Origin of the sequence: Abiotrophia defectiva ATCC 49176 (assembly GCF_037041345.1) — a bacterium.
Classification (GTDB): domain Bacteria; phylum Bacillota; class Bacilli; order Lactobacillales; family Aerococcaceae; genus Abiotrophia.
This window is the reverse complement of record NZ_CP146287.1, coordinates 1,935,547-1,993,217: the sequence shown is the minus strand read 5'-3', so window position 1 is coordinate 1,993,217 and position 57,671 is coordinate 1,935,547. Positions and strand designations below refer to the sequence as shown.

Here is a 57,671-nt window from a genome sequence, read left to right as displayed (position 1 = left end):
AGTCGTGACAGCAAGACGGTCCTGGTGGTAGAAGATGCCCGGGATGTCATGTCCATGGAGCGAATGCATGAATATCATGGCCTCTACCATGTCCTTCACGGGGTCTTATCCCCCATGGAAGGCACGGGGCCAGAAGATTTGAATATTCCTTCGCTCCTGCGTCGTTTGCAGGAGACGGAGATTGAAGAAGTCATTGTAGCCACCAATGCCACCGCTGAAGGGGAAGCGACCGCCATGTACTTGGCCCGCTTGCTTAAGCCGGCTGGTATTAAGGTGACCCGCCTAGCTCACGGTTTGGCGGTAGGCAGTGACATTGAATACGCCGATGAGATGACCCTCTTCCGGGCCATTGAAGGGCGACGTGAATTATAGTGGAAAGACAAAGTGAGGAGAAGGCATGTTTCCAGGAAAGTTTATAACCCTTGAAGGTCCTGATGGGGCCGGCAAGAGCAGTGTGATTGCGGAGTTGACCGCCTATTTAGAGGGCCAGGGCCATCAAGTCCTGACCACTCGTGAGCCGGGGGGCGTGCCCATTGCGGAGGAGATTAGACGGGTCATTCTAGATGTGGATCACACTGCCATGGACCCGCGGACAGAGGCTCTCTTGTTTGCGGCAGCCCGTCGTCAACACTTGGTCGAAGTGATTCTACCAGCCTTGCATCAAGGCAAAATCGTCCTCTGTGACCGCTTCGTGGATTCGTCCTTGGCTTACCAAGGTATGGCCCGCGATATTCCGGTGGATCTGATCTGGTCCATTAACCAATTTGCAGTGGAAGACCAACTACCGGCTCTGACTCTCTTAATCGATGTGCCAGCTGAGGTGGGCCTAGCCCGCATTCATCAGGCTCGTGGTCAGCGCCAGTATGACCGCCTAGACCAAGAATCCCTGGACTTTCATAACCGGGTCCGTCAGGCCTTCCTAGATTTGGCCCAAGCTTCGCCAGAGCGTATTAAGGTCATCGACGGGCAGGCGCCGCTAGACCAGGTTGTGGCCGCCTGTATTGACGTTCTACATCAACATGCCCTCTAGAGACAGAGAGGAGAAGGAGTATCATGATGAAATTAATTATTGCTATTGTTCAAGATCAAGACCAAAACGAATTGAGCCGCGCTTTCTATGATGCCAATGTCCGTGCCACTAAGTTATCTACCACCGGTGGTTTCTTACGGGCCGGCAACACTACCTTTATGATTGGGATTGAGGAAGAACGGATTGAGGAAGTCTTGAAGATTATTGACCAATGTTCTAAGGCGCGTGAACAATATGTCAGCGCTCCGCTCCATTTGGATATGGGGCTAGACTCAGCTGTCAACCTACCTGTTAAAGTTGAAGTAGGGGGCGCAACCGTCTTCGTCTTGCCAATCGAAAGCTTCCACCAATTCTAGGCGGCGACTGGTATGGCTACCTATAGCGTCGAAGCCCTCAAGGCTTATTTTGCCCAGCAGGTTCAGGAAGGCCACCTAGCCCATGCCTACCTGCTGACAGGTGGGGACATGACCAGCAAGCGAGCCGTCATGACGGCCCTAGCCCAAGACTATTTCTGTACGGATAGCGCTGGCGACCCAAGGACTATCCGTCAACGGATTGCTGACAACCAGTATGCCGATATCTACTACCTAGAGGCTCAAGGCCAGACCCTTAAGGTCGACCAGGTCCGCGAGCTCAAGGAATGGTTGGGGCAGAGCCCGCTAGAAGGGCGGGGTAAGTTTGCTATTATTGAGCAGGCCGAGCGTTTCAATGCCTCTTCGGCCAATGCCCTCTTGACTGTCCTGGAGGAGCCGGTGGACAATGTCTATCTCTTCCTCTGGAGTCCCAGTGCCAACTTGCTCCTGCCGACTATTTTGTCACGGGTTCAAGTCCTACATTTGGAGGCGCCAGACCGCCAAGCCCAGGCAGCGGACTGGGAGGCTCACGGCGTCTTGCCCGTTCATGCCCAGATTCTGGCAGGTTTCAGAGAGGAAACGGTGGCCCGTTGGACCAGCGACTATGAGGCGACCCAGTTTGAGCAGGCCATCAAGACCTGGAATGGCTGGTATCGCCAGCTAGTGATGGGTGACCCCATGGCCTTTGTGGCCCTGCAGACCCGTCTCAAAGGAGACCTGACCCAGCAAGGCGGCTTGGACCTAGCAGATTATTGCCTGCGTCTGACCCATCAGCTCCTAACCAAGGCAGCAGCCTATGATTTCCAGGGGCATTTCTTGACCGACTTGGCCAAACAAGGCCTGCCTAGCCAGGCTGACCTCTTGCGGGTTAACCAACTCTTGCTAGAAGCTAAGCAGCGGATTTTAGCTAATGTATCCCCTCAGTTGGCTTTAGAACAGTGCGTCTTACGATTTAAGATGGGACGCTAAGCAAGCCAATTTACTCTTATTGATAACGAAAGGATGTTGTGCTAATGGATGAGTCAAACTTGACCCAGATTCTGGCCCTAATGGATAGTCAGTTTAGCCAATTAAGTGATACCATGGCGCAACTCAAGCACCAGGTAACAGAACTTTCCCATGAAAATAACCGCCTTCGCATGGCCAATGCCCAGTTAGCATCGGTCGTCAGCGAAGCCAGCCCGCCCCTGACGGATTTGCCCCCAGAGCAAGAAGACAAGCATCAGGAGGAGACTAGTCGGGCGGTGCCAGCCAAGCGGCAACAGGCGGGGCGCGAGCGCCTGCAGACCTTCTACCAGGAAGGCATCCACATCTGCCATACCTTCTATGGTATGAAGCGAGAGCCAGGCGAAGAGTGTATCTTCTGTCAGAATCTCCTGGATAGTTTCCAGCGGGACAACCACTAGGAGGCTCTTATGACAGACGCGACTGACTTACTTAAGCCCGGCGAGCGCCTAGACTATCTAGCTCGCGAGAACTTGTCGATTATTCAAAATCCAGACTACTTTGCCTTCTCAGTCGATGCCATCCTCTTGGCTCATTTTGCCAAGGTGCCACGGCGCCAGACGGCCAGAATTCTGGATCTCTGTAGTGGGACTGGGGTCATTCCCTTCCTGCTCAGTGCCAAAACAGCCGGTCACATAGATGCGATTGAACTGCAAGAGGCCCTAGTGGATATGGCCCAGCGCTCTTGCCAGCTCAATGATCTGACGGACCGGCTGACTTTTCGCCAAGGAGATGTCAAAACCATGGCGGCGGCGCGCCCCCTCTATGATGTCGTCACTTGCAATCCTCCTTATTTCTCGGTCACTAACAAACAGACCCAACACCACCTGACCTCCCATGCCATTGCCCGGCATGAGGTCTACTTGACCCTGGAACAATGGGTGGCCCAGGCCAAGCGCCAGCTCAAGACCCGGGGCAAGCTCTTCTGTGTCTATCGGCCAGACCGCCTAGATGACTTGATGGAGACCTTGCTAGGGGCGGGCTTTAGTGTTCACCGCCTGCAATTTGCCTATGGCAAGGCCGACCAGGTAGCCAAGGTGGTGCTGGTCGAGGCTATTTATGCAGGGGGGCGCCAAGGCTTGAAGGTGGAGCCGCCGATTGTCATTTATGGGTCGGATCAGCAATACACCCCAGAAATGAAGGCAATTTATTATGGCGACTAAACAGTATTTTTTCTATGTGCTCTACTGCGCAGACCATACTCTCTATACCGGCTATACGGTGGACTTAGAGGCGCGGACTGCCAGTCATAATGCTGGCAAGGGCGCCAAGTATACCCAACAAGCCAAGCGCCGGCCGGTTCGCCTGCTCTATGCTGAAGAGCGGCCTAGCCGGTCTCTGGCCATGAGGGCGGAGGCGCGTTTTAAGCGACTGACTCGGGCCCAGAAAGAAGACTATCTCTTCCGCCATGGCTTGACGTCCTTATCGGCTAGCCAACCCTTAATTATTCCCTTGGAGGTGCAAGATGGAACAACGGAGCTTTGAGTCCCGGGCGGGGGGCACCCTCTACTTGGTGCCAACGCCGATTGGTAACTTAGAAGACATGACCTTCCGGGCCATTCGCCACCTCAAGGAAGCGGATTTGATTCTGGCGGAAGATACCCGCAATACCATTAAACTCTTAAACCATTTTGAGATTGAGACGCCTATGCAGAGCTTCCATGAGCATAGCCAGGCTGACCGTCTCCAGCCCTTGTTAGAACGTTTGGCGCAAGGTCAGGATTTGGCCTTGGTGTCAGATGCCGGCATGCCCCTGATTAACGACCCGGGTCATCCCTTGGTGGATGCCACCCTTAGCCAGGGACTGGCAGTGGTAGCTCTGCCGGGCGCCAATGCGGCCCTGACAGCCTTGATTGCTTCGGGCTTATCCTGCCAGACCTTCACCTATTACGGCTTCTTTCCACGGGATAAGAAAGGCCAGGTCGCTGTTTTAGATCGAGTGGCAGGCCAGGATTCGACGGCCATTTTCTACGAGTCGCCCCACCGCATCAAGCAGGCTCTGCAGGCCATTCGCCAGGGATTGGGGCCGGATCGAGCCGTGGTCATAGCTCGGGAGTTAACCAAGCGTTATGAGACCTATATTCGAGGCAGTGTACATCAAGTACTCATGAGCCTAGCGGACCAGGAAATCAAGGGCGAATGTGTCCTCTTAATCGCTGGCGGGGGTAAGGTCGAGATGGGCCCTGAGCTAACGGCAGAGACCGATCTCAAGGTCTTGGTCCAAGACCTCATGGCCCAAGAAGGCCTCAATGCCAAGCAAGCCATTAAGCAAGTGGCCAAGACTTACGGACTGAAAAAACAGAGCGTCTATCAGGCCTATCACGACCTGACTGACTAATAAAGGAGGAAGACTTATGGCATTAAAAGATGAAGATTTCTTATTGAAAAACGATAAAGACTTAGAGGCTGCCATGGCCAAGTTAGGCTTAGTCCTAAATGAAGAGAAGAAGGAATTCGTCGATCCTACCGACCAATTCGCCTTTGACCCAAGCGCCTTAGAAGATGACCAGGATGACCAAGCCAAAGGCAAGGACCATGGACGCAAGTAAAAAACGTTGCGCATGGGCCACCAATATGCCGGATTATTATCAGGCCTACCATGACCAGGTTTGGGGCGTGCCCCAGCACCAGGATTTAGACCTCTTCAAATGGCTAGTCCTAGAATCCTTCCATGTGGGCTTGTCTTGGCGCTTGGTCCTATCCAAGGAGGCCAACTTTGCCCGTGCCTTGGAAGGCTATGACTATGGCCGTATCGCCCAGTATCAGGAAGAGGATGTCGAACGCCTAGCCCAGGATGCGGGCATTATCCGCCATCGGGGCAAGATTCGAGCGACCATTGCCAACGCCCAGGCCTTTCTTAAGGTGCAGGCCGAATGGGGCAGCTTCGACGCCTATATCTGGCACTTTACGGAGGGGCAGGTGGTCTTTCCACCCCACGGGGAGCGGCCGACCCGAAGCGACTTAAGCGATCGCATAACCAAAGACCTCAAGAAGCGGGGCTTCAAGTTTTTAGGCAGTGTGACGGTCTATTCCTATCTACAAGCTATCGGCATGGTCAATGACCACGAGCCAGAATGTTTCTGTTATCAAGCAGTGCGCTAGCCCTTGAGGTCGGCGCTTTTTTTGCGAACAAATTTTCGCACCTAGGAGACTAAGTGTGCTATAATGGGTAAGGTAAGATTGAACCAGAGGAGAAAGACAATGGCCAAAGATAAAATCGTAATCAAAGGGGCACGGTCCCATAACTTAAAAAATATTAACCTAGAGATTCCGCGTGACCAGCTGGTCGTAGTGACGGGTCTATCCGGATCAGGTAAGAGCTCCCTGGCCTTTGACACCCTCTATGCAGAGGGCCAACGCCGCTATGTGGAGAGCCTGTCGGCCTATGCCCGCCAGTTCCTAGGTCAAATGGATAAGCCGGATGTGGACTCCATCGAGGGTTTGAGCCCGGCTATTTCCATCGACCAGAAGACCACTAGCCACAATCCGCGCTCAACGGTCGGGACGGTAACTGAAATTAACGACTACCTGCGTTTGCTCTATGCTCGAGTTGGGGTACCTTACTGTCCTCATCACCATATTCCCATCCAACGCCAGTCCGTTGAGCAGATGGTCAACCAGGTCCTAGACCTGCCTGAGCGCACGCGTATCCAAATTCTGTCCCCTCTGATTCGTAATCAAAAAGGCCAGCATCAGAAGACCCTGGAGAAGATTAACAAGGACGGTTTTGTCCGGGTGCGAGTGGATGGTCAGATTTATGATGTTACCGAAGTGCCTGAACTAGCTAAGAATAACAAGCATAATATCGACGTCGTGGTGGACCGGGTCGTCATCAAGGATGGCGTTCGCTCCCGCCTCTTCGATTCCATGGAGACCGCCCTCAAACTATCTGAAGGCTATGTCATTATCGATGTCATTGATGGTCAGGAATTGCGTTTCAATGAACACTTTGCCTGCCCTCACGGCGACTTCCAGATGGGCGAGTTGGAGCCTCGGCTCTTCTCCTTCAATGCACCTTTTGGTGCCTGCCCAAGCTGTGATGGTCTGGGTTCCCGTCTAGTGGTAGATGAGGCCTTGGCTATTCCCGATGAAAATCTCACCTTGGAAGAAGGAGCCTTTGTCGCCTGGAATCCAATCAGTTCCAACTACTATATGTCCATGATGCGCCAATTCTGTGAGCAGGAAGGAATTCCCATGGATGTTCCTTATAAGAAGCTCAAAAAGTCCCAGCAAGCCGACCTTAAGTATGGGGTCAAAGACGGTCGCAGCTTCAAATTCACCTACACCCCAATGTCGGGCACCGGCACGCGGACGGTTGATACGGTCTTCGAAGGGGTCATTACCAATATGGAACGTCGCTACAACGATACGGGTTCCGACTATACCAAGGAAGTCATGCGCCAGTACATGGTCGAGCATATCTGCCCAGCCTGCCAGGGCCAACGTCTCAACCCAACAGCCTTGTCAGTTCGGGTAGGGGACCTCAATATCGCCCAGGCCACCGAATTGTCTATTAGTGATGCCTTGGCTCACTTCAAGAGCCTGACCTTTGGCCCAGCAGATGAAGTCATTGCCAAGCCCATTATCAAGGAAGTGACCGATCGCCTAACCTTCCTCAATAATGTGGGGTTAGATTACCTGACCCTGAGTCGGGTGGCTGGTTCCTTGTCAGGTGGGGAAGCGCAACGTATTCGTCTGGCTACCCAAATTGGCTCCAATCTTAGTGGGGTCCTCTATATCTTGGATGAGCCTTCTATCGGTCTCCACCAACGCGATAACTCCCGTCTGATTCAGTCTTTAACGCAGATGCGGGACTTAGGCAATACCCTGATTGTGGTGGAACACGATGAAGAAACCATGATGACGGCCGACTATATCATTGATATTGGGCCGGGTGCCGGCGAGCACGGTGGCCAAGTGGTTGCATGTGGGACGCCGGAAGAGGTCATGAAGAACCCTAATTCCTTAACAGGTAAATACCTGTCGGGTAAGGAGAAAATCGCCTTGCCAGCCAGCCGTCGTCAGGAAGACAAGGGCTGGGTAACCGTTACGGGAGCTAGCGAGAACAACCTGCAGAATGTCACCGCCAAATTCCCATTAGGGCGCTTTGTAGCAGTGACGGGGGTTTCGGGTTCAGGTAAATCCAGTTTGGTCAATGCCATCCTTAAGCAAGCCTTGCTCAAGGAGCTGACTAAGGCTAAGACCCGTCCGGGTAAGTTTAAGTCAATCAAGGGTTACGAAAGTTTAGACAAGATTATCGACATTGACCAGAGTCCGATTGGCCGGACACCACGCAGTAACCCGGCTACCTATACAGGAGTCTTTGACGATATACGGGATCTATTTGCCAAGACCAATGAAGCCAAGTTGCGCGGTTATAACAAGGGGCGCTTCAGCTTCAATATCAAGGGCGGGCGTTGTGAAGCCTGTGCCGGTGGCGGGATTAACAAGATTGAGATGCACTTCCTGCCAGACGTCTATGTGCCTTGTGAGGTCTGTGGTGGCCGCCGCTATAATTCTGAGACCCTGGAAATTAAGTACAAGGGGCTTAACATCACCGAAGTGCTGGACCTAACCGTTGAAGAAGCGGTGGAGTTCTTTGCCGCCATTCCGAAAATCAAGCGTAAACTCCAAACCTTGCTAGATGTTGGTTTAGGCTACATTAGCCTGGGTCAGTCTGCTACCACCCTGTCAGGTGGGGAAGCTCAACGCATGAAGTTGGCTGCCGAATTGCAGCGGGTTTCGACCGGTAACACCTTCTATGTCTTGGATGAACCAACGACCGGGCTTCACGCCCACGACATTCGCAAGCTGCTAGAGGTCATCGACCGCCTTGTAGAAGCCGGCAATACCGTAGTGGTGATTGAACATAATCTGGATGTCATTAAGACCGCCGACTATGTCATCGACCTTGGGCCAGAAGGTGGGGTTCGCGGTGGTCAGATTATCGCCACCGGGACACCGGAAGAAGTAGCCAAAGTCAAGGGCTCCTTCACCGGCCAGTACCTCAAACCATTATTGAAAAAATAAAATAAGACTGGGACATTTGTCCCAGTCTTATTTGCTTATTTAATGTTCCCTATTTATTAGTTACACTAATAAATAGGGTTTAGCACCATGATTTTTACGGTCTCTCTTAGTGTTTTTTCACAAAGTCGGGCGAATTTCACAAGAACGTTCGTCTTTTGACTGAAAAAGCCTGATTTAATAGGCTTTTGCTTGGCGCGCTCGTCATATCTTCAATATATAATAATTTATATTTTTCCTTATAACTTAGAATAAGTCATGCGCTTAAAGCGGCTGAGACCTGTCAGCCGCTCTTTTCATCCCTAGGTCCGAGCAAATATCGGTCCTAGGCCCTATGTCAAACGAGTGGAAAACTGGCATAATAAGGGTGTAGTTAAGAAACAAGCCCTCATTTAAGGAGTGAGAGATATGAATGAGAAAGAAAGAATCATTGAATTAGTCAAACAACAAGTCATTACCATGGATGAAGCCCTTCGCCTCCTCGAGGCTTCGGCCCAAGCAAAATCAGCTGACCAAGCAGAGGAGCCAGCCGACGCTCAAGACCAAGTGACGGACCAGGAAGCTCCAAGCAAGCAAGAAGCGCCAGCTGACCAAGAGCCTGAGCAGGACAAGAAGGCGGGCTTCGACCCAGAACAACTCAAGGCTACCGTCCAAGAAGCCATCGACAAGAGCCTCAAATTTGGCCAAGAAATTATCTATAGCGTCCAACAAAGCCTTGATGATAAGCCAGAAGATAAGCAAGAAGCCAGCAAGCCAGCAGAGCCAGCCCCCGAAGCCTCTGAACCAGAAGCTTCCATCAGCCAGGAAGAGGCAGAAGCAGCGGCGGCCAAGCGCCAAGAATTAGAGGAAAGCCTGGAAAAAGAAGGCCAAGCCCTCCTCATCGCTAAGCAACGCTTAAGAGAGTTCGAGATTCTAGCAGAATTAGACGAACTCAGTGAAGAACTCCAAGCCCAAAAAGCCCAAGTGGCAGCAGAAGTCCTGGAGCGCGGCCAAAAGATTGACCAGCTCCAAGAAGAACTCAAGGCCTACAAGCCAGTAAGCCCTAGTTCAGAGCCCTTCAGCCAACGACTCAACGATTTCGTTCGCCAAGTCAATGAAGGCGGCCAACGGGCAGCCGACCACGTTAGTCGGGCAGCGGATCAATTCGGTCAGAAAGCCGACCGCGCCGGCCAACGTATCGATAACGAAGCCAACCGCCTAGGCCGGGTCATTGGCCAAGTGGTGAGCACAGCCTTTAAGGCAGCGCGTGAAGGCATTCGTGTAGGTGTGAGAGCCTACGGCCGTTTGGGCAATGAATGGGAGCATACCTTTAACTTTGACGCTAAGGACCTAAAGGTGTTAGACTTTAAGTTATCACGAGGCGATGTCAAAGTCACTCGCGCCCATGTGGATCAAGTCTCAGTCAATGTTAAGGCCAGCTTCTTCGGCAAGATTCCAAATCCTAACCTAGAAGATTTCCAAGCCCACAGCATCCTCTCCCTAGACGACGGCAACTTGCTCCTGCAAGTAACTGACGACCATATGTCAGCGGATATTGAAGTGACCCTGCCAGACCAAGACTTAGAAACTGTTCGGATTGAGACTACCCAAGGGGATATCGAACTAGACGGTGTCCAAGCTAAGGAAATCTATCTGACGACTGTCAATGGGGATGTCGACCTGTCCGATGTGGCAGCAGATTTATTAGACTACCATTCAACCAATGGGGATCTAGACTACCGCCTAGCAGAGGTTAAACGCCTCAACCTAGAGACAACTAACGGCGACTGCCGCGTGGTAGGTGCCATTGGCGATGTAGCGGCTAGCCTAATTAGTGGCGACCTGCTCTTAACCAAGCGCGATGAGACGCCGGCTGCTATGAAGGTCAGCACGGTCAGTGGGGATGTCAAGATCGCCATTCCAGCCAACTTAAGCCTAGAAGGCAGCGCTCAATCTAGCTCAGGCGACGTGGAACACCGTATTGGCCACCTAGACGTTGAAACTCACCGTCATCACAGCCTGGAATTCCAACGGCTGATGACCAACCAAGAACGACCTGTTCATTTAGAAGTTAACACCGTATCAGGCGACATCCGCCTCAAAGATACCGATTTATAGGAGGAATTTATCATGAAACGATTAACTCGTAATAGCCGTGAAGGAATGTTTTTAGGCGTTTGCGCCGGGATTGCTGATTATTTTGGTATAGACCCAACGCTTGTGCGCCTAGTCTGGGTGATTTCCGGTCTTTTAGGTGGCGTAGGCTTATTCGGCTACTTGATTGCGGCTTTCATCATGCCAGAAGCCTAAGCTTAAGTAAGTTAGAAAGAAGGAACGACCATGAAACGACTATATAAATCTACCCGTGACCGTAAAGTAATGGGGGTCTGCGGGGGGCTGGGAGAATATCTAGGCATTGACCCTACTTTCCTTCGCCTAGTGTGGTTTGTCCTCATCTGGCCAGGTTGGGGGACACCTTTCCTCATTTATTTGGTCTTGGGGATCATTCTGCCAAGTGACTATACGGTTGCGAATGGCCCTACCAGTCGCTCTAGCCGCCGCGAACAGGAAAGAGACCGCTATCGCCAACAGGCTAACCGGGCAAGAGAGGAACTTAATGATTTCCTACGTCGCTATCAAAAAGGCGCAGCAGGTCGCGATGCTAAGGCAGAGCCTAAGCGACGTGATGTGACGCCTAAGGATGACTGGAGTGATTTCTAATGCGTCGGATTTTATTGAATACCTTACTCTTTATGGGCCTGGCCCATGTTATGCCGGGTGTCAAAGTTACGGGCTTTGGCGGGGCCTTAATATCAGCCTTTGTCTTCGCCCTCTTAAGCGTAACGGTAAAGCCAGTCCTAGAATTCTTTGCCTGGCCCCTTAACTTCTTGAGTTTGGGCTTGGTCAACTGGTTGATTGCCGGCTTTATCCTGCTTTTAGCTAGCTGGTTGCCGGGTGGCCTTACCATTAGCTCTATCTGGAGCGCTATGTTGGTGGCCGTTGCCCTTTCCCTAGGCCAAAGCCTAGTTGGCCTGGACAGTCCCTATCACGATTAAGCCCCATAAAAGACCGCAGACCGGATGGCTGCGGTCTTTTGCTTAGGGTGGTAAATTCAGCCTTTTCAAGGGTCTGTCCGGGCAAACGAAAAGATAGGAATTCTCCGCCGTCTATGTTAAGATTAGGAGGTAAAAGTCAATGAGGAGGCAACATTTTCATGTCCAGCAGTGTAACCGTCAATGAACTCGTAAAAACTTTAAAAATTCAATATGCTTTTGGGGAAGATTATGGTTCTCGTCAAATATATACTAGTGAAGTATCCCGGCCAGGTCTGGCCCTAACAGGTTTTGTGGAGGACTATCCTTTCGAGCGAATCCAGTTGCTTGGGCGGACAGAGCTCCTCTATCTCGCGAGTCTGCCAGAGGAGCAGCGCCTTTTAGCCTATGAGTCCCTCTGTAATGAGGAGACACCCGCTATCATCTTCGCACGTGACATGGCGGTGCCTGAAGATATCTTCGCCGTAGCAGATAAATATCATGTGCCAATCTTGGTGGCACGCTCTAAGACCACCCGGGTCTTAGCCAACTTGACTAACTTTTTGGAAGGGCGTTTAGCTGAACGTTTGGCTAAGCACGGCGTCTTCGTGGAAGTATTCGGGATGGGGGTCCTCCTGACCGGGGGGAGCGGTGTCGGTAAGTCTGAAACGGCTCTAGAATTGGTCCAACGCGGCCACCGTCTGATTGCCGACGACCGGGTTGAACTCTTTATGATTGACGAATTGACCCTAGTCGGTGAAGCTCCTGAAATTCTCCAAAACCTCTTAGAAATCCGTGGTTTAGGCATTATCGATGTCATGTCTCTTTACGGGGTCGCGGCCATCCGTCGCTCCAAGCGTCTAGAATTGATTATTAATCTCGTGCTAGATGATGGCCAAACCGAATATGACCGTCTAGGCTCACAACGTGAATATGAACAAATCTTTGAAGTCAACGTGCCACGTATCCGCATTCCGGTTAAGACCGGGCGGAACTTGTCAGCCATTGTTGAGTCGGCAGCCATGAACTTCCGGGCTAACCAAATGGGTTATGATGCGACCACTACTTTCAATCGTAAACTAGACGCCCTCATCAAGAAGAATCGGGTTGATAACTAGATGCCAATTTTAGCCATTGATCCCATTGCCTTCCGTTTGCTGGGCTGGCCTGTCCACTGGTATGGCCTCTTGATTGGCTTAGGCATGGTCCTATCCTATCTTTTGGTCATGCGAGAGGGGCGACGTAAGGGCCTGTCGGAAGATTATCTGTCGGATGCCTACTTTTGGACCATTATCTTAGGCCTGATAGGGGCGCGCGCCTACTATGTGCTCTTCCGTTTGGACTACTACCTGGCCCATCCCGACCAAATCATTCAGATTTGGCATGGTGGGGGTGCCATCTATGGAGCCATCTTGCTAGGGACAGCCACCATTATCTATGTGGCAAGGCGCTATCAGCAAGACCTCATCCTGACCTTGGATGTAGCAGCGCCAGGCATTATGCTGGCCCAAGCCATCGGGCGTTGGGGCAACTTTGTTAACCAAGAGGCCTATGGGCCAGAAACCAGCCGCGCCTTCCTAGAAGGCTTGCATTTGCCGGCTTGGCTCATTGACCAAATGCAGATTCAAGGCCATTATTACCAGCCAACCTTCCTGTATGAGTCCTTGTGGAACTTACTTGGCTTGACCCTGATCTTCATCTTGCGACGACAAAAAGGCTTAGTCAATCGTGGCGAATTAGCGGCCGGCTACTTCGTCTGGTATGGCCTAGGTCGCTTCTTCATTGAAGGTCTACGGACTGACAGTTTATACTTGGGTCCCTTGCGCATTTCGCAGGGGCTGTCCGCCGTCATGGTAGTGCTGGGCTTGGCCTGGATTATCATCAGACGGCGAGGGGGTCACAGTGTGGCCTATTCAGATTTCCAATTAGAAAAGAGGTAAGGACATGAAAATTGCGGTATTAGGTTCAGGTTCCTGGGGAACTGCCCTAGGCCAAGTCTTGGCTGAAAATGGTCATGAGGTGGTCTTATGGGGACGGGAAGACCACATCGCGGATGAAATTAACCAAGCCCATACCAATAGCCACTTCCTGCCAGGCATTAACTTGCCGACGGCCATTGTGGCAACAACGGACTTAAAAGCAGCCTTGGATCAAGCCGCTGTCGTGCTCTTCGTCTTACCAACCAAGGCTATTCGCTCGGTTGCTCGGCAGGTAGCTAGCTATCTCAGTCAGTCAGACGCCCAACCCCTCCTAGTGCATGCCACTAAGGGGCTGGAGCAGGGGACCCATTTGCGAGTTAGCCAGATGATTGAAGCGGAAATTCCGCGCCAAGACTACCAAGACCTGGTTGTTTTGTCAGGCCCAAGCCATGCTGAGGAAGTAGCCCGCCATGACCTGACGACTGTAACGGCCGCTTGTCCCAATTTACAAGCAGCTGAGAAGGTGCAGGCCCTCTTTAAGAATCACTACTTCCGCATTTATACCAATACCGATGTGGTAGGCGTGGAAATGGGCGCGGCCCTCAAGAATATTATTGCCCTAGGGGCCGGTGTCCTAGCGGGAGCTGGCTACGGCGACAATGCCAAGGCCGCCCTAGTAACGCGTGGTCTGGCTGAAATTTCCCGTATGGGCATTAAGTTAGGGGCAGACCCGCTGACTTTCGTTGGCTTGAGCGGGGTAGGCGACCTAGTGGTCACCTGTACCAGTCCCCACTCCCGTAACTGGCAGGCAGGGAATCTGCTAGCCAAAGGTTACAGCAAGGAAGCCATCGAAGAAGAAATTCAAATGGTAGTCGAAGGGATTGCTACTTGCCAGTCAGCCTATGAATTGGCCAAGGAATCCGGAATCGAGATGCCAATTACCGAGGCCCTCTATGGTCTTATTTATGAAGGTGCGCAGGTCAAGGAAGGCCTGCTTCGCTTGATGACGCGCGATGGCAAGCAAGAAGCCTCCCTGTCTCAAGCGCATTATTAAGAGAGTGAATGATAGAATGGAAAAAGAATTAATTGTAACAGATGTCGTCGTGATTGGCGCTGGGCCGGCTGGCATGACCGCCGCCCTCTACGCTTCACGAGCCAATCTCAAGACCCACATGATTGAAAAAGGCGTTCCTGGCGGGGAAGTCAACAACACGGCAGACGTGGAAAACTATCCTGGTTTTTCCCTGGTTTCCGGCCCAGAATTGGCCCAACACATGTACCAAGGGGCCATGCGTTTTGACGCAGTCCACGACTACGGCGATGTGAGCCATATTGAAGTAGCAGGTGACCTTAAGCGAGTGCATACTAGCTCTAAGATTTATGAAGCTAAGGCAGTCATTGTGGCGACCGGTTCTTTCCACCGCCATCTTGGTGTGCCTGGTGAAGAAGAATTGGCTGGCCGTGGCGTGTCCTACTGTGCGGTCTGTGACGGTTTCTTCTTCCGCGATAAGGAAATTATCGTAGTCGGCGGAGGTGACTCGGCCGTTGAAGAAGCCCATTACCTGACTCAATTTGCTAGCAAGGTCACAGTTATTCACCGTCGTGACGAGCTCCGAGCGCAGAAAGTCCTGCAAGACCGGGCCTTTTCCAATCCTAAGATTGAATTTATCTGGGATAGCGTGGTGGAGGAAATTCTAGGGACGGATGCGGTTGAAGGCGTGCAAATTAAGAACGTCAAGACTGGCCAGACCAGCCGCGTGGATGCCCAAGGGGTCTTTATCTACGTTGGTTTAGTGCCTAACTCAGAAGCAGTCAAAGATTTGGAAATTACCGACCAAGAAGGCTGGATCATCACGGATGACCACATGGCCACTAGCCTGCCAGGCGTTTTTGCAGCTGGCGACGTGCGTCAAAAGCACCTGCGCCAAATCGTAACAGCCACCGGCGATGGCGGCACGGCTGGTTTCCAAGCCTACCAATACATTGAAAGTCTTAAAGACTAAGCTAAAAAGCCCTGCACTGTCTATCAGTGCAGGGCTTTTGATGTAGCCAGTGGCCCACTCCGGAAAGTGGACCACTAGCTCCCGGGAAATCGCCGAAAATGGGTCAAAAGCTAGGAAAGGCTTCGAGCCAGTGGCCCACTCTGTCAAGTGGACCACTAGCTCCCGGGAAATCACCAGAAACGGGTCAAAAGCTAGGAAAGGCTTCGAGCCAGTGGCCCACTCTGTCAAGTGGACCACTAGCTCCCGGGAAATCACCAGAAACGGGTCAAAAGCTAGGAAAAGCTTCGAGCCAGTGGCCCACTCTGTCAAGTGGACCACTAGCTCCCGGGAAATCACCAGAAACGGGTCAAAAGCTAGGAAAAGCTTCGAGCCAGTGGTCTACTCCGGAAAGTGGACCACTAGCTCTCGGGAAATCGCTGGAAACGTGCCAAAAGTCAGGAAAAGCTTCGAGCCAGTGGTCTACTCTGGAAAGTGGACCACTGGCTCGGTCAAAAGATAGGGCTTGGGGCAGATTTCATGATATCCCGAGCTGTCTCAGCCAAAAACCTAGGCCTAGAGCCGCTAGTTCTCCATTAACCAAACCACACAAAAAGGACTGGGCATCAATCCCAGTCCTTTTGCCTTAGACTTAGGCGGTTAATTTAGCGATGTCTGCTTCAATCTTAGCAGCCTTAGCTTCTACTTCTTCATGCGAAGCGCCTTGGGTGCCTAGATAGAGCTTGATTTTTGGTTCGGTACCACTTGGACGGAAAGCCACCCAGCTGCCGTCTTCCAAGACATACTTGAGGGCATCAGATGGTGGGAAGGTCAAGGTTTCAACCGTGCCGTCAGCCAGAGTGCGTGTGCCAGCTAAGTAGTCAGCTGCGCTCACCACTTTGAGGCCACCCATTTCCTTGATCCCTTCAGTCCGGATTTGCTGCATGATGGCTGCCATCTTAGCTTGCCCAGAGAGACCTGGGAAGTCCACTGCGATAGTCTTTTCATAGAAGTAGCCGTATTTTTCGTACATGCTTTCTAAGACATCAGCCAAGGTGCGGCCCGCTTTCTTGTGGTAGGCAGTCAATTCGGCTAAGACTACCAAGGCTTGGATGGCATCCTTATCGCGAACAAATGGCTTAATGAGGTAACCGTAAGATTCTTCAAAGCCCATGAGGAAGGTCTTAGAGCCTGTTTCTTCATATTCTTGGATCTTCTCAGCGATAAATTTGAAGCCAGTTAGTACTTCGACCGCTTCTAAGCCATAGTGAGATAAGATGGCGTCAGCAAAGTTAGTCGATACGATAGACTTAACCGCTACCCCGTTCTTAGGCAGTTGGTTGAGTTCTAACTTAGCGTTCAAGATGTAGTCCAACATGAGGGAAGCGATTTGGTTCCCAGTCAAGAGTTGGTAGTCACCCTTGCTAGTGCGAACCTTAGCCCCGAGCCGGTCAGCGTCTGGGTCGGTCCCTAAGAGGATATCCGCTTCTACCTTCTTAGCTAATTGCTCAGCCAAATCAAAGGCCGCAGCAGATTCAGGGTTAGGCGACTTAACAGTTGGGAAGTCACCGTCTGCTTTAGCTTGTTCTTCTACCACGTGAATCGTGTTAAAGCCAGCTTGGTTGAGGGCTTTAAGACCTAGGTACATACCAGTCCCGTGAAGTGGCGTGAAGACGATGCTGACTTGGTCCGCCATTTCCTTGACTAATTCAGGGTTGATGGTGACAGCCTTCATTTCTTCTAGGTAAGCTTGGTCCACACGGTCACCGATGATTTCTACGACGCCGCTCCCTAATAATTCGGTCTTGTCACCTACTTCAACGGTTAGAGGGTTTTCCACTGCGCGCACAAATTCTGTTAATTTATCTGCATCTTCCGGTGGCATTTGCCCACCGTCTTCGCCGTAAACCTTGTAGCCATTGTAGGCGGCAGGGTTGTGGCTGGCAGTAATCATAATCCCAGCGTAGGTGTTGAGGTAGCGTACGGCAAAGGATAATTCAGGCGTTGGCCGTAAGCTCTCAAAGACATAGCTCTTGATGCCGTGACGACCCAAGACCAAGGCCGCTTCCATGGCGAATTCAGGTGAATAATGCCGTGAGTCATAGGAAATCGCAACTCCGCGGTCTTTAGCCGATTGGCCAGCTTCTTCGATTAATTGGGCTAAGCCTTCTGTTGCTTGGCGAACGGTGTAGACGTTCATGCAGTTAGGCCCTGCCCCTAGGACACCACGCATACCTGCTGTCCCGAAGCTGAGATTGGCGCCAAAGGCATCCTTTAAGGCTTCTTCGTCCTGGTTATTGGCTAACTCTTCCTTGAGCACTGGATCAAGGGCGTCGTAATTTTTCCAGAGGTTTAATGTTTCTTGCCATGTCATAGCATTACCACCTTTCAGTATTGCGTCATAAGAGAAATGAAACCTAGTGAGAGGCTCCTCACTTTATGCTAATATTCTACCATGAAATGTAGACGGTTACTAGTAGGGCTAGAAATTTGAAAGGGAAATTTAGCCATAGCACTCAGGTAAATGTCCGGGCCTATCAGGAAGCTAGCGCCCAGAAAGTTTTGTAAATCTACTTAAATACCCTAAAACCGCCAGAAGCAAGCGTCCGGCTCCTAGGTCGCTTTTCCCGCCTAAGCGTGGTATACTAGGGAGGAAAATAGCGAGGATTCCACAAAGAAAGAGGCGATGATATGGCAGACACACTCGAACTAGTCATTATTACAGGGATGAGCGGCGCCGGCAAGACAGTTGCGGTCCAAAGTTTTGAAGATTTAGGCTACTTCTGTATCGATAACATGCCCCCAACCCTGCTCCCAACCTTCTGGGAATTGGTCAAAGAATCAGGCAAAATCAGCCGGATTGCGCTTGTCATCGACTTGCGGAGCCGAGATTTCTTTAATGAAGTCGACAGCCTGATTGCGACTTTAGATAACACACAGTTAGTGACAACCCGCATTATTTTCTTAGATTCTAGCGATTCGGTCTTAGTATCTCGCTATAAGGAGACCCGCCGGAATCACCCACTGGCCCCAGATGGCCGGGTATCAGAAGGGATTGCCAAGGAACGTGAGTTGCTCATGGACTTGCGCACCCGCGCCCAAATCATCATTGATACTTCCGATATTTCTCCACGTCAGTTGCGTGAGCGCCTGATTAAGGACTTCGCCACTAAGGATTATCAGACCTTCCATGTGGAAGTCATGTCCTTTGGCTTCAAGTACGGGGTGCCGATTGATGCCGATATTATCTGGGACGTGCGCTTCCTGCCTAACCCGCACTATATTCCGGAATTGCGCCCGCAGACTGGGATGGATGCGCCGGTTTATGACTATGTCATGAAGCAACCCGAAACCCAGGCCTTCTACAGCAAGCTCATTGATGTCATTGAGTTCTGCCTACCAGGTTACAAGAAGGAAGGCAAATCCAGTGTGACCATCGCCATTGGTTGTACCGGCGGTAAACACCGGTCCGTGGCCATTGCTGAGCGGATTGCCAACCATCTTAAGACAGATAACTATGCGGTTAATATTTCCCACCGTGATTATATGAAGAAGAAAGAGACCGTGAACCGGTCATGAGCGAGACCAAATCGCACCGCTATAAGGTAGCAGTCATCGGTGGTGGGACCGGATTGCCTGTTATCTTGCGGGGGCTCAAACGAATTGACGCCGACATTACAGCCGTTGTAACCGTGGCGGATGATGGTGGTAGCTCAGGCGCCATTCGCGACTATATTGATGTCGTCCCTCCGGGCGATATTCGTAACTGTATGGTGGCCTTATCCGATGCTGACGAGCTACTACTGGACGTCTTCCAGTATCGTTTTAACACGGATGATGACTTCTTGGCCGGCCACGCCATCGGTAACTTACTCATTGCCGCTTTGAAAGAAATGCGAGGTTCCTTGACCGAGTCCTTAGACATTCTATCCAATTATATGAAGGTTCAGGGCCAGATTCTGCCGGCAGCGACCGAGCCCCTAGTCTTGCACGCCCTCTTCGAGGACGGGACCATTGCGGTCGGCGAGTCTAAGATTGCACGTCATCGTAAGAAGATTCAACAAGTTCTGGTGACCACCATGCAAGGGGAGCCAGCCATTCAGGCGACCCCTCATGTCGTGGAAGCTATTGAACAGGCAGATTTGATTGTTCTGGGGCCAGGTAGCCTCTATTCCAGTATCCTGCCTAATCTCATGATTGAAGAAATCGGTCAGGCCATCAAACGGACCCAGGCTGAAGTCGTCTATATTTGTAACATCATGACCCAGTTAGGGGAGACCGAGCAGTTCTCGGATGCTGACCATGTCCGAGTCTTGCATGAACATTTGGGCCAGGCCTTTATCGATACGGTCCTCGTGAACATTGCCGAGGTGCCTCAGGATTACATTGACAATCAACCTAATGAAGAGTACCTACTTCAAGTCCGCCATGACTTTGAAGGCATGCGTAAATTGGGTTGCCGCGTCATTTCCAATAGCTTCCTCAGCATGAAAAATGGCGGTGCCTACCATGACACCGAATTAGTGGTGGAAGAACTCCGCCATCTCATGGAAACGATTAAGCTTAACCGTCGCCTCAAACATCAGGCGGCACAAGTCTAAGGTAAGCTAAGTCCAAGCAGAAAGGAGGGTTCTCATGACCTTCGCATCAGAAGTTAAGAAGGAATGTACCCTCTTAGAGGTCCACAAGGAACACGCTAAGGCGGAGCTTGCGGCCCTGATTCGGATGAATGGGGCAGTCAGCCTCTACCAACAGAAGTTTATTCTCAATGTTCAGAGCGAAAATGCGGCCATTGCCCGCCGACTCTACAGCCTACTCAAGCAGTTCTATCACACTGAGAGTGAGCTCATGGTCAGACGCAAGATGAAGCTTAAGAAGAATAATGTCTATATCGTCCGTTGCCGCCAGAATGTGCGGGATATCTTGGAGGACTTAGGCATCTTCGACGGGCTCATGATTAACCACCATATCGCGCCTGACATTATGAATAATGAACAGAAGGAGCGCTCCTATTTGCGGGGTGCCTTCCTAGCAGCTGGTTCCGTCAACAATCCGGAGAATAGTCGCTATCACTTGGAAATCTATTCCAACTACGAGGAGCACAATGAGGACATCTGCAAGATGATGAATCATTTCCACCTCAATGCACGGACCATCGTCCGTCGCAACGGCTATATTACCTACCTTAAGGAAGCTGAGAAAATTGCCGAGTTTCTGGCTATTATCGGTGCCAACCGGGCTATGTTACGCTTCGAAGATATTCGCATTGTTCGTGACATGCGTAACTCCGTTAACCGTCTGGTCAACTGTGAGACGGCCAACCTCAACAAGCAAATCGATGCCTCACAACGGCAGATTGAAGCCATTCGTTACCTAGCCGACACGCGGGGGCTGGATAGCCTCCCTGATAAGTTGCGGATTATGGCGGAATTCCGTCTAGATCATCCCGACCTCAGTTTGGGTGAGTTAGGCCAATTAATTCCAGGTGGCCCTATTTCCAAGTCGGGTGTCAACCATCGTCTCCGCAAGTTAGTGGAACTAGCGGAAAGTCATGCTTTATAGCAATCTACCCCTATCCTAGCGATAGGGGCATTTCTTTTGTAGACTAGCTGAGGCTAGTCTATTTTTATATATAAAATCCTATATATACTCTTTGCAAGGCAAGGTTGGTAAACCAGGGCTCGCTTGTAAGCATCATAAAATTTCAACCTTTTATCTCCAAAACCAGTAAAAAACCTGGTCCCAAAGCCTATATATCTATGAAAGGCAAATTATTTTCTGGAGGAATACCTATGAATCAATTGTTGCTTGTTGGACGTTTGACTCGTCCTGTCGAAGACCGTCAGGTGGGCGACCATCGGGTGGTCAATAATTGCCTAGCCGTCTCCCGCCGCCATCGTGACCGCAATGGCGACTTTCAGACCGACTTTATTCCCATTGTGGCTTGGGACTATCTAGCTGACTTACTAGTCAAATACGCCCAAAAGGGCCACCGTATTGGGGTAGTGGGGCGAATGGAATCCCGCCACTACACCAATAATCAAGATCAAAAAGTCTACATCCTGGAATGCCATGTCCAAGATATTACTCTGCTTGAGAGCAAGAATGGCAGTGCCGGCAAGACTAGCGGCCAGAACCACAGCACACCTAAGGGCCAGGAAGACTACGACGCCATCCGGCGCCAGTATGAAGTGCCCAGTCAAGAACAATTGGATATGCGCCAGCTAGCGGGTTTTAAGGCTTAAGACCTCAGATTACGCCAGTCTTTATGACAATTTTGCGACTAGGTAAGCTCTACCATTACATTTGCTAACTTTTGGTATATAATAGGAGTGAAACCAAGAGTTAGGAGGTCGTCGAATGAACGTATTAATGATTGAAGATAACGAATCTGTCTGCGAAATGATGTCCATGTTTTTCGAGAAGGAGCAATTCCAAGGCCACTTCTACCATGATGGCTTAGAAGGGTACAACGCCTATGCGGAGTCTCCAAGTAAGTGGGACATTGTCTTGCTAGACATTAACTTGCCGTCTATGGATGGCATCACCATTTGCCGGAATATCCGCAAAATTTCTAAGGAAACACCGATTATTATGCTGACTGCTCAAGATTCAGAGAGTGACCAAGTCATTGGCTTGGAAATGGGGGCTGACGATTACGTCACCAAGCCTTTTAGCCCCTTGACCTTGATGGCTCGCATGAAGGCCCTCTACCGTCGTAGTCAAATTCCTGGTACTGACCACAGTCAAACTCAGGAAGAAGAAGGCTTCGATGTAGTGACCAAGAGCGTCAAGATCAATACCGTGACCCGGGAAGCCTACTATAATAACCAGCTGATTGAGAACCTGACACCTAAGGAGTTTGATTTGTTGCTGACCTTTGTGCGCTCGCCTAAGCGGGTCTTCAACCGTGAACAGTTGCTTAAGCAGCTCTGGGAAGATCCTTTCTATGGCGACGAGCGGACCGTCGATGCCCATATTAAGAAATTACGGCAGAAGATTGAAGTGATTGGGCCGCAAATTATTCAGACTGTCTGGGGTGTCGGCTACAAGTACGAAGATCCAGGTGATCATTAATGCGATTTAGATTTCTCTGGCAATTAATTGCCGGATTTCTGCTGGTCATGCTGGTGACCTTGGCCCTATCGGCCTCACGGATTAGCAACTATATGAATCAGCAAATCCACAGTGAAGTCGAGACGCGCCTATTGAATTACGGTAGCAACATTGTCAGCAATAACTTTTCCCGTGAGGATATTAAGAAAGTAGACCAACTACTGGCTTCGGACAATATCTCTATTCAGGTCTACCTTGCCAATGGGAGCATCATCTACCCAACCTACCGCCAGGAGTACCGGGCTAATCTGACAGATAGTGAGTTGCGGGCCATTCGCCAAGGGCAGAACCTGCCTTTGCGTGTGACCTATCGCCCAGACCAAGGGAAAATCACGCGTCTGGCCACCGTCTATTTGCCGCTCAACCGCCAGGCTAGCGACAGTGCCCAATTTCCGGCCGGCTTTATCAGCCTGAGCGAGCCAATCGAGAACCTGGAGACTCGCCAGCAAGAAGTCTACAACAATATTATCTTCTCCTTCGGGATTGCAACCGTCATTGGTCTAGGAATCAGTGTGGCCTATGCCCTCTTCCAGACCCGCAAGATTCGGCGCTTGCAACAAGCCACTCGCCAGATTACGGCAGGCAACTATGATGTTCAGCTTAATATTAGTAATAAGAGCCGAGACGAGTTCGGTGACTTGGCCCATGATTTCCAAGTCATGACGGATTCCTTGGCAAAATCTCGCGAAGAGATTAAGCGCCAAGAAACCTTAAGACGCCAATTTATGATGGATGCGGCCCACGAGATGCGGACGCCACTGACTACCATGAGTGGGGTCATCGAAGGGCTCCAGTATGATATTTTCCCTGAGCCCCAACGCAAACGTAGCTTAGAATTGCTGGCCACCGAGACCCAACGGCTCATTCGTCTAGTTAACGAGAACCTGGACTACGAGAAAATTCGGACCAACCAGATTAGCCTTAACAAGCAGACGCTCAAGGCCTATGATTTGCTCTGCCAGATTCGGACCCAGCTAACCGCTAAGGCCCAAGAAAAGGGCGACCGCATAGTACTGGATGCGCCTGAGGATCTTCTGATTTACGGGGACCGAGACCGGTTGGTTCAGATTATCATTAACCTAGTGACCAATGCCATCCAGTTCTCAGAGAATAGTGATATCACCCTCTGGGGGCGCCAAGACGGAGTCTTTACCGAGCTCCGCATTATGGACCAGGGGATTGGGATTGATGCCAAGCAAATTGAAGACATCTGGGAGCGATTCTACAAGGTGGACATTTCCCGTAAGAATACCAAGTTCGGTGAATCGGGGATTGGTTTAGCAGTCGTTAAGTCCCTAGTCGAAGCCCACGGCGGCACCATTCGGGTCGAAAGTGAGCTAGGCCAGGGTTCGACCTTCATTATTCGCCTACCGCTAGAAGCAGCGGAATCCGGAGACCAGGCCCAAGAGCCAGCTCCAAACAAAGTCAAAAAAAATCTGGGGAGCTTCCTGATTGGTAACAAGAAGGCCAAGTCAGAAGACAAGTAAGTCCCCACAGAAAGGAAGCCTGTCGTGACTAAGACCATCGTCTATCTGGCCCACCCTGATGTGGCCGGCTCTAGCAGCCAACAATTTCTACAACAATCAGGTTTGGCCCTGACTGAGGTCAGCTATGTCGATTTGCAGGCGGAATATGAGGCCAATGGCCAGCACTTCGATGCCAGTGTGGAATTGGCACGTCTGACTCGCTATGACCGGGTGATTTTCCAGTTCCAACTCTACTGGTACCAGGCACCAGCCATCCTCAAAATCTGGATGGATAGCGTCTTCGATATGTCCAAGGCCATGCAGGCCGCCATGCCTCGTCTCGCTCAGATGGAAATGGGCTTGGTGGTCATCGCAGGTGTTAAGGCTAGCCGCTATCAAGTCGGGGGCCGGGAAGGCTTTAGCCTGTCTTCGCTCTTGTCGCCTTATTATGCCTGGGCCAAGCATTTTGGTTTAGCGCCCTTGGCTTATTTTCCGGTTCATCAGTTCTACTATCTGACCGAGCCCCAGAAGAAGCAGCTGCTAGTTCACTACGCCTGCTACCTTGAGACGGGTAAGGTGGATGACTTCGATGCCTTGCAGACCTTTGTCTTGGATCGACTAGCCGACTTGGACTTGTCCCTGTCGCTTGAAAGCCAAGCAGTCTATGACCAGTTCCGTGAGGACTTGAGTCAAAATCGAGATGAAATCCAGGAGCTGCAGGCCCTGAATAAGGAGGGTTAGCTTCTTATGAATCCCTATCAAGACTATATCCAGGACTGGCAGGCACAGGCTTCTGACTATCCCAGTCAAGCTTTGCTGCAAGTCGCTAGCGACCTCTACCAACAACAAGAAGACCGTCTGCGCCAGCTAGAAGGCCAGTTAGACGGTAGCATGTGGAGTCCTAAGGACTGGCAAAATTAAGTTAAGATTCAACCCCGCCCCTGACGAAAAGGAGGCGGGGTTTTGTTATAGACCTAAGCGTCAGGCGACCGAGTGCTGACCTGATCACAAGTTGTCGCTCCTGACCTGAGAACCTTTCCCCAAGACTTGCGACAGGGGGGCTTTTGGTGGTATCATGGACTGTGGCACAAAATGCAATGAAGGAGACAGACAACATGACACAAGAAATCACGACCCAGGTAAGATTTTGGGGAGGACTTGATACCATAGGTGGTAATATTGTCAGTCTAGAAGCGGGTAACTACCGTATTCTGACAGATTTTGGCGCTTTATTTGGAGCAAGCTTGGATGAATTGAAGCAAGTCGACTTGACTCCAAGCCTGCTAGAAAAGGGGCACCTGCCGGCCATTGACGGCCTCTACACCCGCCAACAACTAGGCGCAAGTGACCTAGCAAGCTATGAGGAGACCGATATTAAGACCATCGTCTGCCTATCACATCTCCATCTAGACCATATTGGGGGCTTCGGTCAGTTGCCTGAGGACCTACCCATCTATGCCCTGGAAGACAGTGTTTCCTTCTACCAACGTCTAGCAAGCGATGACTTGTTACCTGACTTCAAGGTTAATTGGCAGGCCGTTCAATCAGAGGAGCCTTTCCAATTTGGACCTTTCACCATTGAGTTTGTGGTCAGCGACCATGACACTATTGGGGCAGCTAGCATCTTCATCACCGGGCCAGACCTTAAGGTGGTTAACTCTGGTGACTTCCGTTTAACTGGTTTCCATCCAGAACGCGTCTTACATTGGGCGCAAAAAGCCCGGGACTTCCAGCCTGACCTCTTCTTAGTTGAAGGGACGACCTTCAGCTTTGACCCAGGGTCACGCGATGATCGGATGCAACTGCCAGAGGACTTGGCTGCTCGCGTAGCCTCAATTTCAGCAGGCAACGAAGCCAAGTTCCTCAAGGACTTTACCCAAGTGGTTGAGCAAGCTGGCAATCAGTTAGTGGCGCTTAACGTCTATCCACAAAATATTGAGCGTCTAGTCTATATGGCGCGAGCGCTCAATCGTGCAGGACGGACTCTGGTCTTAGAGCCTAACTACTACCGTCTCTTGCGACCTTACATGGCACCAGAGGCAGCCTTGGCAACCATCAACTGGGATGGCGACAGCAAGCTGCCAGTTCAAGATGTCTTGACCTGGGACCAAGTGCAGGCAGCACCTGCTCAATACGCTGTCCAAGTCGACTATGAACAACACCATGATTATATCTTTAGCCTATCAGAAGGTATCTACATCCACTCCAACGGGGTGCCGCTAGGAGCTTATGATGCGCGTTACCAACCTTGGTTGGAAGGCATCGTCAAAGCAGGCTGGCAATTCTATCATGGCCATGTGTCTGGCCACGCCTCTACCCAAGACCTCTGCTTGGTTAATTATGTGGTAGGCGCTAAGCTAGTTGTGCCATGGCACAGCTTTAAGCCAGAACGTTATGCGGAAGCCTTAGTCGATTTAGGGCTGACCCCATGGTTACCAAGTCTAGAGACGACTTACTCTGCTGAACAGATTAAGAGCCTAGCTGACTAAAAAAGCTTTTATTAGAATAGCATGAAAAACGCAAAAATTGAGGGAAATATGATGCGATTTATGCTATAATTTACGCTAGAGCTGTAAGCTCCCTAGCACTTACTAAGACTGATAAAAATGAGGAGAATCAACGTGCAAGTTAGATTTGAAGACGTGACCATGCAGTTCGAACAGAAGACTGTTTTGGACCGGATTAATTTTACATTGCCTAGCCAGCAACTTATTTCCTTCTTAGGACCTTCTGGCTGTGGTAAATCTACAACATTATACTTAATTTCAGGGTTACTGAACGCAACATCAGGTAAGATTTTCTTCGACGATAAAGATGTAACTAAATTAGACCCAGTTAAGCGTCGGGTAGGCTTAGTCTTCCAATCCTATGCCCTCTATCCACACTTGACGGTCTTGGAAAACATCATGTTCCCGCTTAAAATGGAAAAAATGCCAAAAGCTGAGCGCCGCGAACGTGCCATCGAAATGGCAAAATTAACGCAAATTCAAGACCAACTAGATAAGTACCCACGCCAGTTGTCAGGGGGACAACAGCAACGGGTGGCCATCAGCCGGGCTATGGCTAAATCACCTTCCATCCTACTTATGGACGAGCCTTTGTCTAACTTAGATGCTCGCCTCCGGATTGAGATGCGTGAAGAAATTCGCCGTATCCAACAAGAGACAGGGGTTACCACCGTCTTCGTTACCCACGACCAAGAAGAAGCTTTGTCTATCGCGGACAGCGTCATGGTCTTGGAAAAAGGCGAGATTCAACAAGTAGCGGACCCAGTCAGCCTCTACCAAACACCTAGCAACCTCTTCGTGGCTCGCTTCATCGGGTCACCAATCATCAACACCTTTGCTAAGGGCTCTGCAGCCCTAAACCCTAACAGTGCCTTTGCAGAATTGAACTGGGCAACTATCGGGGTCCGTTCCGAGCATTTCCGTCCTGGGACAGTCGATAACTACTTAGTCCGCGGGAAAGTAGTCCGCGTGGAAGCAGTAGGTAAGGATATTACCGTTCACTTGGAATGGGAAGGCGAACGCTTCGTCGTTTCCAACTTAGAAGGTGACTTAGAAGTAGACCAAGAAATCTACTTGCAAGTGCCTGCTGAACGCCTGCTCTTCTTCCAAGAAGACCAACGTCGTATTCTGTCAGAAAGCGAGCGTGAGGGCTAGATGAACCGCAAACCTACTCTCAAGAGTAGCCTCCAGGCCCTACTCTATCTAGCGCCGGCCTTGGTGTTCATGACAACCTTCACCATTATTCCGATTATCCGCTCCTTCATGATGAGTTTCTATGAAAACTACAAGTTGCGGAATATTACTAAGAACAAGCCAGTGGTCTGGTCTATGGATAACTTCCAGAAGATTCTGGCGGATCCTAAGTTCTACCTAGCGCTACAAAATACGGCAACCTATGTTTTCTGGGTGGTGCTCTGTTCCATCACAATCTCAGTTACAGTAGCGGTCTTACTCAATCAGATTCCGGTCCTCAAAGGCCTCTTCCGAACCGCCTACTTCTTGCCATTCGTTACCTCAACGGTGGCCATCTCCGTGGTCTGGTCTTGGCTCTATCACTCAGAGTACGGGCTACTCAACTACCTCTTAGGTTTAGTAGGGATTGACCGTATCAACTGGCTCAATGATCCTAAGACAGCCATGACGGCCGTCATTATCATGGCCATCTGGAAGAGCCTGGGCTTCAATATCCTGCTGACCCTGGTCGGCTTGGGTAACATCAACGAGACCTACTACAAGGCGGCTCAAGTTGATGGGGCCAACGCCTGGAAGAGATTCACCAATATTACCTTACCGCTCTTACGACCAACCCTCTTCCTCTTGTCAACAGTCGGCATCATCAACGGCTTCAAGGTCTTCGATGAAGTCTTCGCCCTCTTCAATGGGCGTCCTGGACCAGGTGGTTCAGCCATGACCGTTGTCTACTATCTCTTCGATCAGTTCTATGTTCAATTTAACTACGGGATGGCAGCTGCGACCGGGATTATCCTCTTCGCCATTGTTCTCGTTATTACCGTCTTCCAGAACATAGGCAACAAATACTTCGAGAAGCGGGGAGGTTAAGACATGGCACGCACAAAACGCATTCAAACAATTCTGCTCTATGTCATCTTGACCTTGGGCGCGCTGGTCATGATTCTGCCATTCTACTGGATGGTGGCGACCAGTCTGAAGTCAGGGTCCGAAGCAATCTCCGTACCGCCAACTTGGCTACCACGGAACTGGCTCTTCTCTAACTATGGCCAAGCCCTGGAGAAAGCCCCATTCGGCCGCTACTTCCTTAACTCGGTCTTTGTTACAACTGTGACGACCGCCGGGGAACTCTTCACCTCAATCCTAGCAGCTTATGCCTTCGCTAAGCTCAAATTCTGGGGTAAAGACATCCTCTTCTTACTCTTATTGGCAACTATGATGGTGCCAGGGGAATTGATGACCATTCCAAACTTCGTGACCTTGTCAAGTTGGAAATTAGTCAACACCTACTGGGCCTTGATTATTCCTTGGTTCGCCTCTGTCTTCTCGGTTTTCACCTTGAAGCAAAACATTCAGACGATTCCAGACGAGCTCTACTATGCTGCCAAGACGGATGGCGCCAGCGACTGGCAATTTCTCTGGGAAATGGTTGTGCCACTGTCTAAATCGTCCATTATCGCCGTGATGATTCTCAAGGTCATCGGTTCATGGAACTCCTTCCTCTGGCCAATGATCGTCACCAACTCGGCACCTGACTTAAGGACTTTACCTGTTGGACTCCAAGCCTTTACCACTGAAGCCGGCACCCAATTCGAACTCTTGATGGCGGCGTCGACCCTGGTAATCTTGCCAATGGTGATTATTTACTTATTGTTGCAGAAATACATTATTCAAGGTATTTCACGTTCTGGCTTGAAGGGCTAGCCCCTCAATGCTTTCCCATTAACTATTTGGAGGTAACATCTAGTGAAAAAAATCAAAGTGCTTTTCGCATTATTACTCACAGTAGTCTTAGCATTCAGTGCTTACGCACCATCTGCTCAGGCTGCTGACAAGGTTAAAGTAACTTTCTGGCATGCAATGAACGGTCCTCATGCTGAGGAATTAACCAAACTCGTTAAGGCCTTCAACGAATCTCAAGACAAGTATGAAGTTGAAGAAACTAGCCAAGGGAACTACAAAGCCCTACAACAAGGGGTGATGGCTGCGGCTGCCTCTGGCGACCTACCAACCATGACTCAATTAACTGCCTCTAGCTTCTCTGGCTTCAAGTCAGAAGGCCTCTTAGCTCCATTAGATGAATTCTTAACTGCTGACAATGGCTTCACTGAAGAACTTAAGAAGGACATCTACCCAGGTTTCTTAAAAGGCGTAACCGTTGAAGACAAGATCTACGCATTACCATTTTCTAAATCTGTACGTCTCATGTTCGTTAACCAAGACATGCTCAAACAAGCAGGTAAAGAAGTACCTAAGACTTGGGCTGAAGTCAAAGAATTAGCAGCTGCCCTCAAAGAAAAAGGCGTTGATAAGCCAGCCTTAGGTTTGGAAAATGGTCTATCTATTGAAGTGGAAACCATGGCTCGCCAAAACGGCGCAACTTGGGTTTCTGACGACTTGAAGACAGTTGACCTCACTTCTGACAAAGCCATCGAACCTATCCAATTCATCAAAGACATGGTCAAAGACGGTTCAGCACGTTTGGCCGGTGAAGACAAGTACATGTCAGGTCCATTCGCAGCTGGCGGTTCTGCAATCTACATTGGCTCATCTGCGGGCTTACCTTACGTAGTCAAGGGTGTGCAAGAATCAGGTATCAACATTACCACTGCGCCAGTTCCAACTTTCGGTCAAGGCAAGCAAATGACCCTCTTAGCAGGGAACGACTTAGGGGTCTTCGAAGATGCTTCTGATGAAGAAAAAGCAGGGGCTGTAGCCTTCATGTCCTTCCTCCTCAAGGCGGAGAACACTGCAACTTGGGCATCTAAGACTGGTTACCTACCAATCACTAAGTCTGGGACTAACTCAGAAATCTGGACTAACTATGTCAAAGAAAACCCACTTGTTAAGGCAGCATCTGACGAATTAGAGTACGGCTTTACGGCTCCAATCTATGAAGGTTCTGCTAAAGCCTTTTCTGATTCAGAATTAGCCTTGGAAAACATCGTCGTTAACGATGCGGACATCAAGACTGAAATGAAGAAGTTAGAAGATCTAATCAAGGGCTACTTACACCTATAATCAGCCTGATCAATACAATAAGTAAATAAGTCAAACGAGAGACTGGGACTAACTTCCTAGTCTCTTTTTTATGTGTTACTGGCAGTATCATCCCAGGTAGAGATTTGCATATTATAATAGTAGAAAGAAATGATGGCAGCATCTTCCATCAATGGCCTAGGGCCAGCTAGTGGGTTTGCGGGATTAAGTAGCTTGCTAGTAATAGGAATCGTCTTATATTGCTTCATATATGCTAGAACCGGACGTCAGTCCCAAGCAACTTTTTTAGTGGTCTATGTAAGTCAGATACTAGATGGCACAGACTATGAAAACCGCTAGTAATAGGCGTTGGCTTGCTTAGTATGTCATAAAAAAAAAGACATGACGTGACATTGTTAACAATATGCGAATGATTCTGAAAATATCGCAATTTCCTCTATACAAATGAATCTCGGTTTGATAGAATATACTTGGTACTAAATGCCATAAAAACATCCTAAAAAAGCATTGTCTTCCCTTGAGTAAGTAGCGTCTAGAGGGAGGGTGTGATTTAGGGGATAGGAGTGATAAATTGAATAAACGTAAGCTACATAATCTTCTGATTGTCTTACTGATGGTTCTACAAGTCTTTGTTAGCCCACTTTCTGCTTTTGCGCAAGATGCGGCAACACCAGTAGCACCAGCGGCAACAGAAGCAGTCCAACCGGCAACAGAGAACGGGGAGGAAAAACAGGAGGCGCCTGCCAAAGAAACTGAACCAGCTGCAACAGCTGATCCAGAGGCAGAGCCAGAACAACATTTCCCACAAGCACAAGTTCAACCAGCTCAATATGAGTTGACTACTGGCTTTACCATTAACACTAACCCGGTTAAAAATGACGCTAAATACGGGGAAGGTAAATTCTATATTGCCCCAAGTTACAAAATTCCAAACAGCGTAACCTTGAAGAATGGCGACACCATTGTTTATACAGTGCCAAGTACCTTCAAAGTTGAGCAAACTGGCCCAACTAACATTACCGCTGGGGGCGAAGTTGTAGGGACTTTGGTAACAGATCCAGCTACCAATACTGCAACTATCACTATCACTAACGAAGCTTATTACGCAAAACTCAACGAAGACAAGACAATTGCTGTCCAATTCACGGCAGTTTGGGCGGATAGCGTGCCAAAAAATGTTCCACAAACCTTTGAAATGCCAGGTGCTGGGACTTACACCTTGACACGTATCGTTGTCGATGAAGACCCAACTGGTTACACCAAGTGGGGGGTACAAAACAAAGACAACCCAGAATTGGTTGACTGGCGTATTCGTATTAACCGCTACGCTAAACCAGGCGTAACTAATGCGGTTATCAAAGACACTATCCCTGAAGGCCAAGAATTTGTTGGCCCAATGACTGGTTACTACTTCAGTGACTGGGAAAATGGGACTCGGGTAGACTCCTTTGACGGGACTACGATTACAAATGAAGATGACAACCACTTCACAGTTATCCCTAACAAGGGTGGTAGCTTGGATGGCCGTGGTCTCTTCTTAATCTACCAAACTCGTGTCACTGAACCGGTTGACCCAGTAACTAAACGTGTTAAAAACCATGTAAATTTCTCTTCTGATACAGATAAGCAAGATTTCGACGGTTTCGCACCATTGACAACTACCGATGGTATCGGTACTGGTGCTCGTTCTGACGAAGTAATCTTCCAAGTTAACAAGAAATTGGAAGGTCGTGCTCTGAAAGCTGAAGAATTCGAGTTCGAATTAGTAAACTCAGCAGACAACTCAGTAGTTGCAAAAGCTAAGAACGACGAAAACGGTCTTGTTAAATTCAAGAAAGTTAAGTTCAAGAATGCAGGTGACTTCACCTACAAGATTCGCGAAGTAAAAGGCACTTTGGCAGGTGTCACTTATGACCAAAACCCAATCACAGCAACTGTTAAGGTAGTTAACAATGCAGGTGCTAAGACTGCCACAGTTACTTATGACCGTGAAGCCTTCACTAACACTTATAAAGCAGCATCTGCAAGCCTAGTAGTGAAAGCTACTAAGACATTGACTGGCGGCACTTTAGCAGCTGATCAATTCACCTTCGAATTAGTAGACAAAGCTACTGGTTCAGTAGTTCAAACCGCTAAGAACAAAGCAGATGGTACTGTTGAGTTTCCAGCAGTAAGCTTCGATGCAGCAGGCAACTACACTTACACTATTCGTGAGAAGAATGAAGGTGCAGCAGGTTACACCTACGACGCTAAAGAAGTAGAAGTGGCTGTATCAGTTGTTGATAATGGTCAAGCTCAATTAGAAGCAACCGCAACTTACACACCAGAAGCAAGCTTCAGCAACACTTACAAGGCAGCAGCAGCAAGCCTAGTAGTAACAGCAAGCAAGACATTGAACGGCGGCACTTTAGCAGCTGATCAATTCACTTTCGAATTAGTAGACCAAAACGGTAAAGTAGTTCAAACAGCTAAGAACAAGGCAGATGGTACTGTTGAATTCCCAGCAGTAAGCTTCGATGCAGCAGGCAACTACAACTTCAAGATTCGTGAGAAGAATGAAGGTGCAGCAGGCTACACTTATGACGCAACCGAATTCGATGTAGCAGTAGCTGTTGCAGACAACGGTAAAGGTCAATTAGAAGCAAAAGCAACTTACGCTAAAGAAGCAGCCTTCTCTAACACTTACAAGGCAGCAGCAGCAAGCGTTGTAGTGAAAGCAAGCAAGAAATTAGCAGGTGCTACTTTAGCAGCTGATCAATTCACTTTCGAATTAGTAGACCAAAACGGTAAAGTTGTTGGCACTGCTAAGAACAAAGCAGATGGTACTGTTGAATTCCCAGCAGTAAACTTCGATGCAGCAGGCAACTACAACTTCAAGATTCGTGAGAAGAATGAAGGCGCAGCAGGCTACACTTATGACGCAACCGAATTTGATGTAGCAGTAGCAGTTACAGACAACGGTAAAGGTCAATTAGAAGCAAAAGCAACTTACGCTAAAGAAGCAGCTTTCTCTAACACTTACAAAGCAGCAGCAGCAAGCGTTGTAGTGAAAGCAAGCAAGACATTGGCAGGTGCTAATTTAGCAGCTGATCAATTCACTTTCGAATTAGTAGACCAAAACGGTAAAGTAGTTCAAACAGCTAAGAACAAGGCAGATGGTTCTGTTGAATTCGCAGCAGTAAGCTTCGATGCAGCAGGTGACTACAAGTTCAAGATTCGTGAGAAGAATGAAGGCGCAGCAGGCTACACTTATGACGCAACCGAATTTGATGTAGCAGTAGCAGTTACAGACAATGGTAAAGGTCAATTAGAAGCAAAAGCAACTTACGCTAAAGAAGCAGCCTTCTCTAACACTTACAAGGCAGCTCCAACTAGCGTTGTTGTAGATGCAACTTCAGTCCTCAAAAAAGGCAAAGATGACAAGGATAATCAGCCAATCAAAGCAGGTGATTTCACTATTGAATTACTTGATAAAGATGGCAAAGTCATCAGCGAACTTAAGACTGATGCAGAAGGTAAAGTAGCCTTCCCAGCATTGACATACGATGCGCCAGGTACTTACACTTACACTCTTCATCAGAAGAAAGGCGATAAGACAGAGATCACTTACGATGAAAAGACTTACCCAGTAACAGTAGAAGTTACTGACAATGGTCAAGGGCAATTAGTAGTTTCTAAGAAAGAAAATACAAGCGGTGTGGTCTTCGTAAACCTTCTTGCTAACAATACTCCAAACCAACATGACCCAGGCAAGAACGAAGAGAAGAAAGAAGAGAAGAAATTACCAAAAACTGGTGAATCTAGCTCATTCTTACTAATCGGCTTAGGTTTTGTATTGGTAATCGCAGCAGTTGTTGTGTTGTTTACTCGCAAGAATGCTAGAAACTAATCAAACCACTGATGTGAAATAGATGAAATATGCGATCGAGATTTCTCGGTCGCATATTTTTGTGCAGAAAATCAGGAGTAACGTTCGCCTTTTATTCCCTTATGTCTAGGCAATTCTTTTAGTTTGATGTCCAAACAATCATGCAAAATATATATTTAAATAATATATTGGAGGATATCATATGATTTACAAAAAAATCATGTGAATTTTGCGCAATTAGATTGACTTTCGCCTATAAATCTAGTTAAATAGACAATGGACAAATATTGAAAGGAATTATCGGCATGCGTCACAAAACCCAAAGAGCCCTTGCGCTCAGCGCTATCTTCTGTTTAGCGTTCCCCACACAAATATTACAAGTCTTTTCTCAGGGAGAACAGACCACTGTAAATTATCATTTCGTCAATCAGGCGGATCTTACACCTGAACAACTCCAGCAAGTGGTGAAAGAGAATCCGACTGGTACGGCGACAACAGATGTGGCGGATTATCAATTGGTTTATGAGCAAGATGCAAGCTCAAAACCTCAACCACCTAGTCAATCCGATGAATCTTCAGCATCATCGGAAGAGTCCTCTGAATCTGAGAGTTCGTCCTCTTCAGAGTCCGAGAGCTCCTCTTCCTCAGAATCTGAGTCCTCCAGCTCATCAGATTCCGAGAGTTCCGAATCGTCTAGCTCGTCAGAGTCCGATTCCGAGAGTTCGAGTTCCAGTTCATCAGAATCTTCTTCTGTACCTGGAGACCCAGAACCATCCAAACCTCAAGACCCAGGCTCACTTCCTAAGACGGGTGAGTTGAATGTGGTCATCCTGCAGTGGCTCATTAGTGCACTCCTATTGATTCTAGGGACACTGCTAGCATGGTCTTTCCGTAAGCAAAACGGCTCTTGGAAATTCTGGTTGCTCTTAGTTATCGGTTTATCCGGTTTAGGCGCTGGTCGTGCTGCTCTGGCGCAAATGAATTATTTGCGCGCTAGCGAGACCCAGACGGTAACCAAGGGGCAAACTTATCAATATACGCCGCCTAAAATCGATGGTTTCACTTATGTCGGTTATATCCACACAAGTTCTAACAAGCCAAAAGTAGAAGGTACCGTAACAGCTCGTTATCTGACCGAGAAACAAGACAAATTAGCAGACGATCTCGTAACAACTGGTACCGTGGGAAGTAACTTTACATTAGAAGAGAAAACTTTCCAAGGTTACGAGCTTGCACGTATTGAAGGGAAGGTTTCTGGTCAGTACCAAACTGAACCACAAGTCACGACCTTCATCTATACACCGAAAGAATTACAATCCTCAACTAAGGAATCTGGACGCGTCCAAGTAACTTACGTTGATGAGAAAGACGCTCAGTTGGCAGACCCAGTTACCTTAGAAGGTGAAGTGGATGCAAGTTATGCAACTGAGAAGAAAGAAATCACAGGATATAACTTCCTGCGAGTGGAGGGTCCAGAGACCGGTACCTTCAAGACAGAAGTTCAAAACGTTAAGTACATCTATCAAGCAATTCCAAAACCACGCGGAACGGTGAATGTTACATACGTAGACAAGCAAGACGCAAAATTGTCCGACCCAGTTACCTTGGAAGGCGAAGTGGACGCAAGTTATACAACTGAGAAGAAAGAAATCACAGGTTATAACTTCTTACGAGTAGAAGGTCCAGAAACTGGCACCTTCAAGACAGAAGTCCAAAACGTTAAGTACATCTACCAAGCAATTCCAAAACCACGTGGAACGGTAAACGTAACTTACGTGGATGAGCAAGACGCAAAATTGGCAGATCCAGTTACCTTAGAAGGTGAAGTGGATGCCGCCTACGCAACTGAGAAGAAAGAAATCACAGGCTACAACTTCTTGCGAGTGGAAGGCCCAGAGACAGGTGCTTTCAAAGTAGAAGCCCAAAACGTCAAGTATATCTACCAAGCAATTCCAAAACCACGCGGAACAGTAAATGTGACATACGTAGACGAGCAAGATGCAAAATTGGCAGATCCGGTCACCTTAGAAGGTGAAGTGGATGCAACTTATGTTGCTGAGAAGAAAGAAATCACAGGGTACAACTTCCTACGAGTAGAGGGCCCAGAAACAGGTACCTTCAAGTCCGAAGTTCAGAATGTTAAATATATTTACCAAGCCATTCCAAAACCACGCGGAACAGTGAATGTGACTTACGTTGACGAGCAAGATGCTAAATTGGCAGATCCAGAAACTTTGGAAGGCGAAGTGGACGCAGCCTACGTGGCGCAGAAGAAGGAAGTATCTGGTTATAACTTCCTGCGAGTAGAGGGTCCAGAAACTGGCACCTTCAAGACAGAAGTTCAAAATGTTAAGTACATCTACCAAGCAATTCCAAAACCACGTGGAACGGTTAATGTATCTTACGTGGACGAACAAGATGCTAAATTGGCAGATCCAGTTACCTTGGAAGGCGAAGTGGATGCCGCCTACGCAACTGAGAAGAAAGAAATCACAGGCTACAACTTCTTGCGAGTAGAGGGTCCAGAAACTGGGGCCTTCAAGTCCGAAGTTCAGAGCGTCAAGTACATCTACCAAGCAATTCCGAAGCCGAGAGGAACAGTAAACGTAACCTACGTTGACGAGCAAGATGCAAAATTGTCCGACCCAGTTAGCTTGGAAGGCGAAGTGGATACGGCCTATGCAACTGAGAAGAAAGAAATCACAGGCTATAACTTCTTACGAGTAGAAGGTCCAGAGACTGGCACTTTCAAAGCAGAAGTCCAAAACGTTAAGTACATCTACCAAGCAATTCCAAAACCGCGAGGAACAGTAAACGTAACTTACGTTGACGAGCAAGACGCCAAATTGGCAGATCCAGAAACTCTGGAAGGCGAAGTAGACGCAGCCTACACGACCCAGAAGAAAGAAGTAGCAGGCTACAACTTCTTGCGAGTGGAGGGCCCAGAAACAGGCACCTTCAAGACAGAAGCCCAAAACGTCAAGTATATCTACCAAGCCATTCCGAAACCACGCGGCACAGTGAATGTGACTTACGTTGACGAGCAAGACGCCAAATTGGCAGATCCGGTCACTTTAGAAGGCGAAGTGGATACGGCCTATACAACTGAGAAGAAAGAAATCACAGGCTACAACTTCTTACGAGTAGAAGGTCCAGAGACTGGCACTTTCAAATCAGAAGCCCAAAACGTCAAGTATATCTACCAAGCCATTCCGAAACCACGTGGAACGGTTAATGTCACTTACGTTGACGAGCAAGACACCAAATTGGTAGATCCGGTCACTTTAGAGGGTGAAGTGGATGCAACTTATGCTGCTGAGAAGAAAGAAATCACAGGCTACAACTTCCTACGAGTGGAAGGGCCAGAGACAGGTGCTTTCAAAGCAGAAGCCCAAAACGTGAAATATATTTACCAAGCTATTCCGAAACCACGTGGAACAGTGAATATCACTTACGTTGACGAGCAAGACGCAAAATTGGCAGATCCCGACACTTTGGAGGGTGAAGTAGACGCAGCCTACACGACCCAGAAGAAAGAAGTAGCAAGCTATAATTTCTTGCGAGTGGAAGGCCCAGAGACAGGTACTTTCAAAGCGGAAGCCCAAAACGTCAAGTACATCTACCAAGCCATTCCAAAATCACGCGGAACAGTCAACGTAACCTACGTTGACAATCAGGACGCAAAATTGGCAGATTCAGTTACCTTAGAAGGTGAAGTGGATGCAAGTTATACAACTGAGAAGAAAGAAATCACAGGTTATAACTTCCTGCGAGTAGAGGGTCCAGAAACAGGTACCTTCAAGACAGAAGTTCAGAACGTTAAGTACATCTACCAAGCCATTCCGAAACCACGCGGAACGGTTAATGTAACTTACGTAGACGAGCAAGATGCTAAATTGTCCGACCCAGTTACCTTGGAAGGCGAAGTGGATGCAAGTTATACAACTGAGAAGAAAGAAATCACAGGCTATAACTTCCTACGAGTGGAAGGCCCAGCTACTGGTACCTTCAAGTCCGATGTTCAGAATGTCAAATACATCTACCAAGCCATTCCGAAGCCGCGTGGTACAGTTCTTGTGACTTACGTGGATGAGCAAGATGCGCAAGTAGCAGATCCAGAAACTTTGGAAGGCGAAGTAGGCGCAGCCTACACGGCCCAGAAGAAAGAAGTATCTGGCTATAACTTCCTACGAGTAGAAGGCCCAGCTACTGGCACCTTCAAGACAGAAGCCCAAAACGTCAAGTACATCTACCAAGCAATTCCAAAACCACGCGGAACAGTCAATGTCTTATATGTGGACGAAGCGGATCAGCCTGTGGCTGATGCTGAGACCTTAGAAGGCGAAGTAGACACTGCCTACACAGCTACTCAGAAAGAAGTGAGAGATTATAACTTCTTGAGAGTTGAGGGAGATCGCCAAGGGACATTCGCAACGGAAGCCAAGACCGTTAAGTTTGTCTATCAACCAGCCAATTTACCGCCAAATAATGGTGCAGTAAATGTCCGCTATATTGATGAGACAAACGATGATTTGCTTCCTCCAGTGGATATGGCAGGGTTACTGGGAGATAGCTACCAGACTGAAGAGAAGGCAGTTGAAGGCTATCGTCTATCTTATGTGTCTGGGGAGACCCAAGGGACCTATGCTAGCCAAAAACATTATGTCACCTATGTCTATGCTAGTCCTCGAACCAAGGCTCGAGGGAAAGTCGTTGTACGATATAAGACCGTCAAGGGTGAAACCCTACATCCTGATGTCGTGACAACAGGATATGTGGGGACTGATGCCCCGATCGAAATCAAAAAATTTGAAAACTACTTCTATCAAGGGTGGGAAGGATATCCTCCTCGTGTCACTTACCAAGAAGGGACACAGGTCGTCATTCTCTTATACTCAACTAAAGAATATAAGAAGGAAGAAAGTGGCTGGGGGTATGCGAATGCAAAGTATGTCGATGAAAATGGCAAAGAGCTTAAGCCAAGTGTCTATACTGATGGACGACCAGGCGCATCCTATGAATTCGATACATTAGATATTGAAAACTATATTCTCATTCGTACCGAGGGTGAGAAAAAAGGGAAGTATATCTCAGGCCAGACTCAAAGGGTGGACTTTGTTTATCGCCGGATTGCAAGAGTCGTGACCTCTAAAGTAATTGTTTATTACCGCAACGAGGCGGATATTGATTTAGGACCAGCTGAAGAAATCAAAGGGGCCGTTGGTGATTACTATACTACCACTCAGAAACACTTCGCAAATCATCGTTTTACTAGAGTTGACGGTGAAACAGAGGGGCAAATAACCGAAGAGCCTCAGAAGGTTATCTACTATTATGAAAGACTTCGAGGAGATTTGACTGTCAAGTATGAAGATGAAGCGGGTGAAGAACTTGCACAGCCGAAGTATCTGACAGACTATGTGGGACTACCTTATCAAGAAAAGGCGAGAAGCTTTGACAACTATGAACTCGTTCGAGTTGATGGGCCAGAGATGGGCTTCTATACAGAAGAGGCACAAACGATTACCTATGTCTATCGGAAGTCAATTGGCTATGTTAAGGTGAATTACCAAGATACGGATGGGCATAGCATTTGGCCAAGCATTAATCTCTCTGGTCAGGTAGATACTGCCTATAGCACAGAGAAAAAGGAAATCGAAGGTTATGTCTTCGATCATGTCGATGGTGCTGAGTCAGGTAACTATAGCCTAGAAACTCAGACGGTGACTTATGTCTATCGCAAAGGCACTGACCAGGAGTTGCCAGGGATTGTGCGGGTACGTTATCAGGATGACCAAGGAATGCTACTCATCCCGGAAATTGTGATGAAAGGCGAGCTGGGTAAGAACTACTATACTCGTCAAAAAGAATTCAACAATTACGTATTCGTCCAAGTTAACGGTGAAGAATTCGGTCAGTATAGTGAGCAAGAACAAGTGGTTACTTATATTTATAGAGTAGTGAATATCACTAAAGATAAAGAAGGCACTTTGATTGTGCGTTATGTGGATGAGGCTAACGAAGACTTAGCCCCACCAATTCGTAGCTATAAACCTTTTGGCACACCATATCAGACAGAGCAGAAGCAGTTTGATAACTTTACTTTCCTCACTGTCCTAGGGAATACGACCGGGACTTATCAACTAGAAGATCAGGTTGTCACTTATGTCTATCGCTCTGTTTATCCAGATCCGGGTAAGGTAATCGTAGATTATGTAGATGACAGAGGGAATTATCTAGCCGAGCGTGTCATCTTACATGGGGCGGTCGGGACGCAATATGTGACGGAGAAGAAGAATATTGAATACTATCAATATGTCGGTGTCCAAGGCGAGGTAACAGGTAAATATGCTGGCTATGAAAAACACGTCATCTATTATTATCAAGCAACGGCCCCAGGACTGGAGTTATTTGGGAAAGTAGGAAATACTCTCCGAGAAGATCCTCGGCAAACAGATAGACAGTTTACTATTTCGGGGACAGTGGGAATGCCTATTTCTACTTTGATACCTCGGAATCCTTATCCTGACCTCTATGATTTCCTCGGTCATGACGTGAACTATGACAACTTGAGGTCTCAACCTAGTGTATTTGAAATTAGAAATTCTAGAGATGGGCGTGGAGAAGTAGAGGTTTACTACCGTCGTCGGATTCTACCAGGTATCATCCGAGTTAACTTCTTGGACGAGGCTGGCGAAAAGCTCGAAGTGAGTGAGATACACGATGGTTTAGTTGGGGAGACTTATGATTTAAGTTCCAAGCATTATATCTCCAAAGGCGACAAAAAATACGAACTTGCTAGTGATGAAAGTGAGTTCAAAGGTCAATTTGAAGACAGTCCAAAAGTTGTCAATTTGAGATATAAACGAACTACCGCAACCGTCACCTTGAAGTATGTAGATGAGGCAGGACAAGACCTTGACCAATATGTTGCTGAATATCAGAAACATATTGAAGTACCTATGGGAGTAGAGACTACCATCCGACCAGCGGATCTTTCTCAACAACAGTATGCTCTGAAGAGAACAGGACAGTCTTTGTTTGCTACTTTCAATGAAGATACCACCATCACCCTAACTTATCGACATTTCGACAAGTTCCATACAGCAACAGCGCGCTATGTCGATGAAGAAGGGCATGAGATTGGAAGCGAAACGGTGAAAGGGCATGCTGAGACCCCTTACTACTTAGTGCCTAATCCTGTTCCTGGCTATGTCTACAGCCACACTCAAGGACAAGCGTCTGGCTTCTTAGAGGCGGAAGAAACGATTGTAACCTTCGTCTATAATTCTAATCCTAAGCATCGAGTTATCGTGCGATACATTAATGACAAAACGGGAGAGATTATAAAATTAATCGAGCATGTAGCATTAGAGGGTAAGCCTTTCAGGTCTGAATTTGAACCTGCCATTCGTGAAGAAGGGGAGTTTAATGCAGATAATTATCGGATGGTACGAAAAAACACCAATTATGCTTACCATACCTTTAGTAGCGAAGATCCTGAGACAGTCTATATCGATTACTACTACAATCCAATTCATCGAGTGACAAAAACTGTTAAACATGTAACCGTGTCAGGTGAAGAGTTAGCACAAACAAGGACAGACAGGGTAGAGGTTGGAACAGAGTATGAGAAGGAAACTCAGGGTGACTTTCCTGACTATGAACTGACGTCCGTTCCAGAAAATGCTCAGGGCACGGTACCTAATCATGACTTTGAAATAGTCTTTGTCTATCGCCGAGTAACGAAGCTGTACATTGAATACTATAACGATGACTCTATCGAAGGCTTCCCAGTGCGAGTTCATATAACGGAAAGTACCGTCACCCAAGGTGAGCCATACACGGTAACTCCTGACGAGAATTTATGGGACTGGCTTGTGTACGACTACAGTGATGATCCGCTATCTGGGACAGTTGGCGATAAACCAATCGTCGTAAAATTACATTACCGAGTTCCAAGTTATGAAGAGAAGACGGTTATCACCTTGCGGCATGTCACGGAGGATGGCCAGGAGATTCACGAGCCAACGACTTTAAGTGCGTGGCCAAATCGTTACGTCATTCCAAAACCAGTGGCGGTTGCTAACTACAAGTATAGCTACCTACGCAAGAATGGGGAGACGCTAGACGGTATTAATGTCTATGAAGAAGCGGAGACTTACGAGTTGGTCTACACCAGAGAAGAGACGGTAGTGCCAGTGATGCCAGCGGAGGCTGCCAATCAGGCTTCGTCAGTATCGAGTGCTCAGGGAACAGAATCAACAGCTAGTCGCAAAGATGAGACGCATGACTAAGCATGCACATATACATACCTAAGTTGGTCCCTGATTCACTAGGACCAGAATAGGGTATATATAATAGAAGGAAACGTGTGAGTTTCGCCAGATATAGGCGATTCTCACGCGTTTTTCTTATGTTGGGGAAGGGACAGATGTTATCGATTTGTAATGACATTTCGATTTTATGAGATAGAGAGGAAATGAAACTTTTCTTTTGTGATTGAGTGTGATAAAATAGTCTTGGTATAGTAATATACACAATATCAAGCGTTAAGAAAGTCAGGGCATATGTAGCGGTAGGCCCGGCTTTTATAGCGTGAGAGAGGGGAAGCAAAGTGAAAAAGCAGAAGCTAGCGAACTTGCTAATCGCACTCTTATTAGTGCTGCAAGTTTTTATTAGCCCGCTATCTACCTTTGCGCAAGAAGCGAATGCTGGTGTAGCAACACCTGCTACTGAGCAAACGCAAGAAGCCAAAGAGACAGGGGGACAAGAAGCTGATGGTGGGCAAGCGGCCCAGCCGGCAGCAGAGGAGGATCGGGCGGCTAAGCCCAATGCGGATGGTCAAGACTCAGCGAATACTGATAAAGCTGAGGCAACTCAGCACTATCCACAAGCGCCGATTCAAGAAGCGCAATATACCATGACAACGGACTTCAAGATTAATAACAACCCAGTCCAAAACCCTGGTAAATATGGGGAAGGGAAATTCTACATTATCCCAACCTATAAATTTGCGGATAACGCTACACTCCAAAATGGCGACACCTTGACCTATACAGTGCCAAGTGTCTTCCGAGTGGAACAAAGTGGTCCGGTTGAAATTAAAGCGGGGGACAATGTCACAACTGTTGCATCTTTAACAACTAACCCAGCGAATAATACAGCCACCATCACAATCACCAACGCAGAGTACTATGCTCATCTGAATGAGAACAAATCATTGACAGCACTCTTCACGGCGGTATGGGCTGATAGCACACCTAAGAACATCGAGCAGACTTTCGATTTGCCAGGTGCTGGGGAATACAAGTTAATGCGTATCGTACCTGACGTAGACCCAACGGGTTATACTAAATGGGGGAACCAAGACCGGGACAACCCTGAGTTGGTTAACTGGCGTATTCGTATTAACCGTTATGCTAAACCAGGTATAGTCAACGCTATGGTGAGAGATACGATTCCAGAGGGGCAAGAAGTTGTACCTGATTCATTTAGTGGTTACTACTTTACTGACTGGGAAGCGGCTCAAAACGGTGGGACAGCCGGTGGCCGTGTGGCTTATACGGGCGGCGAAGTTAACATTGAAGATGACAACCACTTCACCATTACGCCAAGCAATGGTGGGAGCCTAGATGGGCGTGGTTTGTTAATCATCTTCCAGACCCGTATCACTGCGCCTGTTGACTTAGTAACTAAAAAGGTCTTCAACAATTATACATTTACTTCCGCTACACATACTGAAGACGTTAATGGTTTTGCTGCCTTGACTACCACTGATGGGGTCGGGACAGGGGCTCGTCCTGATGAGATTATCTTTGAAGTGAACAAGACATTGAATGGACGTTCATTGAATCAAGGTGAGTTCAGCTTTGAATTAGTTGACAGTAGCAATCAGGTAGTAGCAACTGCTACTAACGATGAGAACGGTGTTGTTAAGTTTAAGAAGATGAAGTTCCGTACAGCGGGGAACTTTACTTATAAGATTCGCGAAGTTAACAACAACTTGCCAGGTGTTACCTATGACAAGAACATCATTACAGCGACTGTTACGGTAACCGATAATGGCGGGGCTAAGACTGCAGCCGTTACCTATACTAAGCCTGGCTTTACCAACACTTATAAGGCAGCTTCAGTCACTAAGGTCTTGAAGGCAACTAAAGCCTTGGTAGGTGCTAACCTAGTAGACGACCAATTCACTTTCGAGTTGGTAAACAAGGAAACAGGTCAAGTTGCCCAAACTGCTAAGAGCAAGGCAGACGGGACCGTAACCTTCCCAGCTGAAACCTATACAGCTGTAGGTAACTACACTTACATTATTCGTGAAAAGAATGACGGCTCTAAGGGTTATACCTACGATACCAAGGCACCAGAAGTAACCGTAGCGGTTACCGACAATGGCCAAGGTCAATTGGTAGCGACTGAAACTTATGCTACGCCAGCTGAGTTTACTAACAACTACCAAGCTTTATCAACAACTGCAGCCTTCAGCTTCACTAAGAAGTTGACTGGTCGTTCGCAAAAGGCTGGCGAGTTCAGTTTCGACTTGACTGCGCCAGAAGCAAAAGACAACCAAACTAAAGCAACTGCGGATGAGAACGGGACCGTTAATTTCGACCCAATTACTTATACGCAAGCAGGTGTCTATGAATACACTGTTAAAGAACAAAATGGTAAGCTTGGTGGGATTACTTACGATGAGAAGGCCTACAAGGTTAAAGTTACTGTCACAGACAACGCAGGTCAATTAGAAGCTGCGGTAGAATACCCAGATGGTCAAGAGATTACTAACGTTTACCAAGCAGGATCAGTAAGCAAAGTCTTGAAAGCTAACAAGGCGCTGACAGGTGCTAACTTAGCAGATGACCAATTCACCTTCGAATTGGTTAACAAAGCTACTGACCAAGTAGTTCAAACTGCTAAGAATAAGGCAGACGGGACTGTAACCTTCCCAGCTGAAACTTATACAGAAGTAGGGAACCACACTTACATTATTCGTGAGAAGAATGATGGTTCTAAGGGTTATACCTATGACGATAAGACGGTTGAAGTAACGGTAGCAGTTACCGACAACGGTCAAGGTCAATTAGTGGCAACTGAGACTTACGCTAAACCAGCTGAGTTCTCTAACAACTACCAAGCTTTATCAACGACTGCAAGCTTCAGCTTCACTAAGAAGTTGACTGGTCGTGCACAAGTAGCGGGTGAGTTTAGCTTTGACTTAACTGCTCCAGAAGCAAAAGACAACCAAACCAAAGCAACTGCGGATGAGAACGGGACCGTTAATTTCGACCCAATCACTTATACGCAAACAGGTGTCTATGAATACACTGTTAAAGAACAAAATGGTAAGCTTGGTGGGGTCACTTACGACGATAAGACTTACCGTATTAAAGTTACTGTCACAGATAACGCAGGTCAACTAGAAGCTGCGGTAGAATACCCAGATGGTCAAGAGATTACTAACACTTACCAAGCGGGATCAGTAAGCAAAGTCTTAAAGGCAACTAAAGCCTTGACTGGTAAAAACTTAGCAGATGACCAATTCACTTTCGAATTGGTAAACAAGGAAACAGGTCAAGTTGCCCAAACTGCTAAGAGCAAGGCAGACGGGACTGTAACCTTCCCAGCTGAAACCTATACAGCTGTAGGTAACTACACTTACATTATTCGTGAGAAGAATGACGGCGCTAAGGGTTATACCTATGATACTAAGGCTCCAGAAGTAACCGTAGCAGTTACTGACAACGGCCAAGGTCAATTGGTAGCGACTGAAACTTATGCTACTCCAGCTGAGTTTACTAACAACTACCAAGCTTTATCAACGACTGCAGCCTTCAGCTTCACTAAGAAGTTGACCGGTCGTGCGCAAAAAGCAGGTGAGTTCAGCTTTGACTTAACTGCTCCAGAAGCAAAAGACAATCAAACCAAAGCAACTGCGGATGAGAACGGGACCGTTAATTTCGATCCGATTACTTATACGCAAACAGGTGTCTATGAATACACTGTTAAAGAACAAAATGGTAAGCTTGGTGGGATTACTTACGATGAGAAGGCCTACAAGATCAAAGTTACTGTCACAGATAACGCAGGTCAATTAGAAGCTGCGGTAGAATACCCAGATGGTCAAGAGATCACTAACACTTACCAAGCGAAATCAGTAAGCAAAGTTTTGAAAGCTAACAAGGCGCTGACAGGTGCTAACTTAGCAGATGACCAATTCACTTTCGAATTGGTTAACAAAGCTACTGACAAAGTGGTTCAAACTGCTAAGAATAAGGCAGACGGGACTGTAACCTTCCCAGCTGAAACTTATACAGAAGTAGGGAACCACACTTACATTATTCGTGAGAAGAATGATGGTTCTAAGGGTTATACCTATGACGGTAAGAATGTTGAAGTTACCGTAGCGGTAACTGACAACGGCCAAGGGGAATTGGTAGCGACTGAAACTTACGCTACGCCAGCTGAGTTTACTAACAACTACCAAGCTTTATCAACGACTGCAGCCATTAGTGTGACAAAAGCCTTAACTGGCCGTCCACTAAAGGCAGGCGAGTTCAGCTTCGACTTAATCGAAGAAGGTGCAACAAGTGCAGCGCAAACTAAAGTGAACGCTGAGAACGGTAGTGTAGCCTTCGACGCGATTACTTACACCAAACCAGGTACTTATAAGTACACGGTTAAGGAGCAAGCGGGGACTGTTGCTGGGGTGACTTACAGCACTCAAGTATTGAACGTAACCGTAAAAGTAACTGACAATGCCGGCCAATTAGAAGCTACGGTAGAATACCCAGACGGGCAAACCATTACCAACGCTTATAAAGCAGCCGCTGCTGATGTCACCATCAAAGCTAAGAAAGTCTTGAAAGGTAAAGCCTTAGTCGCTAATGCCTTCACCTTCGAATTAGTAGATGCTTCAACCAACAAAGTTGTTGACACTGCTAAGAACGATGCAAATGGGGATGTTACCTTCAAGGCACAAAGTCTCTCAAGCGCTGGTGCCTACACTTACTCTGTTCGTGAAAAACTAGACGCTAATGATAAAGGGATGACCTATGACTCAAGCAATATCTTGGTACACGTTCGTGTAACAGATAACCTTGCGGGTCAATTAGAAGCAACTGTAACGCCAGATAAGGAATTGACATTCACCAACAGCTACAAGCCATTGGATCAAAATGTTACCCTTATGGCAACTAAACGCATGGAAGGTCGCGCGATTCAAGCTAACGAATTTAACTTCGTCTTGAAAGACGCTGACGGCAAAGAACTACAACGTGTCGCTAACGATGCGACAGGTAAGGTAAGCTTTGAACCAATTACTTATTCAGCAGTTGGGACTTACACTTACACTATCGCAGAAGTTTCAGGCGATGCTAAAGGTGTTACTTATGACGCTAAAGAAGTGAAAGTAACTGTTGAGGTCAAAGACGACAATGGCCAATTAGTAGCAACACCAAGCTATGAACAAGAGCCAGTCTTTACTAACCGTTACGCAGCAGCTTCAACCAAGCAAGCATTAAGCGTTAAGAAAGTTTTAGAAGGTCGTGCTTTAGAAGCAGGCGAGTTCGAGTTCGAATTATTAGACGAACAAGGCACTAAGTTGGCAAGTGCTAAGAACGACGCAGAGGGCAATGTAACCTTCGAAGAACAAACTTACAGCAAAGTAGGGACTAGCAAGTATCGTATTCAAGAAGTGAATAACGGCTTGAAGAACGTTACTTACGATACCAAAGTAGTAGAAGTAACTGTTGAAGTAGTTGATAACCAAGCACAATTAACCCCTTCAGTTACTTACACTAACGATGCTACCTTCACTAACACCTATAAGGCAGTGGATCCAGGGCAACCAAGCTTTAGCGTAGACGCTATGAAAGAATTGGAAGGCCGTGAAATGAAGGCAGATGAATTCCAATTCAATCTCCTCGATTCAAATGGCAACCTGGTTGCTACCGCTAAAAACGATGCATCAGGTAAGATTCGTTTGGAACATACCATCACAAACCCAAGTGAAGGTACCTTTACTTACAAAGTCGTAGAAAAAGACTTGGGCGACAAAGAAATCACTTATGACAAAACTGTTCATGAGGTTTCTGTAACTGTAAGTAAGGACAGCGAAGGCAAGTTCCAAGCAAAAGTGGATAGTGCCAAATCTATTGTCTTTAAGAACACTTACAAACCAGTGAAAGAAGAGAAGAAATTACCTAAGACCGGTGAAGCTGAAGTTATTTGGTTGACTGCTTTGGCTAGCATGATGGTAATGGGCGCGATTGCGGTTCTTCTTCTTGACAAAAAAGCAAGATCTTAGGCTACTTTATTAGTAGTTGGCAAAGCCTAAAGTATGCAGAAAAGCCCCAGAGTTTATAAACTCTGGGGCTTTTCTCTATCAAAAAAAGAGGCTGAATGGTAGAATTCAGCCTCTTTGTCCTAGGGAGCATTAAGTAGCGGCTAGCTCCCTAGCCAGATCCTATAAAAAATAGGATGGACGACTATTACTATATTATCCAGAAAATAGTAGGCCGTCAGAGTTATTTTCTAAATATAGAGGGGAAGTCTAATTTGAAAATAAATCAGTAAGCTCTAGGAAAATTACTAATTATCCTAGCGGAGGTCCGACCTCCAGACTATAGTATACAATAATCATCTGAAATTGTCACTACAAAAAAACGATATTATGGGCTTTTTTGGGCAAATGACTGGTCAAATCCAATCAATAGTATCAATAATTAGCAAAAATTATCTTCAATTAAGTTTGGGAATTAGGTGTTAAACTTGATTCCACTAAAAGAACTGTACAAATAGCAAGTGGTGTGATATACTATATATGGTATTAAATTGCCGATATCCAGAAAATTAGGGTGCTATTTAGTAGCGCAAAAGATAGTGGCACCCGAAACTAAGGAGGGGAAATTTTTATGGATAAGCGTAAGTTTTTTAACTTGCTTATTTCACTCTTAATGGTTCTGAGCATTTTTGTCGGACCGATCAATGCATTAGCTCAAGAAGCGCCTGCAGGCGCAGAGCCAGCAACAGCGGCACCCGCGGTTGCATCAGAATCAAGTGCTAGTGACAACGCAGGTGGGGTAGCAGCACCAGCAAGTCCTAGTGAGAACCAGCCGGCAGCTAATCCAGAAGCAGCCGCAACATCAGCCAGTCAAGCGGCGCAGTTGGTATCAACTGAGTTCTTGATTAATAACAACCCGGTTGTTGACGGGGCTAAATATGGTGAGGGTAAATTCTATATTAAGCCAACTTACCAAATTCCGGATTCAGCAACAGTAAAAAATGGGGATACTTTTGTCTACCAAGTGCCAGCACAATTGGCGGTAGAGAAAACTGAACCAAAAGAAATTAAAGCAGCTAGCGGTACGACAGTTGCTACGTTGACTACTGATCCAGCTACTAACACCGCAACTATTACAATCACTAACGAAGCCTACTATCGCTTCATGAACGAAAGTCGTACTGTCAGTGCTTTGTTCACAGCAGTATGGGCTGACTCTGTTGCAGTTGATGAGACAGTAACTATGACGTTACCTGGCGCAGGCTCTTATACACTTACCCGTATTGTACCGATGGAAGATTCCACTGGGTACTTCAAGTGGGGCGTTCAAGATAAAGACGACCCAAGCATGATCAGATGGCAAGTGTTGGTTAACCGTTTGGCCGCTAAGGACGTAACGGGCGTAAGTATTGCTGACACTATTCCAGAAGGTCAAGAATTAGTTGGCGAAGTAACAGGTTACTACTTTACTGAATGGGGTAAGGAAGAAGGCCATCCAGCACTTGATAGTGCAGGTGTCAAAGTAACAGACAAAAACCACTTCACGGTTACGCCAGAAAATGGTGATTTGAGTGGTCGTGGCTTGTACTTGCGTTATTCTACAAAATTAACAAGTCCTGTTGACAACGCAACTAAAAAAGTATTCAACTCTATCGTTGTAAAAACTGCTAAAGAAGTTCATAATGTTGAGGGTTTTGCTCCACTAACCACTACTGAGGGTGGCGCATCAGCCAGCCGTTCAGACGAAGTGATTTTCAAAGTGACCAAGAAATTAGATGGCCGCGCTTTGAAAGCTGGCGAATTCCAATTCCAATTAATCAACACTGCTGATAACTCTGTTGTCCAAACTGTAAGTAACGATGCTCAAGGCAATGTAACTTTTGCTAAAGTGAAATTCTCTCAAGCTGGCGACTTTGTTTACAAAATTAAAGAAGTAAACAATGCTGTCCCAGGTGTTACTTACGATGAAGCAGAGCTAACTGCCAACGTTAAAGTAGTAGACGAGAACGGTGAGAAGAAAGCAACTGTTACCTATGATCAAGCTCAGTTTGCTAACAGCTATAAAGCTGCTAAAACTAGCCAAGAAATCGTAGTGAAGAAGCAATTGGAAGGCCGTGCACTTAAGGCAGATGAGTTCGAGTTCCAATTGCAAGATGCACAAGGTAAAGTATTACAAACCGTGAAGAATGCCCAAGATGGAACTGTTAAGTTCGCTTCAGTTGAATTCGAACAAGCCGGCACTTACAACTATAAAGTTGTAGAAAAAGCAGGTAGCGATGAAACCGTAACCTACGATACCAAAGCGGTTGATGTAGTGGTAACTGTTGTGGACAATGGCGCAGGCCAATTAGAAGCAAGCGCTAGTTACACTAACCAAGCGACCTTTGTTAACAAAGCAGCGACTAACTTACCAAACTCTTCTGACCCTGCACCTGCTGCAGTTGACTTCACAGTAGCAGCTAAGAAAGTATTAGTTGGTCGTCAACTAAAAGATAAAGAGTTCAAATTTGAATTAGTAGACAGCATGGGCAAAGTCTTAGCAACTGCAAGCAATGACGCTTCAGGTGCGATTAGCTTAACTTCTTCTTATGCACAAGAAGGGACCTATAAGTTAACCGTACGCGAAGTTGCTGGGCAAGATTCAGCTATCAGCTACGACAAGACTAAGTTCAACGTAACGGTTGCTGTAATGAAGGATGCTAATGGCAAGCTTAAAGCAGAAGTTGCGACAGAGAAGGAACTTGTATTCTACAATGCCTTCAATGCTAAGAATCCATCTTTACCAAGCACTGGTGAAATGAACTTCATCTGGTTGGCTCTTGTCTTAGCCTTAATTTCTGTAGTACTACTCTTGGCTAACAAGCCACATCATGTAGACTAATTTAGTTTTACACCTCAAAAATAGACTGGTGTTAGCCTCTGGCTGGCACCAGTTTTTTTCTATCTTGTGCACCTTGCTTAACAAGTTTGCCATTCCTACTGTCAGGGGCCTACAATTATGTTATAATAGAAGTAATTTGAAGAAATAGAAAGGGGCACTCATTCGTGACCACGCAAAAACCTACCTATTATATTACAACGCCGATCTACTACCCAAGTGGTAAGTTGCATATCGGTAACTCCTACTCTACCCTAGCCTGTGACGCTATGACGCGTTATAAGCGTCTACAAGGCTTTGATGCTTTCTTCCTAACCGGGACTGATGAGCACGGTCAGAAGATTGAACGGACAGCTGAGGGCCTAGGAGTAAGTCCTAAGCAATATGTCGACGAGATGGCCGACATCATTAAGAAGCTCTGGGATTTATTAGATATCGACTATTCACACTTTATCCGGACTACGGATGACTACCATGAGAAGGCTGTGCAAGATGCCTTTGAGCAACTCCTAGCCCAAGATGACATCTATCTAGGCGAGTATAGCGGATGGTATTCCGTCAGTGACGAAGAATTCTTCACCGAGAGCCAATTAGTTGAAGTTTACCGCGATGCGGATGGTAATGTGACAGGTGGGGTTGCCCCAACTGGCAACGAAGTAACCTTGGTTAAGGAAGAGTCCTACTTCTTCCGTATGAGCAAGTATGCAGACCGTCTGGTGCAATACTATGAAGATCACGCCGACTTCTTAGAGCCAGCCTTCCGTAAGACCGAAATGATCAATAACTTCATCAAGCCTGGCTTGGAAGATTTGGCGGTGTCTCGGACCACCTTCACCTGGGGTGTGCCGGTTAAGTCCAATCCTAAGCATGTCATCTATGTCTGGATTGATGCACTCTTAAACTATATTACTGCGCTAGGTTACGGTTCTGATGATACTAGCCGCTACAACAAGTACTGGCCAGCAGATGCCCATGTCATCGGTAAGGATATTTCCCGTTTCCACATGATTTACTGGCCAACTATTCTCATGGCCTTGGGCTTGCCATTGCCCAAGAAGATTTTCGCCCATGGCTGGTACCTCATGAAGGAAGGTAAGATGTCCAAGTCTAAGGGGAATGTCATCTACCCAGAAACCTTGGTAGAACGCTATGGCTTGGATGCCACTCGTTTCTATCTCTTGCATGAAATGGGTGTCGGCAACGATGCGGTCTTCACACCAGAAGGCTTTGTCCAATTAGTCAACTCCGAATTAGCCAATGACTTGGGTAACTTGCTCAACCGGACCGTTGCCATGATGAACAAGTATTTCCAAGGCCAAGTGCCAACCGAAGACTTAGAGGCGACTGCAGTGGATGCTGACTATGATGCTTATGTTAAGGAGCAAATGGCGGCCTACTATCAAGCTATGGATGCCATGAGCTTGAGTGCAGCCTTGAGCCATGTTATGGCCATTGTCTCCCGTACCAACAAGTACATTGATGAAACCATGCCTTGGGTCTTAGTTAAAGAAGAAGCGACCCTAGGTCAACTGCGTTCTGTCATGAACCATTTAGCAGAGGCTTTACGCCTGGTGGCCCATCTGTCACGTCCATTCATGACCCAAGCGCCAGCTAAGATTTTCGAACAACTAGGGCTGAATGATCAAATGGGCCTAGACTTTACTCAATTAGTCTATGGGGCCTTCCCAGCAGGAGCAAGTGTAGTGGCTAAGGGGACCCCAATCTTCCCTCGTTTGGATGCAGAGCTAGAAGTGACCTATATTCAGGAAGCTATGGCAGCTGGTAAACCAGGTACTAGCCAAGCTAAGGTTGACGACCCTAACTGGGATCCAGAAGCCACTGAATTAGTGCACCGTGAAGTAGCTGAAGCCGAATTCGATGACTTCTTGAAGATTGAAATGAAGGTGGCAGAGGTCCTGGATGTTCAACCAGTCAAGGGCTCTAATAAGCTATTACGCTTCCGCCTGGATGCAGGTGATAAGGGCCACCGCCAAATTCTGTCCGGGATTGCTAAATTCTATCCAAATCCGGAAGAATTAATCGGCCGTAAGGTCTGCATCGTCTCTAACCTCAAGCCGCGCAAGATGATGGGCTATGTCAGCCAGGGCATGATTCTGTCCTCTGAACAGGACGGACAACTCCATCTCTTAGCAGCAGATCCAAATGCAGCCAATGGCGCTTGGATTGGCTAGACGAGGTGACCAAGATGCCTTTATTTGATACGCACACGCACTTGAACGCCCAGCAATTTGCGGGCCAGGAGGCAGATTATATTGCCCGAGCCCTAGCGGCGGACGTGGGCTATCTAGCAGTGGTGGGATTTGATGATCCCACCATTGAGCGTAGTTTGGCCTTAAGTGCGGCCTACGATAACATTATTTCGGTAGTGGGTTGGCATCCGACTGAGGCCCACACCTACAATGACCAGGTGGAGCGTCGCCTGGAAGAGTGGCTAGAATTGCCTAAGGTTAAGATGCTAGGCGAGATTGGCTTGGACTACTATTGGGATACTGCCCCTTGGGATGTGCAAGCCCAGGTCTTCCGGCGTCAGATTGCCATTGCCAAGTCACACGGTCTGCCCATTACCATCCATAATCGTGATGCAACTGAAGACACCTATCGGATTCTCAAGCAAGAAGGCCTGCCGGCTGCGGGTGGCATTATGCATAGCTTTGGCGGGACAGCTGAAGAAGCCATGCGTTTTGTAGACCTTGGCATGCATATTAGCTTCAGCGGGGTCTTGACCTTTAAAAAATCCGAGGCAGTTCGTCAAGCAGCGGCCCTAGTGCCGGCAGAGCGTCTCTTGGTTGAGACCGATGCCCCTTATTTGGCGCCAGTGCCTAAGCGTGGCAAGCAAAATGAGCCAGCCTATGTCCGCTATGTGGCGGAATGTCTGGCCCAGGTGCGAGACGTGAGCCTGGAAGAGCTAGCCAAATTGACGACGGGCAATGCCTGCCGTCTCTTCCAGTGGTGGCCTGAGGGGTGGGACCAATGAGTCAAGCCATTCCCCAAGAGGTAATTGTGGTCGAAGGGCGCGATGATACCAAACGCTTGATTGAGACCTTTGGCCCGACGGTCAAGACCATTGAGACAGGGGGTTCCGCCCTAGAGGCTCCGGTCTTGGCTCAGATTGTGGAAGCTGCTAAGACCCATGGCATTATCGTTTTGACAGATCCCGACTACCAAGGTGAGCGCCTTAGACGACTGGTGACCCAGGCAGTGCCGAGCGCTAAGCAAGCCCATATTAGCCGGACGGCTGCCTTTGGCGGTCAAGGCAAGAGCCTGGGGGTGGAACATGCTAGTCCCCAAGAGATTCGCCAAGCCCTAAGTCAAGTCATGACCCCGGCTGAGGGGGACTTAGTGGCTTTAATTCCCATGGGCTGCCTGGCCCAGTGGGGTCTGACCGCAGGTCCGGGCTCCAAGGCGCGTCGTCAGGCCGTCAGTCAGCACTTTAATTTAGGTTATACCAACGCCAAGCAATTGCAGCGCCAACTGCAACGCTATGGCATCGACCAGGCTAGCTTGGGTGAATTCGTCCAAGTCCTAGATCAAGCCCAAGGAGGGACCCGAGAATGAGAGAATTCCGGCCAATTGCGACGCCGACCCGTACGGTTGAGATTATGCGTCGCTTCGATATTCAAATGAAAAAGAGTCTGGGTCAGAACTTTCTAATCGAGCCCCGGATGTTAGAGAAGATGATTGAAGCTGGCCAAGTCGATGCAGATACCACAGTCATCGAGATTGGCCCTGGCATCGGTGCCTTGACCCAATACCTAGCTCACCATGCTAAGCAAGTCTTGGCCTTCGAAATTGACCAGCGTTTTGTGGGCATCCTGCAGGAAACCCTAGCAGACTGTGATAATGTCCAAGTGGTCCATCAAGATATCCTGTCTGTGGATTTCTCTAGCCCAGAATATGCCTGGCTACACGACCAGTCCCGACTAGTCGTGGTGGCAAATCTTCCTTATTATATAACCACGCCTATCATCATGCGCCTGATTGAGAGCAGTCTGCCCTTCCAGTCGCTAGTCATGATGATGCAAAAGGAAGTAGCAGAGCGGATGACGGCAGCTGTGGGCACCAAGGCCTATGGTTCCCTGTCAGTGGCCATTCAATTGGATATGGAGAGCGAGATTGCCTTCATTGTGCCTAAGAATGTCTTTATCCCTAAGCCAAATGTGGATTCTGCCGTGCTCAAGTTGACTCGCCGGCCAGCGCCCTTGGTCCAAGTCAACGATAAGGAAGCCTTTCAAGCCTTTGTCCAAGCGGGCTTCAAGCAACGCCGCAAGACCTTATGGAACAACCTCAAGTCGGCCTATGTGCCGGGCCTGCTCAGCGAAGAGGGCTTGCGTCAGGTCTTCGACCAGGCGGGCATTGAGCCTAACCGCCGAGCTGAGAGCCTCAGCCTTACGGATTTCGCTGACTTAGAGGCTGCCTTTGAGGCGCATAAGGCTAAAAATTAGCAAAAGGCGAACGTTGTCAGCTTTTTCAGGATAAGTTGCCGACCTTTCCTAGGTTAGTCTACCTAACTGTGTTATAATAGTAGGAAAGAGGTGAGGCTTATGCCAAAAGAAATTGCCGAGATTAAATCCCTCATGGATCAAAATATTGGCGAAAAAGTAATTATCACCGTCCAACTCGGTCGTAACAAGAAGCGTACGCGCCGAGGCGTCCTGAAAGAAACCTATCGTTCTGTCTTTGTTGTTGATTTAGAGCAAGAGGCCAACACCCTAGCGTGTGTCTCCTATAGCTACTGCGATGTTCTGACCAAGGCCATCGACGTAGATTTTGCGGAATAGCCATTATTATTTTTAGCCAAGTGCTCCTGAGAGGTCCTTGGCTATTTTTGTGTCCAAAAGGCCAAAAAACCGGCCGAAACATCACCTAAAAGGTGAAATGGCATCGGCCAGGCAACAGAGAAATCGTCATCATCCGACATGAAAACGAAAACATACAAAAAGGCCAAAAAAACTTAAGAAAAGCCTTGATTTACAAGTATTCCTACGCTATAATAATGATTGTGCCTTAATGGGTACCAGTGTGCCCATCGCAGGACATGCCCCCTCTTAGAGGTGGGAAAGACAGCTATGAAGCGAGAGGTTGCGACACACCCGGACGCTTTGCCACGGGCGGGTGAGGTTGGAAATTCTTGTGGAGCAAGTCATTTTATCAAAATTGACGAAGGAGGAAATCTAAATGGCAAACAAAAAAATTCGGATTCGCTTGAAGGCTTACGAGCATCGTGCATTGGATTTAGCAGCAAGCAAAATCGTAGAATCAGCACAAAGAACAGGAGCGAAGACAGCGGGGCCAATCCCACTGCCAACTGAGCGTTCTTTATATACCGTGATTCGTGCGACTCACAAATACAAAGACTCTCGCGAACAATTCGAAATGCGTACACACAAACGTTTAATCGATATCTTAGAACCAACTAACAAAACAGTTGATGCTTTGATGAAATTAGACTTACCTAGTGGTGTAGACGTAGAAATCAAATTATAATTTTAGAAAAATGGAGGTGTACTCATGACCAAAGGAATCTTAGGTAAAAAAGTTGGGATGACTCAATTCTTCACTGAGAACGGTGAATTGGTACCTGTAACTGTTATCGAAGCTACTCCAAACGTGGTATTACAAGTTAAAACCATGGAAAACGATGGCTACGAAGCGGTTCAATTAGGTTTCCAAGACTTGCGTGAAGTATTGTCAAACAAACCTGCTAAAGGTCATGTAGCAAAAGCAAATGCTACTCCTAAGCGCTTCATTCGCGAGTTCCGCGAAGTTGAGCTTGGAGAATATCAAGTAGGACAAGAAATCACAGTGGAAACTTTCGCAGCTGGCGACATCGTCGATGTGACGGGTACATCCAAGGGTAAAGGATTCCAAGGTGCGATCAAGCGTCATGGCCAATCACGTGGTCCAATGGCTCACGGTTCTCGTTACCACCGTCGTCCAGGTTCGATGGGTGGGGCTTCGTTCCCATCACGCGTCTTCAAGGGTAAAGGCCTTCCAGGTCAAACCGGTGGCGAAC

44 protein-coding genes (2 of these 44 only partly in view) are annotated in these 57,671 nt (G+C 47.9%); 43 read left to right on the top strand and 1 reads right to left on the bottom strand.

All coding sequences use genetic code 11. The features are described from left to right. From recR to trxB, 19 genes are all read left to right on the top strand, one after another. Positions 1 to 372, top strand: partial view of a recombination mediator RecR gene (gene recR / locus V7R82_RS09340; protein ID WP_023391530.1) — the 3' portion only. 225 nt of this gene lie to the left of the window's left edge; 372 of the gene's 597 nt are visible here — the last part of the coding sequence; its start codon lies beyond the left edge, outside the window; the stop codon is at positions 370 to 372. A 25-nt stretch (positions 373 to 397) separates the two neighbouring features. Further along, complete coding sequence (tmk, locus tag V7R82_RS09335; protein WP_291428879.1) at positions 398 to 1,030, top strand: dTMP kinase; 633 nt, start codon at positions 398 to 400, stop codon at positions 1,028 to 1,030. Positions 1,031 to 1,056: 26 nt separating this feature from the next. Beyond that, on the top strand, positions 1,057 to 1,386 hold the full coding sequence (locus V7R82_RS09330; protein ID WP_035364067.1) for a cyclic-di-AMP receptor: 330 nt from the start codon (positions 1,057 to 1,059) through the stop codon (positions 1,384 to 1,386). 12 nt (positions 1,387 to 1,398) lie between these two features. Beyond that, positions 1,399 to 2,352: a hypothetical protein gene (locus V7R82_RS09325; protein ID WP_338542664.1), complete on the top strand. Its 954-nt coding sequence runs from the start codon at positions 1,399 to 1,401 to the stop codon at positions 2,350 to 2,352. Positions 2,353 to 2,396: 44 nt separating this feature from the next. Next, a complete protein-coding gene (locus tag V7R82_RS09320; protein WP_338542662.1) occupies positions 2,397 to 2,789 on the top strand; it encodes an initiation control protein YabA in 393 nt (130 codons plus the stop codon). A gap of 9 nt (positions 2,790 to 2,798) precedes the next feature. Then, positions 2,799 to 3,551 (top strand): tRNA1(Val) (adenine(37)-N6)-methyltransferase, encoded by a 753-nt coding sequence (locus tag V7R82_RS09315; protein ID WP_338542660.1) that lies wholly within the window; start codon positions 2,799 to 2,801, stop codon positions 3,549 to 3,551. Next, positions 3,541 to 3,873, top strand: a complete 333-nt coding sequence (locus V7R82_RS09310) for a GIY-YIG nuclease family protein (protein WP_023391524.1) — start codon at positions 3,541 to 3,543, stop codon at positions 3,871 to 3,873. Before V7R82_RS09315 ends, V7R82_RS09310 begins: the two co-directional genes overlap by 11 nt. After that, on the top strand, positions 3,854 to 4,726 hold the full coding sequence (rsmI, locus tag V7R82_RS09305) for a 16S rRNA (cytidine(1402)-2'-O)-methyltransferase (RefSeq protein ID WP_311465837.1): 873 nt from the start codon (positions 3,854 to 3,856) through the stop codon (positions 4,724 to 4,726). Before V7R82_RS09310 ends, rsmI begins: the two co-directional genes overlap by 20 nt. Before the next feature lie 16 nt (positions 4,727 to 4,742). Continuing rightward, positions 4,743 to 4,937 carry a hypothetical protein gene (locus V7R82_RS09300; RefSeq protein WP_070756416.1) on the top strand — a complete coding sequence of 65 codons (195 nt, stop codon included), beginning with the start codon at positions 4,743 to 4,745 and terminating at the stop codon, positions 4,935 to 4,937. Further along, complete coding sequence (locus tag V7R82_RS09295; RefSeq protein ID WP_314064598.1) at positions 4,900 to 5,490, top strand: DNA-3-methyladenine glycosylase I; 591 nt, start codon at positions 4,900 to 4,902, stop codon at positions 5,488 to 5,490. Before V7R82_RS09300 ends, V7R82_RS09295 begins: the two co-directional genes overlap by 38 nt. Positions 5,491 to 5,589: 99 nt before the next feature. Next, on the top strand, positions 5,590 to 8,418 hold the full coding sequence (uvrA, locus tag V7R82_RS09290; RefSeq protein WP_338542655.1) for an excinuclease ABC subunit UvrA: 2,829 nt from the start codon (positions 5,590 to 5,592) through the stop codon (positions 8,416 to 8,418). Between the two features lie 405 nt (positions 8,419 to 8,823). Further along, positions 8,824 to 10,512, top strand: a complete 1,689-nt coding sequence (locus tag V7R82_RS09285) for a DUF4097 family beta strand repeat-containing protein (protein ID WP_338542654.1) — start codon at positions 8,824 to 8,826, stop codon at positions 10,510 to 10,512. A 12-nt stretch (positions 10,513 to 10,524) separates the two neighbouring features. After that, positions 10,525 to 10,704 carry a PspC domain-containing protein gene (locus V7R82_RS09280; protein WP_143227693.1) on the top strand — a complete coding sequence of 60 codons (180 nt, stop codon included), beginning with the start codon at positions 10,525 to 10,527 and terminating at the stop codon, positions 10,702 to 10,704. 30 nt (positions 10,705 to 10,734) lie between these two features. Continuing rightward, on the top strand, positions 10,735 to 11,115 hold the full coding sequence (locus tag V7R82_RS09275) for a PspC domain-containing protein (RefSeq protein WP_268442508.1): 381 nt from the start codon (positions 10,735 to 10,737) through the stop codon (positions 11,113 to 11,115). Beyond that, positions 11,115 to 11,450: a phage holin family protein gene (locus tag V7R82_RS09270; protein WP_291428866.1), complete on the top strand. Its 336-nt coding sequence runs from the start codon at positions 11,115 to 11,117 to the stop codon at positions 11,448 to 11,450. The genes V7R82_RS09275 and V7R82_RS09270 overlap by 1 nt, the downstream gene beginning before the upstream one ends. 158 nt (positions 11,451 to 11,608) lie before the next feature. Next, on the top strand, positions 11,609 to 12,544 hold the full coding sequence (hprK, locus tag V7R82_RS09265) for an HPr(Ser) kinase/phosphatase (protein ID WP_303823256.1): 936 nt from the start codon (positions 11,609 to 11,611) through the stop codon (positions 12,542 to 12,544). Then, complete coding sequence (gene lgt / locus V7R82_RS09260) at positions 12,545 to 13,366, top strand: prolipoprotein diacylglyceryl transferase (protein ID WP_338542651.1); 822 nt, start codon at positions 12,545 to 12,547, stop codon at positions 13,364 to 13,366. A gap of 4 nt (positions 13,367 to 13,370) precedes the next feature. After that, a complete protein-coding gene (locus V7R82_RS09255; RefSeq protein ID WP_338542649.1) occupies positions 13,371 to 14,399 on the top strand; it encodes an NAD(P)H-dependent glycerol-3-phosphate dehydrogenase in 1,029 nt (342 codons plus the stop codon). Between the two features lie 16 nt (positions 14,400 to 14,415). Continuing rightward, the gene (trxB, locus tag V7R82_RS09250; RefSeq protein WP_291428859.1) at positions 14,416 to 15,348 is read left to right on the top strand and encodes a thioredoxin-disulfide reductase; all 933 of its coding nucleotides are present in this window, start codon (positions 14,416 to 14,418) and stop codon (positions 15,346 to 15,348) included. 628 nt (positions 15,349 to 15,976) lie between these two features. On the opposite strand, the gene V7R82_RS09245 is transcribed toward trxB, so the two are convergent. Beyond that, positions 15,977 to 17,698, bottom strand: a complete 1,722-nt coding sequence (locus V7R82_RS09245) for a phospho-sugar mutase (RefSeq protein WP_338542647.1) — start codon at positions 17,696 to 17,698, stop codon at positions 15,977 to 15,979. Positions 17,699 to 18,015: 317 nt separating this feature from the next. Between V7R82_RS09245 and rapZ the strand changes: the two genes are divergently transcribed. The 24 genes from rapZ to rplC all read left to right on the top strand — a co-directional run. Then, on the top strand, positions 18,016 to 18,903 hold the full coding sequence (gene rapZ, locus V7R82_RS09240) for an RNase adapter RapZ (protein ID WP_023391509.1): 888 nt from the start codon (positions 18,016 to 18,018) through the stop codon (positions 18,901 to 18,903). After that, the gene (locus tag V7R82_RS09235; protein ID WP_291428854.1) at positions 18,900 to 19,925 is read left to right on the top strand and encodes a gluconeogenesis factor YvcK family protein; all 1,026 of its coding nucleotides are present in this window, start codon (positions 18,900 to 18,902) and stop codon (positions 19,923 to 19,925) included. Before rapZ ends, V7R82_RS09235 begins: the two co-directional genes overlap by 4 nt. 34 nt (positions 19,926 to 19,959) lie before the next feature. Beyond that, positions 19,960 to 20,886, top strand: a complete 927-nt coding sequence (gene whiA / locus V7R82_RS09230) for a DNA-binding protein WhiA (RefSeq protein ID WP_268442500.1) — start codon at positions 19,960 to 19,962, stop codon at positions 20,884 to 20,886. A 230-nt stretch (positions 20,887 to 21,116) separates the two neighbouring features. After that, positions 21,117 to 21,569 carry a single-stranded DNA-binding protein gene (locus tag V7R82_RS09225; protein WP_311465847.1) on the top strand — a complete coding sequence of 151 codons (453 nt, stop codon included), beginning with the start codon at positions 21,117 to 21,119 and terminating at the stop codon, positions 21,567 to 21,569. Positions 21,570 to 21,684: 115 nt separating this feature from the next. Further along, entirely contained in the window at positions 21,685 to 22,401 is a 717-nt protein-coding gene (locus V7R82_RS09220; RefSeq protein ID WP_023391505.1) for a response regulator transcription factor, read from the top strand. Next, positions 22,401 to 23,927, top strand: a complete 1,527-nt coding sequence (locus tag V7R82_RS09215; RefSeq protein WP_314389326.1) for a HAMP domain-containing sensor histidine kinase — start codon at positions 22,401 to 22,403, stop codon at positions 23,925 to 23,927. The genes V7R82_RS09220 and V7R82_RS09215 overlap by 1 nt, the downstream gene beginning before the upstream one ends. Before the next feature lie 24 nt (positions 23,928 to 23,951). Beyond that, complete coding sequence (locus tag V7R82_RS09210; RefSeq protein WP_291432165.1) at positions 23,952 to 24,647, top strand: NAD(P)H-dependent oxidoreductase; 696 nt, start codon at positions 23,952 to 23,954, stop codon at positions 24,645 to 24,647. Between the two features lie 6 nt (positions 24,648 to 24,653). Beyond that, positions 24,654 to 24,827 (top strand): hypothetical protein, encoded by a 174-nt coding sequence (locus V7R82_RS09205; RefSeq protein WP_291429119.1) that lies wholly within the window; start codon positions 24,654 to 24,656, stop codon positions 24,825 to 24,827. Positions 24,828 to 25,021: 194 nt separating this feature from the next. Further along, positions 25,022 to 26,395, top strand: coding sequence for an MBL fold metallo-hydrolase (locus V7R82_RS09200; RefSeq protein ID WP_291432167.1), 1,374 nt, complete (start codon positions 25,022 to 25,024; stop codon positions 26,393 to 26,395). Positions 26,396 to 26,527: 132 nt separating this feature from the next. Continuing rightward, positions 26,528 to 27,568 (top strand): ABC transporter ATP-binding protein, encoded by a 1,041-nt coding sequence (locus tag V7R82_RS09195; RefSeq protein WP_291432169.1) that lies wholly within the window; start codon positions 26,528 to 26,530, stop codon positions 27,566 to 27,568. Continuing rightward, positions 27,569 to 28,474 carry a carbohydrate ABC transporter permease gene (locus V7R82_RS09190; RefSeq protein ID WP_291432171.1) on the top strand — a complete coding sequence of 302 codons (906 nt, stop codon included), beginning with the start codon at positions 27,569 to 27,571 and terminating at the stop codon, positions 28,472 to 28,474. Positions 28,475 to 28,477: 3 nt separating this feature from the next. Then, a complete protein-coding gene (locus V7R82_RS09185) occupies positions 28,478 to 29,308 on the top strand; it encodes a carbohydrate ABC transporter permease (protein WP_070756394.1) in 831 nt (276 codons plus the stop codon). A 42-nt stretch (positions 29,309 to 29,350) separates the two neighbouring features. Next, positions 29,351 to 30,625, top strand: a complete 1,275-nt coding sequence (locus tag V7R82_RS09180; protein ID WP_291432173.1) for an ABC transporter substrate-binding protein — start codon at positions 29,351 to 29,353, stop codon at positions 30,623 to 30,625. 550 nt (positions 30,626 to 31,175) lie between these two features. Then, entirely contained in the window at positions 31,176 to 34,493 is a 3,318-nt protein-coding gene (locus V7R82_RS09175) for a Spy0128 family protein (protein ID WP_338542641.1), read from the top strand. A 284-nt stretch (positions 34,494 to 34,777) separates the two neighbouring features. Beyond that, positions 34,778 to 42,769: a MucBP domain-containing protein gene (locus V7R82_RS09170; RefSeq protein ID WP_338542640.1), complete on the top strand. Its 7,992-nt coding sequence runs from the start codon at positions 34,778 to 34,780 to the stop codon at positions 42,767 to 42,769. Positions 42,770 to 43,089: 320 nt separating this feature from the next. Next, on the top strand, positions 43,090 to 48,783 hold the full coding sequence (locus V7R82_RS09165; protein WP_338542639.1) for a Spy0128 family protein: 5,694 nt from the start codon (positions 43,090 to 43,092) through the stop codon (positions 48,781 to 48,783). A 607-nt stretch (positions 48,784 to 49,390) separates the two neighbouring features. Continuing rightward, positions 49,391 to 51,640: a Spy0128 family protein gene (locus V7R82_RS09160; RefSeq protein ID WP_314389410.1), complete on the top strand. Its 2,250-nt coding sequence runs from the start codon at positions 49,391 to 49,393 to the stop codon at positions 51,638 to 51,640. A 164-nt stretch (positions 51,641 to 51,804) separates the two neighbouring features. Further along, positions 51,805 to 53,829: a methionine--tRNA ligase gene (metG, locus tag V7R82_RS09155; RefSeq protein WP_338542638.1), complete on the top strand. Its 2,025-nt coding sequence runs from the start codon at positions 51,805 to 51,807 to the stop codon at positions 53,827 to 53,829. 14 nt (positions 53,830 to 53,843) lie between these two features. Next, positions 53,844 to 54,632 (top strand): TatD family hydrolase, encoded by a 789-nt coding sequence (locus V7R82_RS09150; protein WP_291429176.1) that lies wholly within the window; start codon positions 53,844 to 53,846, stop codon positions 54,630 to 54,632. Next, positions 54,629 to 55,213 carry a ribonuclease M5 gene (gene rnmV, locus V7R82_RS09145; protein WP_338542636.1) on the top strand — a complete coding sequence of 195 codons (585 nt, stop codon included), beginning with the start codon at positions 54,629 to 54,631 and terminating at the stop codon, positions 55,211 to 55,213. Before V7R82_RS09150 ends, rnmV begins: the two co-directional genes overlap by 4 nt. Then, the gene (gene rsmA / locus V7R82_RS09140) at positions 55,210 to 56,100 is read left to right on the top strand and encodes a 16S rRNA (adenine(1518)-N(6)/adenine(1519)-N(6))-dimethyltransferase RsmA (RefSeq protein WP_338542635.1); all 891 of its coding nucleotides are present in this window, start codon (positions 55,210 to 55,212) and stop codon (positions 56,098 to 56,100) included. Before rnmV ends, rsmA begins: the two co-directional genes overlap by 4 nt. Before the next feature lie 99 nt (positions 56,101 to 56,199). Beyond that, positions 56,200 to 56,436 carry a Veg family protein gene (locus V7R82_RS09135; protein ID WP_070756164.1) on the top strand — a complete coding sequence of 79 codons (237 nt, stop codon included), beginning with the start codon at positions 56,200 to 56,202 and terminating at the stop codon, positions 56,434 to 56,436. Positions 56,437 to 56,833: 397 nt separating this feature from the next. After that, entirely contained in the window at positions 56,834 to 57,142 is a 309-nt protein-coding gene (gene rpsJ / locus V7R82_RS09130; protein ID WP_023391485.1) for a 30S ribosomal protein S10, read from the top strand. A gap of 24 nt (positions 57,143 to 57,166) precedes the next feature. Next, a protein-coding gene (gene rplC / locus V7R82_RS09125; RefSeq protein ID WP_023391484.1) for a 50S ribosomal protein L3 crosses the window boundary here: on the top strand, positions 57,167 to 57,671 show its 5' portion. 131 nt of this gene lie beyond the right edge of the window; the window shows 505 of its 636 coding nt (coding positions 1-505); the start codon lies at positions 57,167 to 57,169; the stop codon falls past the right edge of the window.

Coding starts and splice junctions, on each gene's coding strand:
- tmk (WP_291428879.1), top strand. CDS start 398: ATGTTTCCAGGAAAGTTTATAACCCTTGAAGGTCCTGATGGGGCCGGC.
- V7R82_RS09270 (WP_291428866.1), top strand. CDS start 11,115: ATGCGTCGGATTTTATTGAATACCTTACTCTTTATGGGCCTGGCCCAT.
- V7R82_RS09185 (WP_070756394.1), top strand. CDS start 28,478: ATGGCACGCACAAAACGCATTCAAACAATTCTGCTCTATGTCATCTTG.
- V7R82_RS09150 (WP_291429176.1), top strand. CDS start 53,844: ATGCCTTTATTTGATACGCACACGCACTTGAACGCCCAGCAATTTGCG.
- rpsJ (WP_023391485.1), top strand. CDS start 56,834: ATGGCAAACAAAAAAATTCGGATTCGCTTGAAGGCTTACGAGCATCGT.
- rsmI (WP_311465837.1), top strand. CDS start 3,854: ATGGAACAACGGAGCTTTGAGTCCCGGGCGGGGGGCACCCTCTACTTG.
- V7R82_RS09300 (WP_070756416.1), top strand. CDS start 4,743: ATGGCATTAAAAGATGAAGATTTCTTATTGAAAAACGATAAAGACTTA.
- lgt (WP_338542651.1), top strand. CDS start 12,545: ATGCCAATTTTAGCCATTGATCCCATTGCCTTCCGTTTGCTGGGCTGG.
- hprK (WP_303823256.1), top strand. CDS start 11,609: ATGTCCAGCAGTGTAACCGTCAATGAACTCGTAAAAACTTTAAAAATT.
- V7R82_RS09285 (WP_338542654.1), top strand. CDS start 8,824: ATGAATGAGAAAGAAAGAATCATTGAATTAGTCAAACAACAAGTCATT.
- V7R82_RS09245 (WP_338542647.1), bottom strand. CDS start 17,698: ATGACATGGCAAGAAACATTAAACCTCTGGAAAAATTACGACGCCCTT.
- V7R82_RS09205 (WP_291429119.1), top strand. CDS start 24,654: ATGAATCCCTATCAAGACTATATCCAGGACTGGCAGGCACAGGCTTCT.
- V7R82_RS09325 (WP_338542664.1), top strand. CDS start 1,399: ATGGCTACCTATAGCGTCGAAGCCCTCAAGGCTTATTTTGCCCAGCAG.
- V7R82_RS09275 (WP_268442508.1), top strand. CDS start 10,735: ATGAAACGACTATATAAATCTACCCGTGACCGTAAAGTAATGGGGGTC.
- V7R82_RS09310 (WP_023391524.1), top strand. CDS start 3,541: ATGGCGACTAAACAGTATTTTTTCTATGTGCTCTACTGCGCAGACCAT.
- V7R82_RS09190 (WP_291432171.1), top strand. CDS start 27,569: ATGAACCGCAAACCTACTCTCAAGAGTAGCCTCCAGGCCCTACTCTAT.
- rapZ (WP_023391509.1), top strand. CDS start 18,016: ATGGCAGACACACTCGAACTAGTCATTATTACAGGGATGAGCGGCGCC.
- trxB (WP_291428859.1), top strand. CDS start 14,416: ATGGAAAAAGAATTAATTGTAACAGATGTCGTCGTGATTGGCGCTGGG.
- V7R82_RS09330 (WP_035364067.1), top strand. CDS start 1,057: ATGAAATTAATTATTGCTATTGTTCAAGATCAAGACCAAAACGAATTG.
- V7R82_RS09280 (WP_143227693.1), top strand. CDS start 10,525: ATGAAACGATTAACTCGTAATAGCCGTGAAGGAATGTTTTTAGGCGTT.
- V7R82_RS09200 (WP_291432167.1), top strand. CDS start 25,022: ATGACACAAGAAATCACGACCCAGGTAAGATTTTGGGGAGGACTTGAT.
- uvrA (WP_338542655.1), top strand. CDS start 5,590: ATGGCCAAAGATAAAATCGTAATCAAAGGGGCACGGTCCCATAACTTA.
- whiA (WP_268442500.1), top strand. CDS start 19,960: ATGACCTTCGCATCAGAAGTTAAGAAGGAATGTACCCTCTTAGAGGTC.
- V7R82_RS09170 (WP_338542640.1), top strand. CDS start 34,778: ATGCGTCACAAAACCCAAAGAGCCCTTGCGCTCAGCGCTATCTTCTGT.
- V7R82_RS09255 (WP_338542649.1), top strand. CDS start 13,371: ATGAAAATTGCGGTATTAGGTTCAGGTTCCTGGGGAACTGCCCTAGGC.
- V7R82_RS09315 (WP_338542660.1), top strand. CDS start 2,799: ATGACAGACGCGACTGACTTACTTAAGCCCGGCGAGCGCCTAGACTAT.
- rsmA (WP_338542635.1), top strand. CDS start 55,210: ATGAGAGAATTCCGGCCAATTGCGACGCCGACCCGTACGGTTGAGATT.
- rnmV (WP_338542636.1), top strand. CDS start 54,629: ATGAGTCAAGCCATTCCCCAAGAGGTAATTGTGGTCGAAGGGCGCGAT.
- V7R82_RS09135 (WP_070756164.1), top strand. CDS start 56,200: ATGCCAAAAGAAATTGCCGAGATTAAATCCCTCATGGATCAAAATATT.
- V7R82_RS09295 (WP_314064598.1), top strand. CDS start 4,900: ATGACCAAGCCAAAGGCAAGGACCATGGACGCAAGTAAAAAACGTTGC.
- V7R82_RS09220 (WP_023391505.1), top strand. CDS start 21,685: ATGAACGTATTAATGATTGAAGATAACGAATCTGTCTGCGAAATGATG.
- V7R82_RS09160 (WP_314389410.1), top strand. CDS start 49,391: ATGGATAAGCGTAAGTTTTTTAACTTGCTTATTTCACTCTTAATGGTT.
- V7R82_RS09235 (WP_291428854.1), top strand. CDS start 18,900: ATGAGCGAGACCAAATCGCACCGCTATAAGGTAGCAGTCATCGGTGGT.
- V7R82_RS09320 (WP_338542662.1), top strand. CDS start 2,397: ATGGATGAGTCAAACTTGACCCAGATTCTGGCCCTAATGGATAGTCAG.
- V7R82_RS09215 (WP_314389326.1), top strand. CDS start 22,401: ATGCGATTTAGATTTCTCTGGCAATTAATTGCCGGATTTCTGCTGGTC.
- V7R82_RS09225 (WP_311465847.1), top strand. CDS start 21,117: ATGAATCAATTGTTGCTTGTTGGACGTTTGACTCGTCCTGTCGAAGAC.